Origin of the sequence: Pseudoxanthomonas sp. 3HH-4, from assembly GCF_006716465.1 — a bacterium.
In the GTDB taxonomy this organism is placed as follows: Bacteria; Pseudomonadota; Gammaproteobacteria; order Xanthomonadales; family Xanthomonadaceae; genus Pseudoxanthomonas_A.
Genome location: NZ_VFPB01000002.1, coordinates 282,070 through 338,769, shown reverse-complemented (window position 1 = coordinate 338,769; position 56,700 = coordinate 282,070). Strand labels below are relative to the sequence as shown.

Sequence of the window (56,700 nt, the reverse complement as noted above, 5' to 3'; positions counted from 1 at the left end):
TCGGAACAGCGGCGGGAGTCCGGTCCGCGGGATCTCCTGATAGGCGGTCTGGCGGTATCCCATCAGCCCGGTGGCATGTCCCATCCAGAACGGTGACGACGTGCTGAAGGCCAGCAGCAACGGTAGGAAAGGTTGCATGCGCGCCATGAGCGTGACACGCGAGGAAGGGTCGGCAGGTTGCACGTGCACATGCAGCCCGCACAACAGGTTGCGGTGACCGAGCATCTGCAGCTCATCCATCACTTGGTCGTAGTGCGGTTTGTCGGTGCTGAGCTGCCCGCGCCATTGCGCCGAGGGATGCGTGCCCGCCGCGAGGATCCACAATCCATGCCTGCGCGCGATGCCATCAACCCCGCGACGCAACGCCAGCAGATCGGATTCCGCGATGGCGGGATCATCATGTACTCGAGTCTGCACTTCGACCTGGGTCTGCAGCATCTCGCTGCCGAAACGGTCCCCCAGGGTGTCGCGGCATTCCTCGAAGAAGCGGCGAGGCATGTGGCGCAGGCGCCGGCCGTTGCTGCGCACGAGGAAGTATTCCTCCTCGAGTCCGAAGGTGTAGGGATGGGGGTTGTGCGGTGGTGTCTGCGCCATGCCCGCGTTATCTCACCGGGAGGGTGAAAGGCATGTTGAACCGTGCCCGACATGGCGCCGCCATCATTCGCGATGGGGCCGCCGCAACGACCCCTGACATCCAATTGCCGCCGGGTTTCAGACTTCGAGGGAAGCCAGGTCGCCCTTCGCTTCCAGCCACGTCTTGCGATCGCCCGCACGCTTCTTGGCCAGCAGCATGTCCATCAGGCCGTGCGTCTGCAGGCTGTCATCCACGGTCAGCTGCACCAGCCGCCGCGTATCGGGGTGGATGGTGGATTCGCGCAACTGGGCGGGGTTCATTTCGCCGAGACCCTTGAAGCGGGTCGTGTTGATCTGGCCGCGGATCTTCTCGCGCTCGATCTTCTCCAGCAGCAGGCGCTTCTCCTCCTCGTCCAGTGCATAGAACACCTGCTTGCCCACATCCACGCGGAACAGCGGCGGCATGGCGACAAACACATGGCCCGCCTGTACCAGCGCCGGGAAATGGCGCAGGAACAGGGCGGCCAGGAGCGTGGCGATGTGGAGGCCGTCGGAGTCGGCGTCGGCCAGGATCACGACCTTGCCGTAGCGCAGCCCACTGATGTCGTCCTTGCCGGGATCGCAGCCGATGGCAATGGCGAGGTTGTGCACTTCATCGGAAGCGAGCACCGACGTGCTGGCGACTTCCCACGTGTTCAGGATCTTGCCGCGCAGCGGCAGGATGGCCTGGAAATCCTTGTCGCGCGCCTGCTTGGCGCTGCCGCCTGCGGAGTCGCCTTCCACCAGGAACAGCTCGGTGCGAGACAGGTCCTGGCTGATGCAGTCGGCCAGCTTGCCGGGCAGGGCAGGACCCTGGGTGACCTTCTTGCGGATGACCTGCTTCTCGGTCTTCAGGCGCGCACTGGCGCGCTCGATGGCGATCTGCGCGATCTTCTCGCCCAGCTCCACGTGCTGGTTCAGCCACAGACTGAAGGCATCGTGCGCGGCGCCTTCGATGAAGCCGGCGGCCTGGCGCGACGACAGGCGTTCCTTGGTCTGGCCACTGAACTGCGGGTCGGTCATCTTCAGCGACAGCACGAAGGCCACGCGATCCCACACGTCCTCCGGCGCGAGCTTGACGCCGCGCGGCAGCAGGTTGCGGAAATCGCAGAACTCGCGCAACGCATCGGTCAGGCCGCTGCGCAGGCCGTTCACATGCGTGCCGTGCTGGGCGGTGGGAATCAGGTTGACGTAGCTTTCCTGCACCAGTTCACCTTCCGGCACCCAGGCCACGGCCCAGTCGACGACCTCGCTGTCCTTCTTCAACTGACCGACGAAAATGTCCGGTGGCAGCAGTTCGCGGCCCGCCATTTCACCCCGCAGGTAGTCACGCAGGCCGTCTTCGAAATGCCAACTGTCCCGCTCGCCGCTTGCCTCGTCGAACAAGGTGACGTTCAGGCCTGGGCACAGCACGGCCTTGGCGCGCAGCAGGTGCTTGAGCGCGCGCACGTTGAACTTCGGGGTGTCGAAGTATTTCGGGTCGGCCCAGAAGCGCACGCGCGTGCCTGTGTTTTTCTTGCCCACGCTTCCGACCACTTCCAACGGCGTGGCGCGGTCGCCGTTGCGGAAGGTGATGCGGTGCTCGCTGCCGTCGCGCTTGATGTGCACTTCCACCAGGGTGGACAGCGCGTTGACCACGCTGACACCCACGCCATGCAGGCCGCCGGAAAAGGTGTAGTTCTTGTTGCTGAACTTGCCACCCGCATGCAGCCGGGTGAGGATCAGTTCCACGCCCGGGATCTTCTCTTCGGGATGGATGTCGACGGGCATGCCGCGCCCGTCGTCGCTGACCTCGCAGCTGCCATCCTTGAACAGGGTGACTTCGATGCTGCCGGCGTGGCCGGCCAGGGCCTCGTCCACTGCGTTGTCGATGACTTCCTGCGCCAGGTGATTCGGGCGCGAGGTGTCCGTGTACATGCCCGGACGGCGCTTGACGGGGTCAAGACCGGAAAGGACTTCGATGTCGGCGGCGTTGTAGCGACTGCTCATGGTGCGTGCGGGTTCTCAGCGGGGCTGCGCGGCGCCCTGCAGGGCGCCGCCGGTATAGGGATTGAAGAGATAGTCGCCGGGGAAGCTCTCGCCGGTCCTGGCGTCGTGCCGGGCCGGCAGCAGGCTGCCGAGCGGCGTGCGGAAGCTGTAAGTGTCGAGCGAGGTGCGGACCTGTACACGGCCGTCCGCCATCGGATCGAACAGGAGCTTGCCTTTGGCGTCGCGTGCATCGAGCACGGCAAAATGCATGTTGTCGCCCATCGGCCCCAGCATGTTGGCCATCACGGGGCGGAGGATGGAGAGCAGATTCTTCAGCTGCGTAGGAATGCTCGTGGGCGCCATCGGTGCGTGGGCCTTGCCCGTCGCGTCGAGGAAGTGCATGTCGCTGAACATCGTGTCGGCGCCGGCGAATTCGTCGATGCCGGCGATGCCCACCTTGCCGCGCACCATGGCGATGAGCAGATAGTCATCGAGTTGCGCGATGAACTGCTTGCGGTCGGCGTCGGACAAGCCTTGTTGCTGGGCGGCGGAAACATGCCAATAGACGGGCGGTATGACCCAGACCAGTTCCATGGTGTCATCCACCATGTGGGTGCGCTGGGTGTCCTGCGCCACTTGGTCCAGCCTGATGTCCTTCAGGGGTACGGGCATGCGCTGCGCCCACGCGATCGCCGGCAGCAGGGCCAGGGCAGTGAGCGCGGCGAGCAGTCGGAAGGAGAAGCGCATGCAACGTCCTTTGTCGGGATTGACGGGTGCGGCAGTGTGCCGCCTGCCCCGGATTTTTGCCATGTTCAGTCGCACACGCTGAAACTGCGCGCGTGGACAGGGACGCCCTTGGGAACGCCAGCCGGTGTCCCCAGATTCCCGCCACCCACCAGGAGCCCCGCCATGAAGTCCCGCAACCTGTTGCTGCTGTCCGCCGCTGCCTTCGGCGCGCTGTTCGCGGTCCAGGCCTTTGCCCAGTCCCGGACCGGTACCGACGCCGACAAGCCCAAGCAGGACCAGTCCCAGACCAGTGATCCCTCCGATCCGGAGGCCAAGGCGCGTCGCCGTGCCGCCAACGAAGCCGCCGCCAAGCGCAAGGCCGCCGAAGGTCAGCAGAAGAAGGCCGGCGAGGAAGACGAAGAGCGCAAGCCCTGATCCACCTCGCGCCAGAAACCCTTGCCAGGCAAGGGTTTCGTGGCTGGTCGACCATCCAGCACGCCCCGCTTCGGCGGGGCGTCGCGCTTCCGGGCGACACGCGTTGCCTGTAGACTATGGCTTTCCGGAGCCCCGCCCATGACTCCCCTGATTTTCGTTACCGGCGGCGTTGTGTCCTCGCTAGGCAAGGGCATCGCCGCCGCTTCGCTTGCGTCCATTCTCGAAGCACGTGGCCTGAAGGTCACGATGATGAAGCTGGACCCCTACATCAACGTCGACCCGGGCACCATGAGCCCGTTCCAGCACGGCGAGGTGTACGTCACCGATGACGGCGCCGAGACCGATCTGGATCTCGGCCACTACGAGCGCTTCGTACGCACGCGCCTGAGCCGCAAGAACTCGGTCACCACCGGCCGGATCTACGAGAACGTGATCCGCAAGGAGCGTCGCGGCGACTACCTGGGCGCCACTGTCCAGGTGATTCCGCATATCACCGACGAGATCCGCCGCTGCATCGATGAGGCCACCGAAGGCTTCGACGTGGCGCTGGTGGAGATCGGCGGTACGGTGGGCGACATCGAATCGCTGCCGTTCCTGGAAGCGATCCGCCAGATCCGCACCGAGCGCGGCCCCGAGAAGGCCCTCTTCATGCACCTGACGCTGGTGCCGTACGTGGCGGCCGCGGGCGAACTGAAGACCAAGCCCACCCAGCACTCGGTGAAGGAACTGCGCTCGATCGGCATCCAGCCCGACGTGCTGCTGTGCCGCTCCGAGCAGCCGATTCCGGATTCCGAGCGTCGCAAGATATCGCTGTTCACCAACGTGCCCGAGCGCGCGGTCATCAGCGTGCCGGATGTCGACGTGCTTTACCGTATCCCGATGGGCCTGCATGGCCAGGGTCTGGACGAGATCGTCCTGCGCCAGTTCCGCATCGAGAACGCGAAAGCGGCGGACCTGTCCGAATGGGAGGCAGCGGTCGACGCGACGCTCAATCCGCTGGACGAGGTCACCATCGCCGTCGTCGGCAAGTACGTCGACCACCAGGACGCCTACAAGTCCGTCGGTGAGGCGCTCAAGCACGGTGGCCTGCGCCAGCGGACGCGCGTCAACCTCAAGTGGATCGAAGCGCAGGAACTGGAAGGCACCGACATGGCCCTGCTGCGGGGCGTGGACGGCATCCTGGTGCCGGGCGGCTTCGGCGACCGCGGCTTTGAAGGCAAGGTGCTGACATCTCGCTTCGCCCGCGAGCAGCAAGTGCCCTATTTCGGCATCTGCTATGGCATGCAGGCGGCCGTGGTGGACTATGCCCGCCACGTCGCCGGCCTGACCGACGCCAACAGCACCGAGAACGACAAGCAGTCGCCGCACCCGGTGATCGGCCTGATCACCGAATGGCGCACCGCGACCGGCGACGTCGAGAAGCGCGACGAGCGTTCCGACCTGGGCGGCACGATGCGACTTGGCCTGCAGGAACAGCGGCTGAAGCCCGGCACGCTGGCGCGCGAGCTGTACGGCAAGGACGTGGTGGCCGAGCGCCATCGCCACCGCTACGAGTTCAACAACCGCTACCGCACGCAGTTGGAAGACGCCGGCCTGGTCATCGCGGCCAAGTCGATGGACGATCTGCTGGTGGAGATGGTGGAACTACCGCGCAGCGTGCATCCATGGTTCCTGGCCTGTCAGGCGCATCCGGAATTCCTGTCCACCCCACGCGACGGCCATCCGCTGTTCGTCGGCTTCATCCGCGCCGCGCGCGAGAAGAAGGCGGGCGGCAAGCTGTTGAAGGAAGCGCGGGCGTGAAGGCTTGTTCCTTCTCCCTCCGGGAGAAGGTGCCCCGAAGGGGCGGATGAGGGTACGGCGAAGTCCGGGATGTTCCAGCCTTGCTGATTCCGCCGTACCCTCACCCCAACCCCTCTCCCGGGGGGAGAGGGGCTCTGACCAAAGGTGAATGCATGAAACTCTGCGGTTTTGAAGTCGGCCTTGACCAGCCTCTGTTCCTGATCGCCGGCCCGTGCGTGATCGAGTCGATGCAGTTGCAGATCGACGTCGCCGGCCGCCTGAAGGAAATCACCGGGAAGCTGGGGATGAACTTCATCTTCAAGTCCAGCTTCGACAAGGCCAATCGCACGTCCGGTACCAGCTTCCGCGGCCCGGGCATGGAAGAAGGGCTGAAGGTGCTGGACGCGGTGAAGAAGCAGGTGGGTGTGCCGGTACTGACCGATGTGCACGAGTACACGCCGATGGACGAAGTCGCGGCCGTCGTCGACGTGCTGCAGACCCCGGCCTTCCTCGTGCGCCAGACGGACTTCATCAGGAAGGTCTGCTCGGCCGGCAGGCCGGTCAACATCAAGAAGGGCCAGTTCCTCTCGCCGTGGGACATGAAGCCGGTCGTCGAGAAGGCCAAGTCCACCGGCAACCAGGACATCATGGTCTGTGAGCGCGGCGCGTCCTTCGGCTACAACAACCTTGTCAGCGACATGCGCTCGCTGAGCGTGATGCGCGATACCGGGTGCCCGGTGGTGTTCGATGCGACGCATTCGGTGCAGTTGCCGGGTGGGCAGGGCACCAGTTCGGGCGGTCAGCGCGAATTCGTACCGGTGCTGGCGCGTGCGGCGGTTGCCGTGGGCGTGGCGGGCCTGTTCGCCGAAACCCACCCGGACCCAGCCCAGGCCCTGTCCGATGGGCCGAATGCCTGGCCGCTGGACAAGATGGAAGCGCTGCTGGAAACGCTGCTGGCGCTGGATTCGATCACCAAGAAGAACGGTTTTCTGGAGAGTTCGGTCTGATGAGACCGGCCGGCGGTCCGTCCTGGGCAGCGCAGGCGGCATCCGTCGGCCTGCTGCTTGTCTCGGCATGGTTCCCGCTCCGCGCGGAGGCCTGCAGGACGATTCCACCCATGCTTGCTCCGCCGATTACCGAACTGGTGCAGACCTCAGACATGGTCGCCATCGTCCACGTTGATCGTATCCATCCGCTGACGGCCGAGCAGGCCGCATTCACCGAGCGCATCTTCAGTGATCCGCCATTGAACGTACCGATCCGCTTGCCGACTCAGGCTGTCGACGTCACCGTCGTGCGCAACCTGAAGGGGACGATTCCGAAAGGCGTGCCCATCGGCAGTGGCGTCACCAACTGCGATGTCGTGCTGATGGAAGGACGCGATTACCTTATCTTTGCCCAGGCGGCGGTCGAGTCAGGCGACAAGATCGAGCCTCGCTACGGCACGTTTATGATCGACCGGAGTCCGCGAAGCCTTGCGGCACTGGCCGAAGTGGAACACTCCCTTTCCTCCAATCCGACCCCACCATGACCAACATCGCCAAGATCCACGCCCGCGAAATCCTCGATTCCCGCGGCAATCCCACCCTCGAAGCCGAGGTCACGCTGGAAGACGGTTCCTTCGGTCGCGCCATGGTGCCGTCCGGCGCCTCGACCGGTACCAAGGAAGCCGTGGAACTGCGTGACGGCGACAAGACCCGCTACCTGGGCAAGGGCGTGCGAAAGGCCGTGGAGAACGTCAACGGCCCCATCGCCAACGCGCTGCATGGTTTCGATGCCACCGACCAGGAAGGCCTGGACCGTCGCCTGATCGATCTGGACGGTACCGAGAACAAGGGCCGCCTGGGTGCGAATGCGTTGCTCGGCGTGTCGATGGCCAACGCCCATGCAGTGGCCGCGTCCAAGAAGGTCCCGCTGTGGCAGCACCTGGCCAATGGCGACGTCACTCTGCCGGTGCCGATGATGAACATCATCAACGGCGGCGCGCACGCGGACAACAACGTGGACTTCCAGGAGTTCATGGTGCTGCCGGTCGGTTTCGACTCGTTCGCCGAGTCGCTGCGCGCCGGCACCGAGATCTTCCATTCACTGAAGTCGGTCCTGAAGGGCCATGGCCTGAGTACGGCGGTCGGTGACGAGGGCGGCTTCGCACCGGACTTCCGCAGCAACGTCGAGGCACTGGATACGATCCTGGAAGCCATCGGCAAGGCTGGCTACACCGCCGGCGAGGATGTGCTGCTGGGTCTGGACGTGGCTTCCAGCGAATTCTTCGACAATGGCAAGTACCATCTGGTCGGCGAGAACAAGCGCCTGACCAGCGAGCAGTTCGTCGACTTCCTGGCCGACTGGGCCGCGCAGTACCCCATCATCACCATCGAGGACGGCCTGGCCGAGGACGACTGGGCGGGCTGGAAGCTGCTGACCGACCGCATCGGCAAGAAGGTGCAGCTGGTGGGCGACGACCTGTTCGTCACCAATCCGAAGATCTTCAAGGAAGGCATCGAGTCCGGCACCGCCAACGCGATCCTGATCAAGGTCAACCAGATCGGCACGCTGACCGAAACGCTGGAAGCGATCTCGATGGCGCACCACGCCAACTACGCGGCGGTCGTGTCGCATCGCTCCGGCGAAACCGAGGACACCACCATCGCCGACATCGCGGTGGCCACCACGGCGACCCAGATCAAGACCGGTTCGCTGTGCCGCAGCGACCGCGTGGCCAAGTACAACCAGCTGCTGCGCATCGAAGAAGCGCTGGGCAGCAAGGCGCGCTACGCCGGCCGCAACGCCTTCGTGTCGCTGAAGAAGTAATCCATGCGCAAGGCGCCCTGGCTGCTGCTGGTGCTTGTACTGCTGCTGGGATGGCTGCAGTACAAGTTCTGGTTCGGGGTGGGCAGTTCCGGCCAGGTCGTCGCGCTTGAACAGCAGGTCGAATCGCAGAAACGCGAGAATGCCGGCCTGCAGGAGCGCAACGACGCGCTCGCCGCCGAAGTCGAGGACCTCAAGTCCGGTGAGTCGGCGGTGGAGGAGCGGGCACGCAGCGAGCTGGGCATGATCAAGCCGGGCGAGAAGTTCTATCGCGTGGTCGAACCGGCTGCGCCGACACCGGTCGCGACCAGCGACGAGGCGGGAAGCGACGGTGATGTCGAGGAGCCCGTTCCCTGATGGCCCGTATCTGGGCCGTCGTGCCTGCCGCCGGGCGCGGTACGCGCTTCGGCGGCGAGCTTCCCAAGCAATATCTCGTTGTCGATGGCGCCCCCCTGATTGCGCACACGCTGGCGGCCCTGTTCGCGCATGACGCGGTGGAGGGTGCGGTGGTGCCGGTCTCCGAGAACGACCAGGACTGGCCGCGCTGGACCGAGTTCGCGGGCAAGTCGGTGCGCGCCTGCGTCGGTGGTGCGAGCCGTGCGGCGTCCGTGCTGGCCGGCCTGCAGTCGCTGCCGGGCGATGTGCGCGCGGATGACTTCGTGCTGGTGCACGACGCAGCGCGTCCGAACCTGTCGCTCGCAGACCTTTCGCAGCTGCTGGAACGCGGCCGCAACGATCCGGTCGGCGCCATCCTCGCCGCCCCCGTGCGTGACACGTTGAAGCGTGCGGGCGACGATGGCGGCATCGATGCCACCGAGCCGCGCGAGCGCCTGTGGCGTGCCTTCACCCCGCAGTTGTTCCGCCGCCTGCAGCTGACCCGCGCACTGGAGGCCGCCACGGCCGACGGTGTGGAAGTCACCGACGAGGCGATGGCGATGGAGCGCCTGGGCCTGCGGCCGCTGTTGGTGGAAGGCTCGGAAAGCAACTTCAAGATCACCACGCCGGCAGACCTGGCGCGGTTCGCGTTCGAGCTGGCGCAACGTGGCCGCTGAGGAAGATGGGATCCACATGCAGAACTCCTTGAACATCCGCATCGGCCAGGGCTTCGATGTGCACGCCTTCGGTGACGGCGACCATGTCATGCTCGGGGGCGTGCGCGTGCCCCACGAACGCGGCGTGATCGCGCACAGCGATGGTGACGTGGTGCTGCATGCGCTGTGCGACGCCATGCTGGGCGCACTCGCGCTGGGCGATATCGGCAAGCACTTTCCGCCGTCGGACGACCGCTGGAAAGGCGAGGACAGCCGCGCATTCGTGCGTCATTGCAACGCCCTGATCGCTGAGCTGGGCTGGCGCGTCGGTAACGCTGACGTCACCGTAATCTGCGAGCGGCCGAAGGTCGGCCCGCATGGCGGTGCGATGCGCGCATGCGTGGCGGAAGACCTGGGCATCGATATCGATGCCGTCAGCATCAAGGCCACCACCACCGAGAAGCTGGGGTTCACCGGACGCGGCGAGGGCATCGCGGCGCAGGCGGTCGTGCTGCTGGTGAAGGCGTGAGTGAAGAGCTGCCCCGTGCATTCGGTGCATCCGTGCTGTCCGCTACCATGCGCAACGCGCCGGAAGACTTCTTCGTGGAGGAATTGCCGGGCTTCGCGCCGTCCGGCGAGGGCGAGCACCTGCTGCTGACCGTCGAGAAGCGCGGCATGAATACCCAGTTCGCGGCGAAGCGCATCGCCGCGTGGGCGGGCATCGCGGAGATGGGCGTGGGGTATGCGGGCCTGAAGGACCGGCACGCGGTAACGCGGCAACGTTTCAGCGTGCATCTGCCGCGCAAGACGGCCCCTGATCTGGCGGCCCTTGCGTCCGACGACCTGGCGGTGATCGAGTCGACCTGGCATTCACGCAAGCTCCCGCGCGGAGCCTTGGCGGGCAATCGCTTCGAGCTGGTGCTGCGTGATGTTGTTGGCGATGCCGATGCCATCGAGGCGCGATTGAGCGACATCGCCGCACACGGCATCCCGAACTGGTTCGGCGAACAGCGGTTCGGCCGCGACGGCGGCAATGTCGCGGCGGCATTGGCCATGTTCGCAGGGCGGCGGGTGCGTCGCGAACAGCGCTCGATACTGTTGTCGGCGGCCCGCTCGGCCCTGTTCAACCGGGTGCTGGCGGCCCGGATCGCCGATGGCAGCTGGAATCGGGGGCTGGAGGGCGAGGTCTGGACGCTGGCGGGCAGCCGCAGCGTGTTCGGGCCGGAACCCTGGAGCGAGGCGCTGGCGGAGCGACTCGCGGACTTCGACATCCATCCCTCCGGTCCGTTGTGGGGGCAGGGAGAGCCGCGCGTGCAGTCTGCCGCGCGCTTTTGCGAAGAGACTGCGCTGCAGGGCGATGATGCGACCGCAATGCGGGCAGGGCTGGAGCGCGAGGGGCTGAAGCAGGAACGGCGCGCGTTGCGATTGCGCCCCGACGGGCTGGCCTGGCAATGGCTGTCGACGGATGTACTGCGGCTGGGATTCGCGCTGCCGCCCGGGAGCTATGCCACCGCAGTGCTCCATGAACTGGGCGCGACACGGGATGTGTCGCTACCACAGGACCGTCCGTCGGAACGCGACTGAAGGCACTGGAAGCGCCGTCCAGCAGGCGTATAAGCGGAGACAGGCGTCCCCAGCGCCGTTTTCGCAGCTGACGGCTGGAGGGCGCTCCACAGGTTCTTTCCACACGCCGGAGGGTCGCCATGAACACCATGCTTCGCCTTGCAGTTGTGTTGTCTGTCTGCACCTTGCTGGCCGCATGCGCCAGTACGCGTGGAACCGCCAGTTCATCGCCGCCCGTCCAGCGTCAGTTGACCGCTGAGCAGCAGTACATCGCCTATGTCGAGCGGATCGCCAAGCGTCGTGGCATCCACCTGACATGGGTGAATCCACCGCGGATCGAGGACGGCACCACCGACAAGCAGTGATTTGCACTTCCTGCGTGATCACCCTCATGCCGTCAGTACATCGGCAAGGGGGGATCAACGACGGTTTCGTGCCAGCAATACAAGCACCGCTCCCGTGCCGCCCTGCGCAGGCGGCGCCGAATGGAACGCCAGCACGTCCGCGCGCTGGCGCAATATCCGGTCCACGAGATTCTTCAATACCGGTGCATCGCCATCGGAGCGCTGGCCCTTGCCATGGATCACGCGCACGCAGCCGTGATCATGCGCATGGGCCTCCGCGAAGAACCGGCGCAGCAGTCCCTCGGCCTGCAGTGCGGTGGCTCCGTGCAGGTCCAGTTCGTCCTGCACCGAGAACTGCCCACGCTTGAGTCGCTGGAAGGCGCGCGCTGAAAGCACTTCACGGCGATAGCTCAGCACATCGCCGGCGGACCTTGCATCAAGGGCTTCCATGCCGCGCTGGAACTCCCCAAGCGCTTCGTGCTCGTCGCGCTCGGCCATGCGCGCCGAAGGCCGCGGTGGCGGCTTGCGTGGCGGTGGAGGGGCTTCCTGCAGCCGTCGCACCTCGCCGATCGCGTCGCGGAACAGCGAGGCATCGTCGTCGTCGGGAGGCGTGGAGTGGGACATGCCATCAGCGTAGCGGCATCGCCGCGTGACGCAAGCGCGGGAAGCAACGGCGCGCTTCCGGTATCATGGGGCCGTCCTTGAGGAAACCCATGCGCGTACTGGTCAGCAACGACGACGGCGTCGACGCCCCCGGCATCCGAATCCTGGCAGAAGGCCTGCGCAGCGCGGGCCACGAAGTGTACGTGGTCGCTCCCGACCGCGACCGCTCGGGTGCCAGCAATTCCTTGACGCTGGACCTGCCGATCCGGCTCAAGCGCATCGATCACTACACCTGCAGCGTGGCGGGCACGCCGACCGACTGCGTGCACCTCGCATTGACCGGGATGCTGGAATTCGAGCCCGACATCGTGGTGTCGGGCATCAACAACACGGCCAACCTGGGCGACGACGTCATCTACTCCGGCACGGTGTCGGCGGCGATGGAAGGCCGCTTCCTAGGCTTGCCGGCGGTGGCGATGTCGCTGGTAACCCGGAACCACGATGCGAAGCACTATGAAACCGCCGCGCGCGCTGCGGTGGAGATCGTGGCCCGGCTCAAGTCCGATCCGTTGCCAGCTGACACCATCCTCAACGTCAACGTCCCCGACCTGGCATGGTCCGACCTGCGGGGCTTCGAGGTCACCCGTCTCGGCAACCGCCACCGATCCGAACCCTGCGTGCCGCAGCCTGACCCGCGCGGCCATACGGTGTACTGGATCGGTCCCGCGGGCCGTGAGCAGGACGCGGGAGCTGGTACCGATTTCCATGCCGTGCGCACCGGCCATATTTCCATCACGCCGATCCATGTCGATCTGACGCGCTACCAGGCGCTGGAAAAGGTCGCCGGGTGGGTGGGTGGGTTGACCGCCGCCCTCGAGGACTCCCCATGACGCCACGGTTGCGTCTGCAGCCCGAGGCCGTCGGCATGGGGATGACCTCGCAGCGCGTGCGCGATCGCCTGGTCGAACGCCTGCGTGAGTCCGGCATCGCCGATGAGCGCGTGCTCAACGCCATCCGCACCCTGCCGCGCCACTTGTTCGTCGATGAGGCGCTGGCAACGCGTGCCTATGAGGACACGGCGCTGCCGATCGGCCACAGCCAGACCATTTCCCAGCCCTGGGTGGTGGCGAGGATGACCGAAGTGCTGCTGGAGACCTCGCCGAAGAAGGTGCTGGAGATCGGCACGGGTTCGGGTTACCAGGCGGCAGTGCTCGCCATGCTCGGGCTCGAAGTGCATACCGTCGAGCGCATCGGCGATCTGTTGCGGCAAGCGCGCAAGCGCCTGCGCCAATTGGGAATGAACGTGCGCAGCAAGCACGACGATGGCCGCATCGGTTGGGCCGAGCACGGTCCGTACGATGCGATCATCGTGACCGCCGCCGCACCCGCGCTGGTGCCCGTGCTGGTGGAACAACTCGCGGTGGGCGGGCAGCTTGTCGCACCGGTCGGCGGCAGTGGTTCGCAATCCCTGGTACGCCTGCTGAAGCGCCCGGATGGCAGCGTGGAGGAAACCACGCTGGCCCCGGTGGTATTCGTACCGTTGCTGTCGGGAACCCTGGATTGAGCGGCGTGACGGATCCGCAACATGATGGGGATGCGCTCGATCAGGCTTCGCTGGGTGAGCAACTGGCGGACATCATCGAGCGCCTTCCTCCGGACACCTTGAGCCTGGGGGAACTGCTGGATGTCTTCAGCGACGAAGGCCTGCTTCTGCTGACCATCCTGCTGACGCTCGTGTTCCTGATCCCGGTGTCGATCCCCGGCGTCAGCACCGTGTTTGGCGCGGCCATCCTGCTGGTCGGGGTAAGCCGGTTGATCAACCGACCGCTATGGCTGCCGGCGCGCGTGAAGGACAAGGCATTGCCGGCCGATCGCCTGCGTCCTGGCCTGATTGGCGGACTCGTATGGGTCCGCAGGATGGAGAAGATCAGCCGGCCGCGCCGCCTGCGCTTCTTCGTCGACGGTGCGGGGCAGGGGACGCTCAACAATCTTGCTTTCATCCTGGCGGCACTGCTGTTGATGGCGCCGTTCGGATTCGTGCCATTCAGCAATACCCTGCCAGCCTTGGCGCTGTTGCTGTACGCCATCGGTTTCATCCAGCGCGACGGGGGTGCGATCCTGCTGGGCCATCTGGCCAACATCGGCACGATCGCCTACTTCAGCGTACTGATCGGCGGCGGCGGCGTCGCGGTGCGCGAACTGTTCCAGCGATTGACCGGCTGAGGCCGCCAAGCCACGCCTTGAGGAAACGACTCCACGCATGACCACGACGCTCCGCTCCGGCAATCGAATGACGCGCGCCCTCCTGATCGGCTTTGCCGTGGCGATGCTGGGCGCCTGCTCGACCACGGTGGTTCGCGAGCCGTCCTCGTCATCGACCCGCAAACCTTCTCAGGCCAAGCCCGGCGCGACGGTGCGCGTGCAGCGCGGCGATACCCTGTTCGGCATCGCGTTCCGCAATGGGGTCGACGTCAACGACCTCGCGCGTTGGAACGGCATCGCGCCGCCCTACACGATCTACCCCGGGCAATCGCTGAAGCTGTATCCGGGCAGCGTCGGCAGCCGGCCCACCGCGACGACAAAGCCCCCCAAGCCCGTCACCGGCGCGACCACGCGCCCGACACCGCCCGCACCGGTCACGCGCCCTGTTGCGACGCCAGCACCGGTGAACGCCGGATTCTCGTGGCGCTGGCCGGCGGAAGGACATCTGATCGGACGTTTCGTTGCCGGTGACGCCACCAAGCAGGGCATCGACATCGCAGGTAGCAGCGGCCAGGCGGTGCGCGCGGCGGCGGACGGTGTGGTGGTGTACTCCGGCGCCGGCCTGGTGGGCTATGGCGAACTGATCATCATCAAGCACAGCGAAGCCTGGCTGTCCGCATACGGCCACAACCGCAAGCGGCTGGTGAATGAAGGCCAGAACATCAAGGCCGGCCAGCAGATCGCGGAAATGGGCAGCAGCGGTGCCTCGCGCGAAATGCTTCACTTCGAGATCCGCCACAACGGAAAACCTGTCGATCCGCTGCAGTATCTGCCGGCACGCTGAGCATGTTTGCGATCATCCTGCCGACATGGCGGAAGCCGGCCCTGGGGGCCGTGATGGCGATCCTGGTACTGGCCCTGACCGCGTGCCAGCGTCCACGCAGCACGCAGGCTCCGTCGACCGTCGATGTGGTTACCCTCAATCTGTGGCATGACAAGCAGGACTGGCCTCATCGCCAGGACATGATCATTGCCGAGTTGAAGGCCCTGGCGCCTGATGTGATCGTGTTGCAGGAAGTGCTGCAGGATGCCGCGCTGCCCAACCAGGCGCAGGTGCTGGCCTCACGCCTCGGCTACCGGTACCGGTTCTTCTCCGCCGATGCGCCGCAACAAGCGCGACGGTATGGCAACGCCATCCTGGTCAAAGGCGCGATTGAACAGTCGCGTGAAGTGAAGCTTGCGCCACGCGACGATTACCGGAATGCGGGCTGGGTGCGGACCACGGCGCATGGGATGCCGTTGAACGTCTACGTGACCCATCTGCACTACAAGCCGGAGGGCGGGGCGATACGTGCCGAACAGATCGCGGGCGTGCTCGCGCTGATCGACGAGACGGCCGGTGACGCACCCTCGATCATCGGCGGCGACTTCAATACGCGTTCGGACACGCCGGAACTGGCGCCACTGCGTGCGCGCTTCCTTGAGGCCTACTCGGAGGCGCACGCGGGCGTGGACACCAACACGCCGGTGCACACCACGCTCAACACGCACCTGGGTCATCCACCGATCCGCATCGATCATGTCTTCGCCCAGCGCAAGGCGTTCCGCGTCGTCGACGCGGACATCATCCTTGACCAGTCCGACGCGAAGGGCGCCTGGCCGTCCGACCACTACGGTGTCCGGGTGCGGTTGGCCCGCGCGGTCGACTGACCCGCCGCGCCGGTGGCGCACAGCGAGGTTCCGCGCTGGTGGTCGTTGCCCCAGGTGCGGTGCCCGGACGTATCGATGTGGATCCTGGTCGGCGTGTAGAAGCCCAGCCCCATCGCCAGCGACGGACCCCGCGTGCGCCAGAACTCGCACAGGGCGCTAGCTTGGCTGCCGTCGGCGAGATCGAAGTCCAGCGCATTGTTGAGGAGGTGGCGGCTGCGCGTGCTCCCTCCCGAACAGCGGTTCAGTGCGGCGGAACGGTAACCGGAGCGCACGTTGCCGGCTTCGACGATACCCAAGGCCTGCAATTGCGCGACCACACGCAGGGTCGGCACGATGGCGGCGGCGCGGTCGGAAGGGGGCAGAAGGAACTCCGGCGCCTGGCAGGTCCGCCAGCGGCGGCTGGAGCGCAGCAGCGCATGCATCGGCACCACATCACCGACACCGGCGTCGGTCAGCATGCGTTCGTAAGCGATCAGACTCTGTGCGCTGGCGCCCTGCCGCCAATCGTCGTAGCGCTGCGCGGCATCCGGTGGGGTGCGGGTGCATGCGGTGGCGAACAGGATGGCGGGCAGCAGGAGCAGGTGCCGCATCGCCATGACGCGGTCAGCGTGGCGCCAGCAGGAACCCGGCCACGACCTTGCGCGACTCGCTGGCCAGCACGATGAACGTGCGGGCGGCTGCGGCGTTCGTCATGACCTCAAGACCGATCCCCTGGCGCAGGCAGGCGGCCATCACCGCGGCTGGCGGAAATACCTGCCGCTCGCCGGTGCCCAGCAGGATCACTTCCGGCTTCAGCGCCAGCAGCGGCGCCAGATCGTCCGGTGCAAGCGAAGCGCTGTCGCGTACCGGCCAGTCTTCGACGAGTTGCTGCGGTGAGAGGATGAAGCTGGCCGACAGCGTACGGTCGTTCACCCGGGCCGACTGGCCGTCGGCGGACCGGAGGGTGAAGGCGTAGTCGGGCAGTTCGTGGTTCAGTTGCATGGCGGGCGGCCTGCGCGCCGGGATCAGCCGCGCGGCAGCACGATGTGCCGGCGTTCCTTGCTGGGCCGATACAGCACGGCCGTGTGGCCGATGCGCTGCACCAGGGCGGCGTCGGCCTTGTCGGCCAGGTCGTCGATCATCGCGTCGCGGGCGTCGCGGTCCTCACCGGCGACCTTCACCTTTACCAGTTCGTGCTGCTCAAGCACGGCATCCAGCTCGGCGATGAAGGCCGGCGTGACACCCTTGTTGCCGATCTGCAGCAGCGCCTTCAGCTCGTGGGCCTGGCCGCGCAGGAAACGGGTCTGGGCAGCGGTCAGGGCGACAGGCATGCGGCACGGTACGGGTTCAAAAGGGTGATCAGGGTATCATGGCCACCCCCACGAACGGCTCCGGCGGCTCCCGTCGCAGCGTGCCCGGAGACCTCGCCGACATGGCCACCCGCAGCAAGAGCAGCCAGCGCTGGCTGAAGGAACACTTCTCCGATCCCTACGTGAAGAAGGCCCAGGCCGAGGGCCTGAGGTCGCGGGCTGCCTACAAGCTGGAAGAACTGTTGGAGCGCGACCGCCTGCTCAAGCCGGGCATGGTCGTCGTCGACCTGGGCGCCGCGCCGGGTGGCTGGTCGCAGTTCGTCCGCCAGGCACTGGGCGACAGTGGCCGCGTGGTGGCGATGGACATCCTCGACATGCCGCCGCTGGCCGGGGTGGAGTTCCTTCATGGGGATTTCAGGGAAGACAGCGTCCTATCCCAGTTGGAAGCCATGCTGGACGGCGCTCCCGTGGACCTTGTGCTGTCGGATATGGCCCCCAATAAGAGTGGTGTGGATGCGGTCGACCAGCCGCGGATGATGCATCTGGCGGAGTTGGCCATGGAGTTCGCCGACAGCCACCTGAAGCCGGGCGGGGCGTTCCTGATCAAGCTGTTCCAGGGCACCGGTTCCGACGACTACATCCGTGAGCTTCGCCGCCGCTATGACAAGGTGGCGATCCGCAAACCGGATGCTTCCCGCAAGCGCTCCCCCGAGGTCTATGCCCTGGGACAGGGCAAGCGGATCCAGATCAAGTAAGGTGACGTAAAGTGCGTATTACGAAAGAGGAACGCCGGAGCCGATGAGGATGAACGACCTGACCAAGAATCTGCTGCTGTGGGTAGTCGTCGCCGTCGTGCTGATGGTCGTCTTCCAGAGCTTCTCGCCCAAGGGTGGAGCGACCACCACTGGCGGGCCGATCACCTATTCCGAGTTTCTGCAGGAAGTCGAATCCGGCCGCGTAGCTTCGGTGGAGTTCACCAACGAGAGCAACCTCGCCACCAACGCCATTGCCTTCAAGCGCAAGGACAGTTCGAGCGGTACGGTCTACGGTCCGCAGGACGACAAGCTCGTCGATACGCTGCTTAGCAAGAACGTCACCATCGACCGCGAGCAGCCCGAGAGCGGCATCTCGCTGGTCGCGATCCTGCTGAACTTCCTGCCTGTGCTGCTGATCATCGGCTTCTGGATCTTCATCATGCGCCAGATGCAGGGCGGCGGTGGCGGCGCGAAAGGCGCGATGTCCTTCGGCAAGTCGCGCGCCAAGCTGCAGGGCGAGGACCAGGTGAAGGTGACCTTCGCGGACGTCGCCGGTTGCGACGAGGCAAAGGAGGAAGTCGGCGAACTCGTCGAGTTCCTGCGCGACCCGGGCAAGTTCCAGAAGCTGGGCGGCAAGATCCCGCGCGGCGTGCTGATGGTCGGCCAGCCCGGCACCGGCAAGACGCTGCTGGCCAAGGCCATCGCCGGCGAAGCCAAGGTGCCGTTCTTCAGCATCTCCGGTTCGGACTTCGTCGAGATGTTCGTCGGCGTCGGCGCCAGCCGCGTGCGCGACATGTTCGAGCAGGCCAAGAAGCACGCCCCCTGCATCATCTTCATCGACGAAATCGACGCCGTCGGCCGCCATCGCGGCGCCGGCCTGGGCGGTGGTCATGACGAGCGCGAGCAGACCTTGAACCAGCTGCTGGTCGAGATGGACGGTTTCGAGGGTGGCGAAGGCGTCATCGTCATCGCCGCGACCAACCGTCCCGACGTGCTGGACCCGGCGCTGCTGCGTCCGGGCCGCTTCGACCGCCAGGTCGTGGTCGGGCTGCCGGACGTGAAGGGTCGCGAGCAGATCCTGCGCGTGCACATGCGCAAGCTGCCGCTGGCCGATGATGTCGAGCCGATGGTCATCGCGCGCGGCACGCCGGGCTTCAGCGGCGCCGACCTGGCCAACCTCGCCAACGAGGCCGCCCTGTTCGCCGCGCGCGAGAACGCGAAGGAAGTCCGCATGGACCACTTCGACCGTGCGCGCGACAAGATCCTGATGGGCGCCGAACGCCGTTCGATGGCGATGAGCGAGGACGAGAAGACGCTCACCGCCTACCACGAGGCCGGCCACGCCATCGTCGGCCGCCTGGTGCCGGAACACGACCCGGTCTACAAGGTCACCATCATCCCGCGCGGTCGCGCGCTGGGCGTGACGATGTACCTGCCGGAAGGCGACAAGTATTCGCTGAACCGCGTGGCCATCGAATCGCAGCTGTGTTCGCTGTATGGCGGCCGCGTCGCCGAGGAGTTGATCTTCGGTGCCGACAAGGTCACCACGGGCGCGTCCAACGACATCGAACGCGCCACCAAGATGGCGCGCAACATGGTCACCAAGTGGGGCCTGAGCGACGAGATGGGCCCGATCGCCTATGGCGAGGAAGAGGATGAAGTCTTCCTCGGCCGCTCGGTCACCCAGCACAAGAACGTGTCCAACGAGACAGCGCGCAAGATCGATGAAGTGGTGCGCACCATCCTCGATCGCGCCTATGGGCGGACCAAGGCGATCCTGACGGAGAACATGGACAAGCTGCACGCCATGTCGCAGCTGCTGCTGGAATACGAGACCATCGACGTGCCGCAGATCGACGCCATCATGGAAGGCCGCGAGCCGCCGCCGCCGATGGGCTGGAACAAGGCCGGCAAGGACGATGACAAACCCGAGTCGCGTCCGCTGCCACCGATCGGGGGGCCGGCCGCGCAGACCTGAGGCGCGCTGGTCCACCCGTCGCGTGACGCGAAGGCCTGGCCATGCCAGGCCTTCGTCGTTTCGGTCTGACGGAAGCGACGCGAATCGCGATGCTTCCTTGTGCCGCGTCCGTCACGGTGGGTGGGGACTGGCGTCGCTCCCACAACAAGGCGCGCTCTACAATGCGCGCAGCACATCCGGAGAAGCGCATGTTCGACACCGCCCCCCAGCTCGAATGCGCCGGTCGCATCCTCCGGCTCGACCGCCCGCAGGTGATGGGCATCGTCAACGTCACCCCGGATTCGTTTTCCGATGGCGGCGCGCATGACACGACGGAAGCGGCCGTCGCGCACGCGCTGAAACTGGTGGAAGAGGGCGCGGACCTGCTGGACATCGGGGGCGAATCCACGCGCCCGGGCGCGGACGAGGTGGCGCTGGAGGAGGAACTGCGTCGCGTGATACCGGTGATCGAGCGCCTTGCCGCGCAGGTCGCCGTGCCGATCAGCATCGACACCTCCAAGCCTGAGGTAATGCGCGCAGCAGTGCAGGCCGGCGCGGGCATGATCAATGACGTCTGCGCATTGCGTCGCGACGGCGCGCTCGACGCCGCCGCGGCGCTCGGCGTCCCGGTGGTCCTCATGCACATGCAGGGCGAGCCGCGTTCGATGCAGGCCGCGCCGCAATACGACGACGTCGTCGGCGAGGTGCACCGGTTCCTCGCCGAGCGCATCTTCGCGGCCGAAATGGCCGGCATCGCGAAGAAGCACATCGTCATCGATCCCGGCTTCGGTTTCGGCAAGGACACCCCGCACAACCTGCAGTTGCTGGCGCAGCTGGAGCGGTTCGTCGAACTCGGCGTGCCGGTGCTGGCGGGCCTGTCGCGGAAGCGCAGCATCGGACAGCTCATCGGCCGTGATGCGCCGGCTGATCGCGTGGCCGGATCGGTGGCCGCGCACCTGATCGCCGCACAGCGCGGCGCGGCCATCGTGCGGGTACACGACGTGGCCGCCACGGTGGATGCGTTGAAGATATGGAATGCGGTCGCGGCCATCCCGGCGCCCCGCAAGGCGGCCGCCGCGCCGACGATCCGCTGGCCCGACGACGAGTAGGTAGCCGGTCCAGCCGCCACGCCGGGCTGCGTGGCGGACGGATGCGACAATACCCGCATGCCGCTCGATGCCCGTCCCCTCGCCATTGCCATCATGGGCCCGACCGCGTCGGGCAAGACCGCGTTCGCGCTGGAAGTGGCGCAACGTTTCGGTGGCGAGATCGTCAGCGTCGATTCGGCGCTGGTCTATCGCGGCCTCGACATCGGCGCGGCCAAACCCACGGCGGAAGAGCAGGCGCGCGTGACGCATCACCTGCTGGACGTGCGTGACCCGTGGCAGGCGTATTCCGCCGCCGAGTTCGCGCAGGACGCACGTGGCGCGCTGGACGATGTCGCGTCGCGCGGACGATTGCCGATCCTTGCGGGCGGCACGGGACTCTACTTCCAGGCCCTGCTCGAAGGATTGGCCGCCATGCCGGCGGCGGATGCCGCACTGCGCGCCGACATCACCGCAGAAGCGCAGACGCAGGGCTGGCCGGCCCTGCATGCGGCGCTGGCACAGGTCGATCCCGCCGCCGCCGCGCGCATCCACGCCACCGATCCCCAACGCATCCAGCGAGCGCTGGAGGTGTACCGCCTCACCGGCAAGCCCATCAGCCAGTGGCAGCGCGAAGCCAGCGGCATGCGCCTGCCGTTCCGCGTGCTGAAGCTGGTGCTCGCACCGGCCGACCGCACCGTATTGCATGAGCGCATCGCGCGCCGCTTCGACCTGATGCTCGAACAAGGCTTCCTCGACGAAGTCCGCCGCCTGCGCGCACTGCCCACCATGCAGGCCGTCGCCGCGCCCCTCGACCTGCCGGCAGTACGTGCCGTGGGCTATCGCCAGGCGTGGGAATACCTGGACGGCCAGGGCGACGCGACGACCTTCCGCGAGCGCGCCATCGCCGCCACCCGCCAGCTCGCCAAGCGCCAGCTGACCTGGTTGCGCGGAGAACGCGACGCGCGCTGGTTCGATCCGGCCACCGAGCGCGCCCGCCTGGACGACGCACTGGCCCTGTTCCTGCCGTGATCGTGGACCGTTTGGGTCACATTGTCCGGAATTGGGACCCGTTGCCTGACTTGGCAACGCCCCGCCGGGCCGATGTTGTGTAACATCGGGGCTCCGGGACGACAGGGGAGCAGTTCGTCGGCCCGGCACGGCACCACATACCTAACTATAAGAACGCAAGGCGGGAGTACGTCATGTCCAAGGGGCAATCCCTGCAGGATCCTTTCCTGAATGCACTGCGGCGCGAGCGCGTCCCGGTGTCGGTCTACCTGGTCAACGGCATCAAGCTGCAGGGCACCATCGAATCCTTCGACCAGTTCGTGGTCCTGCTGCGCAACACGGTCAGCCAGATGGTCTACAAGCACGCCATTTCCACCGTGGTGCCGGCGCGCAACGTGCGCGTCGGACCGGGCGGCGGCTACGTGCAGCAGGGTGACGAAGACGCCGAAGGCAGCGACGACGAAACCGCGTGATAATGCGTGCCTCGATTGAAGAGGCACGACCCCATTGTTTGAAAGATCCCGCAAGGGCGAGCATGCGCTGCTGATCCAGCCGTATGCGAGTGGCCGTCTGGATGAAGGCGTCACCGAGGAGTTCAGCGACCTGGCCCGTTCGGCCGGCGCCAGCATCGCCGCGCTGATCACCGCGCGCATCGACCGTCCCAATCCGTCCACGCTGATCGGCAGCGGCAAGCTGGACGAAGTGAAGGCGGCCGCCGATGCCACCGGTGCCGACCTCATCCTGGTCAACTTCCCGTTGTCTCCCGGCCAGGAACGCAACCTCGAAAAATTCCTCGAGCGACGCGTGCTGGACCGCACCGGGCTGATCCTGGACATCTTCGCCCAGCGCGCGCGCAGCCACGAAGGCAAGTTGCAGGTGGAACTGGCGCAGCTGCGCCACATGGCCACGCGCCTGGTGCGCGGCTGGACCCACCTCGAGCGACAGCGCGGCGGTTCCATCGGGCTGCGTGGCCCCGGCGAAACCCAGTTGGAAACCGACCGTCGCCTGCTGCAGAAGCGCGTCGAACAGCTGCAGAAGCGGCTGGAGAAAGTGGAAGTGCAGCGCACCCAGATGCGCCGCGCCCGCGTGCGCAGCGAACTGCCGCGCGTCGCGCTGGTGGGCTACACCAACGCCGGCAAATCCACCCTGTTCAACGTGCTGACCGGCGCGGAAGCCTACGCAGCCGACCAGTTGTTCGCCACGCTCGATCCCACCGTGCGTCGCATCGACCTGCCTGGCGGTGCGGTGGTGCTGGCCGATACGGTGGGCTTCGTGCGCGACCTGCCGCACGAACTGGTCGCGGCGTTCCGCTCGACGCTGAGCGAAGCGCGCGAAGCCGACCTGCTGCTGCACGTCATCGACGCCGCCGATCCGCACCGCGAGGAGCGCATCGCGCAAGTCGACGAGGTGCTGCAGGAAATCGGCGCCGGCGACCTGCCGCAGATGCTGGTGTTCAACAAGATCGACCGCATCGAAGGCGCCGAACCGCGCCACGACCAGCCCGACCCCGGCGTGGACGAAGGCGAGGCCCCCAGCGCCGGCATGGGCCGCGAGCGGGTATGGCTGTCCGCGCGCGACGGCGTCGGCATCGACCTGCTGAAGGGCGCGCTGGCGCAGCGACTGGGCTTCCAGCGCGTGCGCGGCGAACTGCACCTGCCGGCGAACTCCGCGCGCCTGCGCTCGCGCCTGCATGCGCTGGGCGCGGTGCTGGCCGAGGATTTCGAAGAGAACGGCTGGCGCGTCACCCTCGACCTGGCCCTGGCCGACGCGCAACGGCTCGCTTCGCAGGCCGGCGGGCATCCCCTGGAGGCGCTGCTGCCGAAGGTGGAGCGGGAGGAGTGGCAGTAGGGATTGCCTGCTTTCTGTAGGAGCGACGTCAGTCGCGACCGCACGGCCGGATCGGCAGGATCATTCGTCATGGCCGGGACGTGTCCCGGTCGCGACTCACGTCGCTCCTACAAAGGCCCGAATCCGGGGCGCGCATGACCTCCCGGCCTTGCCTCCGGGCCGGGCCGCCCCTATCTAGTAGAATCGAAACCTGCGCCGGCCCCGGCCGCGCGAATCTTTCAATACGGAGTGGGCATGGCCTGGAACACCCCTGGCAGTGGCGGCGGCGGATCTGGCAACAACGGCAACCGGAACAGCAGCTGGAAGCCGCGCAACCCGCAGGGAGGCGGTGGCATCGGCGACGTACTCGACCGCCTGCGCGGCCTGCTCGGTGGTTTCGGCGGTGGCGGCAACCCGTTGCGCTGGGTGCTGCTGGGCGTGGGCATCATGGTGCTGTTCTCCAGCTTCCAGCTGATCGGCGAACAGGACCGCGGCGTCGTGCTGCGCTTCGGCCAGTACGTGCGCACCATGCAGCCGGGCCCGAACTTCAAGTTCCCCTGGCCCATCGAAAGCGTCACCAAGGTCAACGCCACCGGCGTGCGCACCTTCAGCAACAGCCTGCCGGTGCTGACCCGTGACGAGAACATCATCACCGTGTCGTTCAACGTGCAGTACCGCGTGGGCGATCCCAAGCTGTTCCTGTTCGGCACCACCGACGCCACCCGCGTGCTGGAGCAGACTGCCCAGAGCGCCGTGCGTGAAGTGATCGGCCGTTCCGACCTGGACGCCGCGCTCAACAACCGCGGCCCGCTGTCGGCCACCGCCGGCACCGCGCTGCAGGCCTCGCTGGAGGCCTACCGCACCGGCCTGGTCGTCACCGAACTGAGCCTGCAGGACGCCCGCCCGCCGGAGGCCGTCAAGCCGGCGTTCGACGAGGTCAACAGCGCGCAGCAGGAGAACGAGCGCCTGGTGTCGCAAGCACGCGCTGTCGCGGCCAAGATCGTGCCCGAGGCGCGCGGCGACGCGCAGCAGATCCGTACCCAGGCCGAAGGCTACAAGACCGCCGCCATCGCCAAGGCGACCGGTGACGCGACCCGCTTCAGCCTGCTGCTGGACGAGTACCGCAACGCACCCGAAGTCACCCGCAAGCGCCTGTGGCTGGATACGGTGCAACAGGTGCTGGCCGACAACCGCAAGGTGGTCGGCGGCGACAGCCGCCAGCTGATCTACGTGCCCATGGGCAACGCCGCGGGTTCGTCCGCCGGCCAGCTGCCCGCGGGCGTGATTCCCACCGAAATGATGCCGCCCGTGGAAAGCACTCCGTCCAGTTCCCGCAATGCGGTGCGCTCCCCGCGCCCGGCCGGCCGTGAGGAGGCGCAGCCATGAGGAATTCCCTGATCGTCGGTATCGTCGTGGCCGTCCTGCTGGGCCTGATGGGCTCGGTCTACGTTGTGCGCGAAGGGCAGGTGGGCCTGGTGCTCAACCTGGGTCGCGTGGTGCGCAGCGAGATCGGCCCCGGCCTGCATTTCAAACTGCCGCTGGTGGAAACCGCGCGCGTGTTCGATCGCCGCTTCACCGCCAACGAGTTCCCGCCGGAACGCTCGCTGACCTCCGAGCGCAAGGACGTCAGCGTCGACTTCATCGCCATCGGCTTCATCGTCAACGCGGCCGACTTCTACCGCGCCACCGGCGGCCAGGCCGAACTGGCCACCGAGCGCCTGGCGCCCATCATCAAGGAATCGCTGCGCAACGAGATCAACTCGCGCACGCTCACCCAACTGGTGTCGGGCAACCGCAACGAGCTGATCGAGAAGCAGCTGCCCGGCATCAATGCCGGCGCCAAGAACCTGGGCATGCAGGTGGTGGACATCCGCTTCAAGCAGATCGACCTGCCCACCGACAGCGAAGTCATCGACCAGGTCTACAACCGCATGCGCGCCGAACGCACGCAGGTGGCGAGCGCTCTTCGCGCGCAGGGTGCCGAACAGGCGAGGATCGTGCAGGCGCAGGCCCAGCGTGACGTCGCGGTGCTGTTGGCTGAAGCCGAGCGCGATGCGCAGAAGCTGCGCGGTGAAGGCGATGCCGAAGCCGCCCGCCTGTACGGTGTGGCCGCCAACCGCGATCCGGCGTTCTACGCCTTCCAGCGCAGCCTGGAGGCCTACCGCGTCTCGTTCAAGGACGGGCAGGGCGTGATCGTGCTGGACAAGGACGACCCCTTCCTCCAGTACATGCGCAGCGACCGCTGAGCCTCCTCCACCGGCCGCCCCAGGGCGGCCGGTGCCGTTTCAGCCCTCCGTCTTTCATCGCCCTGCGCTTGGTCGCGGGGCCGGGAATCCGTCCATGTCCGACCTCTGGTCCGCCCTGTGCCTCGTCGCCATCCTCGAAGGCCTGGTGCTGTTCGCCATTCCTGCCGGGTGGAAGCGCGCCGTGGTGCAGCTGCTGCAGATGTCCGACGGCCAGGTGCGCGCGGTCGGCGGCTTCATCCTGATCTTCGGGCTGACGTTTCTGTGGGTGCTGAAGCGCTGAACGGAATTGCTGGGGCAGGGTAGCCCCCGTCCCCCTAAACCCGGATAATGCACAAAAGCCGGACGGGCTCCCTGCGTGGGAAGGCCGCCGGCTTTTTCCGTGTCTGGACCCGGCGTGGCGGGCGGCTCCCCGATGGAGCCTGCCGGCATCAACGGCGCCGTGGACCAGCACGACCCTTCCGGCGGCCCCGATGGCCGCCAACAATCGAGGAGTTACCCGTCATGGGTCAGTCAGTCGTCGTTCTCGGCGCCCAGTGGGGCGATGAAGGCAAGGGCAAGATCGTCGATCTGCTCACCGAGGAAATCGGGGCCGTCGTCCGTTTCCAGGGCGGCCACAATGCCGGCCACACGCTGGTCATCGGTGGCAAGAAGACCGTGCTCCACCTGATCCCGTCCGGCATCCTGCGCCCCGACGCGCTGTGCCTGATCGGCAACGGCGTGGTGCTGTCGCCGGCCGCGCTGATCAAGGAGATCGACGAACTGGAATCGGCCGGCGTGGAAGTGCGTTCGCGCCTGAAGATCTCCCCGGCCACGCCGCTGATCATGCCGTACCACATCGCCCTGGATCAGGCCCGCGAGAAGGCCGCCGGCGGCAAGGCCATCGGCACCACCGGCCGCGGCATCGGCCCGGCATACGAAGACAAGGTGGCGCGTCGCGGCATCCGCGTGGCCGACCTGCATTACCCCAAGCAGCTGGAAGAACTGCTGCGCACCGCGCTGGATTACCACAACTTCGTGCTGACCAAGTACCTTGGCGTGGACGCGGTCGATTTCCAGAAGACCTACGACGAAGCCCTGGCCTTCGGCGAGTACGTGCAGCCGATGAAGTCCGACGTGGCCGGCATCCTGCACGACCTGCGCAAGCAGGGTAAGCGCGTGCTGTTCGAAGGCGCGCAGGGCGCGCTGCTCGACATCGACCACGGCACCTATCCCTACGTCACCAGCTCCAACACCACCGTCGGCGGCGCGTTCGCCGGCACCGGCGTGGGCGCGGACGCCATCGACTACGTGCTGGGCATCTGCAAGGCCTACGCCACGCGCGTGGGCGGTGGTCCGTTCCCGACCGAGCTGGACGACGACGTCGGCCAGGGCATCCGCGACCGTGGCCAGGAATACGGCGCCTCCACCGGCCGTCCGCGCCGCTGCGGCTGGATGGACATCGTCGCGCTGAAGCGCGCCGTCGCCATCAACGGCATCTCGGGCCTGTGCATCACCAAGCTGGACGTGCTGGACGGCATGAAGACGCTGAAGATCTGCATCGCGTACGAGTACCGCGGCAAGCGCACCGAGTACGCGCCGCTGGACGCGGGTGGTTGGGAAGAGTGCACGCCGGTGTACCTGGAGTTCCCGGGCTGGGACGAGAATACCCATGGCGTCACCGAGTGGGAAAAGCTGCCGCCGGCCGCGCGAGCCTACCTGCGTGCGCTGGAAGAACTCTCCGGCTGCCCGCTGGCCATCGTCAGCACCGGCCCGGACCGCGACCACACCATGGTGCTGCAGGACCCGTTCGCGTAATCCGCCGTCATCCCGGCGAACGCCGGGACCCCGCGACTGAGAAAGCCCCGCACCCGCGGGGCTTTTTCATGCCTGCCCCACATTCCGGCACACGCCTTGCAGGGTCATCACCACCCTAAATAGCGGCCGCCCGTGGCCGTTAGTAGCAACAGATGTCACCCGAAATTGTTGGAGCCCCCATGCATCGCAACGCCGCCCACGCCTCTGTCATCACCGGTCCCTGGCAGGCCTCCGCCCCCAAGGCGGCGGCTCCGCGCGCGCCCGAGCGCCGCAAGTCCACCGCGGCGCAGGATGCCGCCGACCTGCGCGCCGGCCTCACGCCTGCGCAGTTGATGACGTTGGAAGCGCTGGAAATCTTCCAGTGGCGCCTGGCCTTCGTGCGCCGTCCGCTGTTCTGCGCGCCCATCCCGGTGTTGTTCGATCGTGACGCAACGCGTCATGTGGTGATCGAAGAAGACGGCACGCTCAACGAAACCCCCACGCTCGTCCTGCGCGCCTGACGGCTGCATATCCTTCTCCCCGCGGGCGGGGGTGAAGACGATCTGCTTGCGCGGCATGCCGCGCGATCGTCGGAACGCCGGGCGTGCTTCGCCCGGCCGGGGTGGGTGCCGAAGGCGGATGAGGGGCAAGCGCGATCCCTCCAAGCCCGTCGCCGCTTTCCCTGAACGCCCCTCCGCGACACAACGCGGTCCTCACGTTCCCTTGAGCCCGGCCGATAGAAGGTAAGGCTGCCGCCACAGCGGCATGCACGTCCCCGTTCCACGCCATCAGGAGCCCCCACCGGATGACGGATCCCCATCGCCCCCGCGACACACCCGACCCGGACACTTCGGGCACCTCTCCCCGTACGCCGGAGCGCCGCAAGGGCGCGCCGAAGATGGACGACGCCATGCTGCTGACCGGCCTCACCCCGCAGCAGCAGGCCACCATCCACACGATGGAAGCCTTCCACTGGCACCTGAAGTTCGTCCGCCGCCCCTTGTTCAAGACGCCCATCCCCGTGCTGTTCAACCGCGAGGGGCGCTACGTGGTGGTCAACGAGGATGGGACGATTGATGAGCAGCCGGCGTTGAAGTTGAGGGATTGAGGCAATCCCGAATCATTCGCGCGCAAGACCCGCTTTTCCTTCTCCCCGTGAAACGGGGAGAAGGTGCCGAAGGCGGATGAGGGGCGCTCTTGCTTAAGCCCATCCCTGATTTTTCCAAGCTCAAGAGAGTCACCAAGCGCTTTCCACGCCACATCCAGGCTATTTCGTTGAGCGAATGTGAACGGCAGCGTACAGTTCCCGGACCACGTAGGAGGGGAACGCTGTGGCGGACGTCACTAAGGCCAGGACTGGCCATCTGATTCGCAAGCTATTCGAAATTCTGATCGCCCAGCCCGACGGCATGAAGGCCGCGGATGCGCTTAAAGCGCTGGAGCAGGCCGTCCAACTGACCGACTACGAGGCCGGCGACTATTCGTCCGGCGGCCGCCGTTTCGAGCGCATCGTCCGCTTCGCGACGGTGTCCTGCGTCAAGGCGGGCTGGCTGATCAAGCACAAGGGTGTCTGGTCGGCCAGCGACGAGGGCAAAGCCGCGTTCGCGTCCATCAAGGATGCGGAAGCGTTCTACCGTCAGGCCGAGAAGCTCTACTGGAAATGGCGCAAGGCACAGCCGGCGGCGCTGGAAGAAGACGAGGCCGAAGAGGCGGCGGAGAAGTCCGCGGTCATCACGCTGGAACAGGCGGAGGAAATGGCCTGGAAGGAGATCGAGGATTTCCTGGCCGAGATGCCGCCTTACGAGTTTCAGGATCTGGTCGCGGAACTGCTGAAGGCTATGGATTACCACGTGGCCTGGGTGGCGCCGTCAGGCAAGGACGGCGGTGTCGATGTCATCGCCTACAACGATCCGTTGGGTACGCGCCCGCCGCGTATCAAAGTACAGGTCAAGCGCAATGCGAACTCGCCCCGTATCGATGTCGTCGGCCTGCGCAGCTTCATGGCGGTGCTGGGTGATGGCGATGTCGGCCTGTTCGTGGCGCTGTCTGGCTTCACCAAGGATGCGGAACTGGAAGCGCGCCAGTCGCACCGCCGCATCACGCTACTCGATACCACCAAGCTGGTGGAGCTGTGGACCACGCACTATGCGAAGCTGGATGATGGTGCGCGACGCCGTTTGCCGTTGAAGCCAGTATGGTTCTTGGTGGGTGAGGACTAAGCATGGCTTTGGTCAAATCAAAGCAGCGTGTTGCCGACCACGGGGAAGTGTTTACTCCGCCGTGGATGGTCGAAGCCATGCTCAACCTGGTGAAGGGCGAAACCGATCGGATCGACAGTCGGTTTCTGGAGCCTGCCTGCGGCAGTGGCAACTTCCTGATTCAAATCCTGCGGCGCAAGCTCGCGGCGGTTGAACTGAAATACGGCAAGTCCGAGTTCGAGAAGCGCCACTTCGCGCTGCACGGGCTGATGTGTATCTACGGGGTGGAACTGCTCCCGGACAACATTGCCGAGTGCCGGGACAACCTGCTCGAAATCTTCGCTGAGTATCTGCGCCTCGATGAGGCCGACGACCTGTACCGGGTGGCGAGCTACGTGCTGTCGCAGAATCTGGTTCACGGCGACGCCTTGACCATGCTCGACAGCAGCAAGCAGCCGATCACTTTTGCCGAATGGGGCTACCTGGGCAAGGGCAAGTTCCAGCGGCGCGACTTCCGTTTCGACGTACTGACGCATTCGTCGGCCTTCAGTGCGGAGGACTCGCTGTTCGCGCACCTGGGTAAGCATGAGATTTTCACACCGACCAAGATTTACCCGGCGATGACCGTCGGCGAACTTGCGGTGGGGGCAGCTACATGAACGAACAAGCCGGATTTACCTTGCGCGGGCGCAATCCCGACGTGCTGACCTGCATTGCGAACCTCTCGAATGACGAGGTATTCACTCCGCCGGAGTTGGCCAACAGAATGCTGGACACGTTGGCCTCAGCTTGGTCTGTCAGGAATAAGGGAGCCAGTATATGGGCCGACCCCAACGTGACGTTTCTGGATCCATGTACGAAGTCAGGTGTTTTCCTAAGAGAGATCACCTCGCGCTTGACGGAAGGATTGAAGGATCAGATTCCTGATCTTCAAGAGCGAGTTGATCACATCCTGAGCAAGCAAGTTTTCGGGATCGGGATCACCAGCCTGACAAGCCTTCTGGCTCGGCGGAGTCTGTATTGCAGTAAACGCGCCAACAGCGAGCACTCAATTGCCAAGTCCTTCCAAGATGAGGGCGGCAACATCTGGTTTCAACGCACTGAGCACCACTGGAAGGCCGGAAAGTGCGGCTATTGTGGTGTCAATGAGAGTGCGTACGGTCGGGGTGATCAATTTGAAACCCATGCGTATGCGTTCATTCACTGCGAGGACGCCAAGGTTCGCACGAATGAAATTTTTGGAGGCAACATGCAGTTCGATGTCATTGTGGGAAACCCCCCTTACCAGTTGGGTTCTGACGGTGGAACGCGCGACATCCCGATCTACCAGCACTTTGTCAATCAGGCCAAGCAACTGCAGCCGCGCTACCTGTCGATGGTCATTCCCGCTCGCTGGATGGCATCAGGCTTGGGTCTGAGCGAGTTCCGGCAGGAAATGCTGAATGATCGCCATATCTGCGAGCTAGTTGACTACCCAGCCGCAGGCGACGTATTCCCTGGAGTCGAAATCAAGGCAGGGGTCTGCTACTTCCTCTGGGACGAGTCCTATAACGGGGACTGCAATGTCACCACGATGCGGGGCGATGAAATCGTCGGGCCGATCAGGCGCAACCTTGGCGAGTTCGATGTCTTCGTCCGCGAGTCGCGCGCCATTTCGATCTTGCACAAGGTGCTGAAGCATAAGGGGGCCTCCATTAACACCCTTTTGGCGCGCGACAAGGAGTTCGGTTGGACCTCCAACTTCGATGGGTTTCATGAGAAGAGGAGGCCAGGGGACATTCCACTTTATTACATTCGCAAGATGAAGCGGGACGTGGGGTACATTGCTCGCAGCAAAGTTGAGAAGAGCGAGCATCTAGTCGACTCATGGAAAGTCATGGTCCCAAAGGCATATAACGGCGGAGATGGAGTCCCGCACCAGATACTTGGTCGGTCATTGATTGCGCCATCCCCTTCCGCGTGTACCCAATCATTTCTATTCTTCTATGTTGATACAGAGCGGAAGGCCAAAAGCCTTCAATCCTATTACGCCACTCGTTTCTTCCGATTTCTCGTGTCTTTGAGGAAGATAACGCAAGACGCAACACACTCCGCCTACACGTGGGTTCCCACCCAAGCGTGGAACCGAACGTGGACGGATGAGGCGCTGTATGAGAAGTATGGGATCACGAAGGAGGAACAAGATTTCATTGAGTCTCAGGTGCGCTTGATGGAGCTGGAAGGGGACGATGAGTAAGCCCGTCGACGAAATCCTCGTGCCAAAACCGGATGCCAGGCCGCGTATTTACGCCTACTCCATTGCCGATGACGCGCACGATGGCCTTCTCAAGGTCGGCCAGACCACGCGCGGCGTGAAGCAGCGTATCGCCGAGCAGACGAGAACTGCCGGCGTGAAGGTCAATATCGAGTTGGACGAGGCTGCGGAACGCGATGATGGTAGTGTCTTCCGCGATCACGAGGTGCGAGCCGCACTCGTCGCGAAAAAGCACGAAAACGTCATTGAAGTTGGCCGTGAATGGATGCGCTGCACCGTCAACGACCTGAAAACTGTCCTGACCGAGCTGCGTACAGGGGTCAAAGTCACGGGTACGCACCACGAACGCTTCCCCATGCGTAAAGAGCAGGAAGAAGCGGTGCGGTTGACGCACGACTACTACCGCTCCCGCTGGAATGAGGACAAGCATGCTGTCCCGCGCTTCCTCTGGAACGCAAAGATGCGCTTCGGTAAGACTTTCACCACCTATCAGCTAGCGAAGGCGATGAGTGCGAAGCGCGTGCTCGTGGTGACGTTCAAGCCTGCCGTCGAAGACGCATGGCAGAGCGACTTGGAGAGCCATATCGATTTTGGCGGCTGGCAGTATCTGTCCAAGTCATCCGGGCGTGACCCGACAGAAATCGACATGAAGAAGCCAGTCGTTTACTTCGGCTCGTTCCAGGACTTGCTAGGCCGCGACAAGGCGACGGGGGCGATCAAGCCCCGGAACGAGTGGCTGCATGAGGTGAACTGGGATTTGGTGGTCTTCGACGAATACCACTTCGGAGCATGGCGGGATACCGCCAAGGAACTGTTCGAGGGCGAAGAAGAATCAGTAGCCAAGGCAGAGGCCAAGCTCGAATACACAACGGGGCTGGACGTTGTGAACGAGGATCTGGAGGTGCTGTCGGAGAAGGAAGCTGATTTCCTGCCGATCACCGCAAGAGCGTACCTGTATCTATCTGGCACGCCGTTTAAGGCACTGGCTACCGGCGAGTTCATCGAAGAACAGATCTTCAATTGGACCTACACCGATGAACAGCGGGTCAAGGAAGAACACGCCATCTATCACGCGGACGAGTGGAACCCCTATGGGGCGCTGCCGCAATTGCGGCTGCTAACCTACAAAATGCCGGACGAACTGCTGGCTATCGCCAGCGCCGGGGAGTTCGACGAGTTCGACCTCAACGAGTTCTTCGCGGCAACCGGCACCGGCAAGACGGCGAAGTTCAAGCACAAGGACGACGTGCAGAAGTGGCTCGACATCATTCGTGGCGCTTACATGCCTAAGGCCGTCGAGCACCTGAAGACCGGTACCAAGCCGCCGTTCCCTTATTCGGACACGCGATTGCTGCCATATTTGCAGCACTCATTCTGGTTCCTGCCGAACGTGGCAGCTTGTCACGCGATGGCGAACCTGCTCGCCGAGAAGCACAACGTCTTCTGGCATGACTACACCGTGATCGCGGCTGCCGGCACGACTGCAGGTATCGGTCTTGAGGCATTGCCGCCCGTGCGCAAGGCTATCGGTAGCGGGTTCGATACCAAGTCGATCACGCTGTCGTGCGGGAAGCTGACGACTGGTGTCACCGTGGCGCAGTGGTCTTCGATTCTCATGTTACGCAACCTGAAGTCGCCGGAAACTTACTTCCAGGCGGCGTTCCGCGTGCAGTCGCCGTGGTCAATCAAGAACCCGAACGGCGACAACCCGAACGAGGAAGAGGTGCTCAAGCCCGCGTGTTTCGTGTTCGACTTCGCGCCCACGCGCGCCCTGCGCCAGTTGTCCGAGTACGGGATCGGGCTGTCGCCCAACGAACCGAACCCGGAGAACGCGGTCAAGGATCTGGTGTCGTTCCTTCCCGTGCTGGCGTATGACGGCGCTAACATGACGCAGATCGATGCCGCCGGCATTCTCGACATAGCGATGGCAGGCACGTCGGCCACATTGCTTGCGCGCAAGTGGGAAAGCGCGCTGTTGGTGAACGTGGACAACGAAACGCTGCGGCGTGTCCTGAGCAATGCGGACGCGCTGGCTGCAGTTGAGCGTATCGAAGGCTGGCGATCGCTGGGCGACAATGTCATCGAAACGATCATCAATAAGAGCGAGAAGATCAAGGCGCTGAAGAAGAAGGCCAAGGAAGGGGAGCTGACGAAGAAGGAAAAGAAGGAGCTCTCCGACGAAGAGAAGGAGTTCAAGAGCAAGCGCAAGCTGGTTCAAGAGAAGCTGATCAAGTTCGCCACGCGCATCCCGGCCTTCATGTATCTGACCGATTTTCGCGAGAACACCCTGAAGGACGTGATTACCAAGATCGAGCCGGAACTGTTCAGGGTGGTGACGGGCTTGACCGTGAAGGACTTCAATCTGCTGGTGAACCTGAGGGTGTTCAACACCGAGCAGATGAATCAGGCTGTCTTTGCATTCCGGCGTTATGAGGATGCTTCACTTCGCTACACAGGCATAGAGAGTCATGAGGGGCTGACTCGCTACGGCCTGTATGACACGGTGGTGGCGAAGGAATGAAACTGTCTTGGGTGCGGTGTGAGCCTTGAGGTGTACGTAACCGTCGACGCCAAAAATTCGCCGCTGCTCTGAGAAAGTTGTGACCGCTTCGCAGTTATCGGTCCATGCAGGAAGGCGTGATTACCGCGACCGTCGGTGGCAATGCATTGATCCTTGCCGGGACACTCGACAGCAGCGCTTCCCTCGAAGCCATCGTGGGTCAGGCGGGCACTACACCGCTGCCGCTGGACGCAACACTCCGCGTGATGACTATCTACGCCGGGCGGAGCCAGGTGGTCATCCGTGCAGAGCCGGGTGCTGTGTGGTTCGACAAGTTTAGGTTGCCGGTATCGCCGGCAGCCTGAGTTTTCGTACAGGCGTTCTTGGCAGGGGTCGTCCTCGTCCCTTGAATCGACCACTAGGCTTCTCAGACGGCTCTTCTCACACTAAAGCCCAACGTTGCCCCTTTTTCGGTCTCTCTTCTCTCATTAAGACCCAACGTCCCCCCCTTTTCGGTCTTTTTTCTCACACAAGTATCCAACGTTGGGCCTTTTTCGGCTTTTCGTCTCTCGCTAAGGTCCAACGCTCCCCCTTTTTCAGTGTTTCTTCTCACACAAACATCCAGCGTTCCCTCTTTTTGATCCAACGCTGGATGTTTTTCGGTATCGCGACACCCTTTTCAGGCCAATCGCACCGCGCAGTGTGAGAACTACTCCATTAGCGGGGCAGGGCGTCGCAACGCAGGCGGGCGGCAGTAGGCTGCCCATGCCGGCCGGACCCGGCCGGTACAACCTGAAAGGACGCAATTACATGACACAGAACCGCATCGCCATGACGTTCCAGCCCGACCGCCTGGAGCGCATCGACGGCTCCCTCACCGCCCTCGAAGCCGACCTCGACCTGCTGATCGCCCTCACCGTCGAAGAACGCTCCGACCTGGTGAAGATGGGCAACAAATCGCGCGCCTTCTGCACCAGCGCACTGTCCGTCGCCGAACAACATGCCGGCCTGATGCCGCGCGACTTCGACTACGACGCCTTCCGCCAGGACCACGCCGCCCTCGAAGCGCTGCGTCCGCGCGCCGCCAGACTCGCGCATCTGATGCAGCGCGTATCCGACACCGAACTCGCCCTCGGCAGCGACCTGATGGCCGCCTCGCTGGAGGTCTATGGCGTCATCAAGGTGGCCGGCAAGGACAAGGGCGTGGACGAAGCCCGCCGCGAACTCTCGGCCCGCTTCGCCCGTCGCCGCGCCACGCCCGAGCCCACCGGCGAAGCCGGCGGCAACAACTAATCCCGCCTACCGGCGTTACCCAAGGCCCCGCACCGCGGGGCCTTTTAGTTTCCAGCTTCGGTCTTCGCCATAATCGGCCATCACTAACGGGGGAGGGGAGTCATGGCGACGTCTAAGAGGCCATTCCGTAGTCCGGCCAGCTACCACGCAGAGAGAATTACGCGCGAAGCCGTAGTCCCTTTCCTAAAGGAGCGTGGACTCGACGTCACGGAAGAAGTCAGGCGTGGGGTAGGGCAAGGCCAGTCCCAGGTTGTTGCCGTGCGACTGCCAGATGGTCAGAACATTCGTGCACGGGTCCGATTGTGCTGGCGCAGAGATGGCGAGCATCCCCGCGAAGAGCTTTACGCTGCGTTCCAGCTTAGGGCCCGCACCCTGGATGGCGACTGGGACAAGACATTGCAGAGTATTGCCGAGCGCGATGCACGTGAGGGTGTCTCTCACACGCTTGCGTTGCAGAGGCAGGGACAGAGCATGGTGTTTGCCGCCCTTATTCCCAGCGATCAGCTCCCTGGAATATGGCAAGGCCAGCGCGAGGTAAGTGATGCGTTGATCGCCCAGGGGTTAATGGGCAGGACCAAGAAGAATCACGCCACGAATGGCGACAGCCCCACACTCTGGTTGCACGACGTCAGGACTGACGATTCAAGCGCAGTGCCAGACGTGCTGTGGCAGTGGCCTGGTGTGATCGACGTGAACTCGTTCGAAGTCGATGAGTCATCCCGTGCGGCGATCAGCGAGGATAGTTGGGACGACTTGCCCGGAGTGGATCACCGTTCGCTTGGAAGCGATGGAGCGCAGAAAAGGAGTGCCTGGCGTTCCTACTATCCGCGAAGCAAGGACGTACGCGTTGAAGTGATCAAGCGTTCCGGAGGCGTCTGTGAGCGCCGCTCATGCGGGGTGGGTCGCCCGTTCCAAGGCTTTCTGGACGTCCACCATATTCTGGGTGCCGAAAAGGGCGATCGTGTATGGAATTGCGTCGCGCTCTGCCCGAATTGTCATCGAGAAGCGCACTACGCCCCTGATGCCGACGCGATCAACACGGAGCTCCTGGCATTCGCGACGCAATTTGAATCGGACCATTTCTGAACAGCAACCCTCGCAAACGCCGCCCACCCTGCCAAGTTTCACGGGTAGCGCACGGGCGCGGGCGATAAGGTTCGGTGTCGCCATCGGAACCTAATGCCTCCCCATGGACAGCGCCTTGATGGCAGGCGGCGCGCACGCCTCCGCGGAACAGCGCGTTCGCCTGTACGAAACCCTCCTGCAGACCACGCCCGACCTGGTCTACATGTGGGACCTGCAACACCGCTTCACCTACGCCAACGCCGCCCTGCTGGCCATGTGGGGCATGACCTGGGACGAAGCCATCGGCAAGACCTGCCTGGAGATCGGCTACGAACCCTGGCACGCCGCCATGCACGACCGCGAAATCGAACAGGTCATCGCCACCCGCCAGCCCGTGCGCGGCGACGTGCCCTTCAACGGCACCAACGGCCGCCGCATCTACGACTACCTGCTGGTCCCGGTGATCGGCCCGGGTGGCGAGGTGGAAGCCGTCGCCGGCACCACCCGTGACGTCACCGAACGCAAGCGGCACGAAGAAGCCCGCCGCAAGAGCGAAGAACGGCTCGCCGCCATGGTCGACGCCACCTCCGACCTGGTCTACCGCACCAACCAGGACTGGAGCGAGGTCGACATCGTCGGCGGCAGCCTGCTGTTCGGACGCCACGGCTCGCTGACCCCGGACTGGCTGGACGTGCTGATCCATCCCGACGATCGCGACCAGGTCGCCGAGGCCATCACCCGCGCACGCGCCACCCAGACCCCCTTCAGCGCCGAACACCGCATCCGCAGCGAAGACGGCACCTGGGCGTGGGTGTCCTCGCGCGCCGTGCCCATCCGCCCCATCGGCGGCGACGTGACCGAATGGTTCGGCGCCGCCACCGACATCACCGCGCGCCGGCAGCACGAAGAACACCAGCACCTGCTGCTCAACGAACTGAACCACCGCGTCAAGAACACCCTGGCCATCGTGCAATCGCTCGCCCTGCAGACGCTGCGCGGCACCGACGACATGGGCCTGGCCTGCGACCGCTTCGAAGCGCGCCTGCACGCACTGGCCCAGGCACACGACGTGCTCACCCGCCAGCAATGGGAACACGCGCCGCTGGGCGACATCGTGCGGACCGCCATTGCCCCGTGCCTGCTGGCCGATCCCGAACGCTTCGACATCGACGGGCCGGAGATGCAACTGGACCCACAACGCGCACTGGCGCTGTCGATGGCACTGCACGAACTGTTCACCAACGCCATGAAGTACGGCGCGCTGTCGACCCGGCCGGGACGCGTGTGCATCCACTGGCGCGCCGACACCGTGCAGGGCCGCCGCACGCTGGTGCTGTCCTGGCAGGAGCGGGACGGGCCACCGGTCACCGCACCCGCGCACCGTGGCTTCGGCTCGCGCCTGATCGAACGCGGCCTGCGCCATGACCTCGGCGGCGACGTCGCCCTCGATTTCGATACCACCGGCGTGAAGTGCCGGATCACCGCCCCCATGCCCGACCCAGGAGTGGCCGCATGACGACGACCGACCCCGCACCGCGTGTGTTCATCGTGGAAGACGAATCCATGCTGGTGATGTTGCTGGAAGACCTGCTGCCCACGCTGGGTTACGACGTGGCCGGCAGCGCCGGATCGGTCGACCAGGCCCTGGCCGATCTTGCCGACGCGCAGATCGACCTGGCGGTGGTGGACGTGAATCTGGCGGGGACGCCATCGTTTCCCGTCGCCGATGCGCTGCGCGAGCGCGGCGTGCCGTTCCTGTTCACCACCGGCTACGGCCAGCAGGGATTGCCCGACCGTTTCGCCGATGCGCACGTGCTGGCCAAACCATTCCGCCGGCAGGACATCGAAGTCGCACTGACGCGCCTGCGTTCACCGGTGTAAGCCACCCACACGCATCCGTCGCCTTCGGCCCGCACACGCGGACCCGCGTGGTCACGCGGTGGTGCGACCGACCTCGCCGTGCACGTAGGAAGCGCCAAGGCGGCGCGACAACGCATGCAGGCGGCGCAGCACGGCCGAGCGCAGATGCATCGGCGCGTGATCGTAGACCTGGGTCCACAGGCCACGCAGGAACGCCTGTGGGTCGCCGATGTCGGCGCCGGAGCGGACCAGACTTTCAGCGTCGTTGAGACGCGCGTCGATACGTTCTTGGCAAAGCATGGATCCATGCTGCGGCGGCGTTTGTGAAGGCATCGTGTGGATGCGATCAACGCGTTCAGCGTGCAGCCGCCTTGCGGCCATAGCGTGACCACACGCTGAAAACAGAAACGCCACGCTCACGATTCATCAACGTTGCCATGCGCACGCTGGCCCCTCGCAAGCGAGGAAGCCGCCATGGATCGCGAGACCCGGGACATCACACGCGTGGCGCCCAATCCGATGGAAGAACAGCGTTGCTCAGACGGCCACGTGATCACGCGGTGACCGGCGCACAGGAGACCGACATGACGAATCGCATCGACATTGACGCACACGGCACGCCCAAGCCGACCGAGCCGGGCACGCCAACACCGCCCGGCCAGCCAACACCACCCGGCCAGCCTACGCCGCCGGGCACGCCGTCCGAACCCGGCAAACCGAGCGCGCCCGGTACGCCGAGCGATCCCTATCGTCCCGAGGATCCCGATAGGCCGCCGATGCCGCGCGATCCGGGCGACCCCGAGGACGTGCCCGTGGAGCCGGACCCGCCACCGGACGCACCCCTGCACATCGACGATCCGCGCGATCCGCGCAGCATCGCCGACTGACTCATGCGCACCACGCCCGACAGGGGGCCGATCCCATAACGACCACGACACCGCACCCATGCCAAGGAGCGCCCATGCGACTTGCCGACTTCATCGAAGCCCATCCGCAACGGATCCTCGACGACGCCGTCGAGTTCGCCATCACGCAGGCGCCGGACGGCGCGCAGTTGAGCGTGAAACGCCTGCGCAACGACATTCCCCTCATCCTGCGCGAGATCGTCGCCGACCTGCGCTCGCCGCAGAGTCCGGCGCAGCAGCGCGCAAAGGCACACGGTCGCGCACCTGCCTCCACCGGGCCGGAGTCGGCGGCCAGCAGCCATGGGCGCAGCCGTGCCGATGATGGCTTCGGCGTCAACCAGATGATTGCCGAGTACCGCGCACTGCGCGCGTCGGTACTGCGCCTGTGGGCGGCGCAGGAAGCGCTGGCTGCCGGCTCCATTGACGACATGATCCGCTTCAACGAAGCGATCGACCAGGCCGTGGCCGAATCGCTGTTGGAGTTCTCGCGCACGGTGGAGTCGTGGCGCAATGTCTTCCTCGGTGCGCTGGGGCACGACCTGCGCGGCCCGCTCACGGCGGTCGTCGGCACGGCGGAATTCCTGGTGGACCGCACGAAGGACACGCCGAATGCACGGCTGGCCGAGCGCATCCTCAGCGGCGGCCTGCAGCTGAGCCGGCTGGTGGACGGGCTGCTGGACTACAGCAAGAGCACGCTGGGCGCGGGCATGACGCTGCAGCGGTCGGCCTGCGACCTGGGCCAGGCGGTCGCCGAGGAGGTGGAGCTGCTGCGCGCCACGCTGCACGATGCGCCCATCAGGCTGCAGGTGGACGGTGACACCTGCGGCCACTTCGACGACGCGCGCCTGCGCGAAGCCGTGCACAACCTGGTGACCAATGCTGCGAAGTACGGCGAAGCGGGCGCGGAGATCGGCGTGACCGTGACGGGCGATGGCGATCATGCGTGCATCGAAGTAAGCAACGCGGGCGACCCGTTGTGCACCGAGGCACTCAATGCCCTGTTCGACCCGCTGCGCCGCGGTTCGAGGGCGGCCAACCAGGGCGAGCACACCAGCCTGGGGCTCGGCTTGTTCATCGTGCGCGAGATCGCCAGCGCGCACGGCGGTGACGTGAGGGCCAAGGTCGACGAGGGCAGGACGGTCTTCGCCATCATGCTGCCACGCGGTGCGGACGTGCCACGCACCCGTCGGCATGCGCGCACGGCTTACGCGTAAGCCATGGCGCACGACGCGCGACGCCAGCGTGACGTGGCGGTGATTCATGTCGTGTTGTGGCCGTGCGCCCGTTTCGCTCACGGCGCGATCACCAACATGACGCGCGTGCACGTGGCTGTCACCTGCGATCCGGAGTATCGGTCTCACTCCGCGTGCGGCATCCACATCGATGTCCGCGAGCGGAATGAAGCGGTGCATGTCGCATCGCTTCATCACTTCAAGAAGAAGGACACAGCAGATGACACGCGATACTTCACAGCGAGATGGAAACCGTGACCCCCTCACAGGCGCACCCGGTTCGCACCCGGTGGGCGTGGGCGTGGGTGGCGTCGCCGGCGGCATGGCGGCCGGGGCCGTGGCGGGTACCGTGTTCGGTCCCATCGGTACGTTGATAGGAGCCGCCGCCGGCACCGTCCTCGGCGCTGCGGCCGGCAAGGGCGTGGCCGAGCGCATCGACCCGACCGGTGAGGAAGCGTACTGGCGCGAGACGTACCGCAGCCGTCCGTACTACACCGAGGAGTACGACTTCCAGCGCGATTACGCAGGCGTCTACCGCGCCGGCGCCGTGGCGCGTGGCGAGTATCCGGAGCAGTCGTGGGAAGACACCGAACGTCGCCTGCAGGCCGACTGGGAGACGCAGAAGGGCGAGTCGCGCCTGGACTGGGCGCGCGCCCGTCCCGCCGCGCAGGATGCGTGGGAGCGCGCCGACCGCACGTACGGCGCCTATGCGCGGACCGACGATACGTTTTCGCAGCAGTTCGATCGGGCGTCGTATCGCCAGGAAGGCGATGCGTATGACGACTATCGGCCGGCTTATCGCTATGGCACCTACGCACGCGGCCTGTACAGCGACCGCGAATGGGACGACAGCCTGGCCGCGGATCTCGAGCGCGGTTGGGGTCGTGCCAGGGGCGGTTCCCGCCTCACGTGGGAGCGCGCCAAACACGCCGTCGCCGACGCGTTCACGCTCGACCGCCAGAAGCCGCACTGACGCGCCGCCGTGTGCGGCACGGCCCACCCTGAAACAGAAGGCCCCGCACTGCGGGGCCTTTTCATGTGCGGTCGAGCAGGCGCACAACGGCGTGATAAAACCCCGTCACCGCACCCGCCGCAGGAGTTTGCATGCCCGTCTACATGATCCTCAGCTGGATCTTCATCATCGCGGGCCTGGTGTGCACGGTGGTTGTGCTGGCGCTCCAGTGGCGCGCATGGCGCCGCTTCCGCCACGTCAGCTTCGGACTGCTGACCATTTCCAGCATCGCCGTTCTCATCAACCAAGTGCTGATGGCCATTCCCTACATGTACACCCTCGACGCCACCGCATTGGCCTCGCTCATGGCACTGGCCGCAATCCCCTTCGCCCACGCCCTGGTGCTGGGCGTGTGGGGAACGTGGTCGCTGTTCCGTGTGTATGGGCGTGTGGTGGAGGAGAACGGTCGGTTGCGTGAAACCCTGGAGGGAGGTGGGAGGGGGGAGGGTTGAGCAAGGGTAGTTGCAGAGCCGGCCACCCGCAGGCGTGATCGCCGACCGCCTTCAGTGCCGACGCCGCGAACGCGGCGCGGCGTTCAACGGCGCAGCCATGAGGTCTGCGTGAGTACGAACCACACGGCGCCGCTGAAGACGCCCAGCGCCCCCAACAGCATTAACCATGTGATCGCCACCCTGCGCGCACGCCACGTGCGACCGGCATCGCTGCTCCGGCGCACGGTGGCGCCATCCTGCGCATGCACGGCGGGTCCGCCCCGTGGAACGGGTCGCGACGGGTCGCCTTCGCGCGGGCTCGCTTGGCCCTGCACGATCGCGCCGTGGATGGCGAGCGACCCCCAGCCGGGAACCAGCGGTTGCGAGCCGTTCGCGCGGATCATGCAGTTGCGCCCTTCCAGCACGACCAGTCCGTAGTTGCGGTCGGCCATCGCCACGTCGCGGCATCCATCGCCATTGAGGTCGCCCACCGCCAGTGCAGGCATCTGTGGGTGGGAGGATTGCTCGACTTCGTACTTGATCTCGACATCCAGCCCACCCATCGGCTTCTGCTGCATGTAGCCAATGGAACTCCACCCGCCGTGGATGACCAGCAGATCATCGCGTCCGTCATCGTTCATGTCGGCGCTGATCAGTTCGTCTGGCACATCGAAGGCAGGCCAGGCGCCGATCTCGACGAAGTTGCCGTCGCGCTCCTGCCTGAAATGCGCATACCTCGCCGACGGCGTGTTGGCTGTGTACGACACGATCGCATCCTTCCGGCCATCGCCATCAAAGTCGCCGAACGCATAGCCCGGGCCCCAAGACAGGGATTCGGCGGGATGCCAGCGCCGCACCGCCCCGAAGCCGGATGCACCCTGGTGCAGTGTCACTTCAAAGCCGCCGCGGTAATAACCGGCGATGATGTCGGTCCAGGAGCTGGTGAGGTCGAGCACCCCGTCGTTGTTGATATCGGCGGCACGCAGCGCGCCCCAGCTCGCACCCGCAGGGCGCACGCGGAAGTCCTGTCGCGGGAAGGCGCCGCTGCCATTGCCGTAATAGACCAGCAGGCCGACCTGGTCGGTGTGACTGGTGCCGCCCTCGCTCCTGCCGCCGCTGAGTGTCACGACATCGAGGCGGCCATCCCGATCCACATCGAGCACCGTGAGGCCGTGGGCCGCCTGTGCGCCCGGCGTCTGGGAGGCGTAGCCGAGGCCGGACCCCAGGCCCGAGGGTGAGCCCAGGAACACCGTGATGCCGGTGAGCGTGCCGACCACCACGTCCTCGAATCCATCGCCATTGAAGTCGCCCGTGTCCAGTCCGCTGCCCGTGCGTCCACCGATTGCGTCGCCCGGGAAGGGATAACCCAGCGGTGCCGCCAGCGTGCCATCCGGCTTCTGCACGAAGAGCCAGACCCGGAAATCCTTGGCCGGCTCGGCGTACGGTCCCGACCAGCTCGAGGTCGTGAGCAGGGCGTCCTGCCGACCATCGCCGGTGATGTCGCCGATCGCCACGTGCCTGACGTAACTGCCGATGCCGTAGATCTTCTGCGGCGCGAATGCGTCCAGGCCGAGCGGTGTGCGGGCCGTCGGTATCGGCGTGACCTTGCGGATGCGTCCATTTCTTGTGTCGGCGATGTACAGGTGGTCCTGTTCATCGATGGCGAGCGCTTCCGGTTCGTACAGCAGCGCGTCGAGCGCGGGACCGCCGTCGCCCTGGAAACCGAAAGGCGCGCCTATCACCATGCCGCCCGAGTCGTTCAGCCTGACCACCGCATCGTCGATGATGCCGTCGGGGTTGATGGTGCGCACCAGGTTGTTTCGCAGTGCGACATAGGCATTGCCACGAGCATCCACGGTAATGCCCGTGGGCGCGTGGATGCGGGAGTTCCGCGCCACCGGGTCGACCCGGAAGGGGCCATTGCCGGCGATCGTCGAGATCGTCCCGTCGAGCGCGATGCGTCGGATCCTGTCGTTGTTGTCGACGACGTAGAGCCGGCCGCTGCGATCGAAGGCCAGCGCCTCAGGGTTGCCGAGGCGCGCCGCGATGGCGGGCCCGCCATCGCCCGTCGAACCGTATTCGCCGATGCCCGCCACCAGTTGAAGGCTGCCCGACGGGCTCACTTTCCAGATCCGCAACTGGTCGATCACGTGGACCTGCCCGGATGGACTTACCGCCAGGCGCGTGGGGAACGACAGGCCAGTGGAGGCGAGGGTGCTGATGACGCCGTTGGGTGCCACTTTGCGGATCCGACCGTTCCCGCCGTCGGCGATGTAAAGGTTGCCCGCTGCATCGACCGCGATGCCACGCACATCGATGGCGGCCGAGGTCGCCGGCTTGCCATCGCCGTCGTACATCTGCTGACCGTTGCCGGCCACCGTGGTGATGATGCCGTTGGTACCGATCCTGCGCACCGTGAACCCATAACGTTCGGCGACGAAGACATTGCCGGAAGGGTCCACCGCAACGGCGACGGGCTCTTGCAGCCGGGCCTGCGTGGCGGGCCCACCGTCACCGTTGCCCGATACCGGGTTGCCGCCGCCGGCGATGGTGGTGATGATGGGTTCGGCGTGCGCGGAGCTCCATAACAGGCATGCCAGGCAGGCGAGCCAACCCCGCAGTAGCGCGACGCGGCGATGCGCGACGCGCGCCGTTGAGGTTCCGTGAGTCTGTCCCATGAGCTGACGCCTCCCTGCCGACAAGGTGATGCTGCATGTGTGCCGGCGCTGCGCCAGCCATGGGCCCCGTCGAAGGCGGCGCCATTCCCCGCGCCCATCATGCCTCACATTGGGACGCGACGCGGGGGGGGCGTCCCCTGTACGCGCTGGACAGCGCGCTGCACCAGGCCTCCATCATACGGATGGAGAGTGCGCCCGGCGCACTCGATACAGGCAGATCGGGCCTGCGGCGCGAGTGGTACCGGACGTAAATACGCTTACTTGTATTCCCGACTTTCCAAGGTGCATTGCCGGGTAGTAGTTTTTCCGGCATGGGGTGTCCCACCGGGGTGGTGGACGCATGGAGTCTGGCCTTCAAGGGCTGGAATGGAGCGGAGTAGATGGAAGCTGGTCGTATGAGTTGGGCTGGGGAAGAGCAGGGATTCGTTTCAAATCCTTTCCGATGTTTCGCGGCTATACGAAACTTCGTACTGTCTAGCGCTGCGCTCGTTGGCTTGTCGGCATCGCTGGCACCTTCAGTGATGGCGCAAGTTGACGATACCCTCATCCCCAGGCTGCCCAACGGAGCGGGTACGACCAATCTTCCGACAGTGCCGGTCCATGGTTTCCGACCCAACCCGCAAACTGTCTACAGGTCGGGAATAGAGTCCCTTGGCACCGCCGGCGGCATCGTCAATGGCAACGAGTTCAGCGGGAACATGGGGCAATTGGAAAGTGGGTCCGACAAGGACTCAAGCGCGCCCCAGGATTGCAAAGAGGAGCAGCCGACAGCGGGTAATCCCGTGGTCATGTCCTCCGGCAACAAGATCGAGCATGAGGTCGATTTTGCGGGATCCGGACTCAGGTTTGAACGCACCTGGAACCAGCACTGGGACGGTATCGGCCTCTTCGGCTATCACTGGCAGACCAACTTCGATTACAAGCTAAGCTTCGGCAGTGGATACGGGTTGAGCCATTGCTATCCCATTCCGAGCAATGCCGAATGCCAGGTGGGCCACACCTACTCCACGATCTGGGCGCATCGACCAGATGGGCGGAAAGTTCGTTACATCAAGGCAACTGACGGCATCTACTACGAAGAGAAGGCGAGTCCGGTTTCCAGGATCGCGCGGCAGGCCAATGGGACCTGGATGCTGTACGGGGAAGCAGGAACCCTCGAGCGTTACAGAGCGGGTGGGCTGCCCTTGGAGGTCAAGGATGAACAAGGAATAGGGTGGACGTTCACGTATGGAGGGATGCAGGGAACGCAGCTCCAGCGGGTTACCCATACCTCCACGCGATTCATACAGTTCGTGTGGACGGGCGATGAGCTCCGGCAGATCAATGATCCGGTGGGCAACGCGTATCGATACACCTACAGCCATCAGAAGGTCTACGATGGCTTGCATCTTCTGGCCACGGTGACGCTGCCGGGTACCCCTTCGACAGTCATTACCTATCATTACGAGAAGCCTGAATTCTTCGCTCTCACGGGCAAGTCGTACAACGACGTTCGCTACTCCACCTTCGCGTATGACGCGGAACGCCGCGCCACTCTCAGTGAGCATGCAGGTGGCGTTGATCGCCACACCTTTGCGTATACAAGTGGATTCCAGAACGGCAAGCAGACGATGTCGGTCTTGCATACGAACCCGCTCGGCAAGCAATCGACGCAGGCATTCTTCGACCGGAAGCTGACAACGGTCACGGGCCACGCTTCGAACAACTGTCCATCGAGCGCCAGAAGCATCACCTACGATGCCAATGGCTACAAGGACAAGGTCTACGATAACGAGGGTGGTGTAACCGACTACGATTACAATGCCAAAGGTCAGTTACTCAAGAAAATCGTCGCCGCCGGGACCCCTGAGGCCCGGGCAACCAGCTACGTATGGGACCCTGCTGAGAACCGGCTCTTGAGGGAGACGGTGCATAACCAGGCCGGTACGCAAGAGTTGTACCAGATCACTTATGGCTACAACGCGCGCAAGCGACTGGAAACGACGACGGTCAGGAACCTGTCCAGCGCCGTGCCGGCCAGCCTGAATCAAACCAGGATCACCTACTACACCTATACCGAGCATGCCAGTGGCATGGTTGCCACCATGACCGTTGACGGGCCGCTGTATGGAAATGCCGATGCTGTTACTTATAGCTACAGCACGAAAGGTGATCTCGTTGGCGTGGGGTCGGCGCTCGGCAATGTGGTGTATGACAACTACAACGAACTCGGTCAGCCCGGGCGGATCACCGGCATCAATGGCGATGTTACCGAGTATGTCTATGATGCGCGGGGAAGGATCACGGCTCAGAAGCGCATCGTAGGCGGTGCTATCCACACAACGACGTACGCCTATGACGGGATGGGGCGTCTCGTCCTTGTCACGACGCCTGATGCACATGCACGTCACATGCGATATGACACGGCCGGGCGCTTGCTGTCGACGCATGAGGCAACACCAGGCGGCGCCTACCAACAGATGCGGTATATCTACAACAATGCGTCGCTGCCAACGCTTGTTGAAGCCGAGCGTCTGACGAACGCACCTGTCGATCCTGTTGCAGGCGTCCAGTACATCGGACAGACGATCTCTCCCCTTTATGTAGGTCAGTCCTACACCATCAATATCCAGTTGAAGAACACCGGCACTACTGCATGGTCGACGGCTGATGGTTATAAGCTTGTTTCCACAAGCCAGAATTTCAGCAGTGCCTTCGGCATCAGCGTGGTTGGTGTGCCCGGTACCGTACTCCCGGGGCAGACCGCAACCTTCAGCATCCAAGGCACAGCGCCCGGATATGGCACTTATACATCTCAGTGGCAGATGACCCATGCCGGGGTCGCCTTCGGTCCCATGACGCCAAGCACGACACTTGACGTCGTCTACGCCTCCAATCCGCCAACAGATCCTTGTCCTCCAGCGGTTCCGGACTGCATACCGCAGTTTGGTCCACTTGCGCGGAAAAGCGGGATGGCGGGCGTTACCCTTTCTTCTGCGCAGGCACTCCAGGCACTGCCTGCCGGCGTTTCGTACCGTGCGTACACCGATTACGACGAGCTTGGCCGTGTCATTGCACGCCGAGGCAATAACGGGCAGCGCCAGGATTATGGGTACGACAGGGATGATCGCCTGTTTCTCAGTATCGACTCGCTAGGGCGCGAGACACGCATGGAGTACGACAAGCTCGGTCGCCTGACCAAGCAGATTGATGCCGCCGGAGGCGTATCGGAGTTCAAGTACGACCTGGGCGATCGGCTCATATGGGTCAAGGACCCCAAGGGAAACATTACGACGTATCTGTATGATGGATTCGGTCAATTGTGGTCGCTGACCAGTCCGGATACCGGCACGACGACCTATCAGTACAACGCTTTCGGCCAGATGACGCACCAAGTGCGAAATGATGGCAGTGCCCTTACTTACAACTACGATACGTTGGGTCGACTCACCTGGTATGGAACCCCGACAGAGGGAAGGGGATTCGGGTACGACTGGTGTAGCAACGGGAAAGGTCGACTGTGCAATGCCGACCATAGCGGCGGGACACGGCACTATGGATACAGCGAAGACGGCAAGATCACCGTAACGCGCGATTGGACGCCGACAAGCGATGAGTGGACGCATTACACGTATGATGCGGTTGGCCGGCTGGCGGGCATGACCTACCCGAGCGGGGTTTCGGTGGGGTACGGATACAGTCAAGGCAGGCTGACCGTCATGCAGGCCGTCATCAATGGCGTGACCCATAACGTTGCGACGGGAATGCAGTATCAGCCTTCCGGTCCCATCGGCCAGTTTACATACGGCAACGGCGTCATCAAGGAAAGAAGCTATGACCTTGACGGCAGAATGACCATCACACATGACCACGGGTGGGTGGGTCATACGCAGACTTACAACGTCAACGACGAGATCACTTCGATCCAGAACTGGTCAAGGCCGGAGTACAACGAAGCCTTTGCCTACGATGCACTGTCTCGGCTGACGGGCGTTACCGCGCCTGCTGGAAATCAGAGCTTTTCCTATGACGCCAACGGCAATCGCTCGTTCCACAGCTGGTGGGTGCCAGGGCTGAGTGCGACCGCCAATACGACCTATCAGGTTGATGCGTCCAGCAATCGACTGGCAAGCGAGGACATTGTCTATGCGTATGACGGTAGAGGTAACCGATCCAGTCAGTCGTGGGGAGGTTCAACGACCACTTACGGTTACGACGGTTTCAATCGGCTGATTACTGCGTCACGCAGTGCTGCCGTCGGCTACTTCAGTGGAGGAAATCGGGCGTACCAGAGTTATGCCGCAGGTACCACGACGTATCAGTTCAATGCGCTGGACCAGCGCATCGGCAAAAGTGGGCCGTCGGGGAGCAGTCGATTCGTGTATGCAGCCCAGAATACGCTGCTGACCGAGTATACGGATGGCGTATGGAGCAGCTACCTGTGGCTGGGCAATGAACCCATCGCCATGGTGCGCAACAACCAGTTGTTCTTCCTTCACAACGATCATTTGGGGCGTCCAGAGGTCGTGACCGATAGCAGCAACACCATGCGTTGGGCGGCGGCCAACTACGCGTTTGACCGCGCGGTGGTGTTCAATAACTTGGGTGCCTTGAATCTCGGATTTCCAGGGCAGTACTTCGATGCGGAAACGGGTTTTTGGTACAACGGGTTCCGTGATTACGATAGCCGGGTGGGTAGATATCTGCAGTCTGATCCGATTGGGTTGGCTGGTGGGTTGAACACTTACGGCTATGTGGGTGGGAATCCGATAAGTTTCATTGATCCTCTGGGATTGCGTGCGCTGACTGACTGTGAACGTCAGTTTCTTTCCAATTATTTTGATCCGAAGATTCTTGATAAGATTGACATTCGAGAAGGTCAGGCGACTGGCCATAGCTTCGGTGACTTCATATGGAACGTCACAGACATCGTTAGTCCAAGCACGGTTGCCCAGACTCATGGGTACAATGTCTATGTGGAAAGGGATGTTCCAAATGGAATAGATCCCGCGATAAATCCAAACTATGGCGTGGGATTGATAGCGCATGAGCTCGTTCATACGCTGCAGTATTTGAACCTCAAGCCTCTGTTTTTTTATGCGGACTATGCGCTTGGTTCCTTGAATGGCTACGCAAACCACAATATGGAAATTCCTGCTGCTGAAATGGGTCGGCGAGCTAATTCTGATCTGAAAGAGAAGGGCTTGGGTTGCGGATGCCCATGAAGATTCTGATGCCTTTACTTCTTGCCTTTCTGGCTTCCGGCTGCACTGCCGAGAAGCCTCTTTCACTTCGTGATCTGGAGCGATTGGAGGATAAGGAGGCGAAGGCGGAGTTCACCCGCCTTCCTATTGATGTACAGATCGATATCGTTTCGTGGGAGCTGAAGAATCGTAGGCCTGCTTCTTCTAGGTTTGACTATCTTCTTGCCAGTAACGGACAGCGCGCCAGGTTGCCGCTTCTAGAGGAGGCTGGTAGTACAGACTCGCTAGACGTGAACGTCACAATGCTCATGGCGTACTCCAGTATCGCTGATAAAGAGCCAAGCTATGACCGCGAGGTTGCTCTGGGCTTGAAGCGTTGCAGGGATTTGGCGCGAGGGAGAACTAGCGAGTGCTTTCGACTTGAAAGAGAGCTTGGGGGGACTCAGGTGGATATCCTCTCGCGCGCCAAGAAACGTTAGCCGGGCCTTACCCACCCTCCCGGCTTCCCAACGGCTTACCGCCCCCCACCCCGACACCCCACATTGACCCGCCCCCACCCCAACCCCTAAAATTCGCGGCTCCGCCGGAATAGCTCAGTTGGTAGAGCGGCGCATTCGTAATGCGTAGGTCGTAGGTTCGATTCCTATTTCCGGCACCAGCTGCACCAGAAGGGCCGCCCGCAGGGGCGGCCCTTCTGCTTTCAGCTCACAGCACGGCCCGCTGGCTCAATCCCCGATCGGGTTGATCTCGTCCACGAAGGTCAGCAGGTCCGCCATCGTGTACCGGCCCGCCGCCGTGGGCGTGGCCCCCGGCTTGAACAGACTGGGCTCGAACAGCGGATTCTGCCGACGGAACGACAGCGCATCGCTGTCCAGCAGCCCGATGAACGTCTCCGCCACGATCCGGCTGCCCACCTGACCCAGCCGATCACCGTTCTGCTGCACCTGGGCCTCCTTCAACAGGTAATACCAGAGCGGGGTATTGCTCCCCAGCCCCTGCGCAATGAGCACCTGCCCATCCAGCCCGCCGCCCAGCTCCTGCGGGGTCAACGGCGTCAGCTGCATGGCCGCCGCCACTGCCTGGCCCGAAGGCAGGCCCATGCGTACACCGCGCATCAGATTGCGCGTGGGCAGCGAACCACCCCCATTCGGCAGGCCGTGCAACTCCGCCGCCAGCAGCGGATCGATTTTGCGCGTGGCGTCGGGCGTCACCCCGCCGCCGGGCAGGTCGTAGAAGCGCCGCCAGTCGATGATCCAGTCGCTGGGCACCGGAATGTCCGCCGTGTTGCCGCTGCCCGACACCCCGCTGAAGCGGAACAGCAGCGCCAGCGTCGCCGGCGCCACGCCCCCGAACCGGAACACGCGGTTGTAGTTGTACGCATTGCGTACCTGCGAATGACCGAAGCGGTACGCCGCCACCGAAAACTCCACCGGCATGAACGCCTCCCCGGTGAAATCGAAGAACCGGCGACCGTTCTGCACCACGTCGGCCAGCACCGCGGCATCGCACAGGCGTCCCAGGAAATCGTCGATCACCATCCGCTGGTAGTGCCAGGTGACCAGCTTCCGCGCCTCGGTGAACAGGCCAGCCTGCGGAAAGCCCTCCGCCTCCAGCTTGTCGACGCACTTGTTGTGCAATTTGATGAAGGCCAGGTGGGTCTGCGCGACCACCAGGTTCTCATCGTTGCGCGGATCGCCGATCACCGCCGTGCCATTGAGCCGCAGCAGATCGTTCGGCATCCCGGCCGGGATCGATGCGTCGCCCTGGCCCGTCTGCGTGGCGCCCACGCGCAGCTTGCGTCGGCCGGGTTCGTACAGATACGGCTGCGTGGACGGGCCGGTGCCGTACACCGAATCGAGATCCAGCTTGGGCGTCCGGAAATTGAAGACCGCCTGCGGATCCACCAGCACTTCCGGCATGGCGGTGGGGTCGAAGGTGATGTCGTGATCGATGAACTGCCCGAGATACGTGAAGCCGGAAGGGATGCCGGGATTGTCGCGGGTGGGATCCGCGCCGGCCGGGTCACGCATCGCATCGCCCAGCGCTGCGAGGACGGCATCGTCCACCACCAGCCCGGGCAGGTTCGGAAACATGCGCCCGAAGCGGCCGGGATCGAACACTGGTCCCTTGGGCGGTGGCGTCTCGTTGCGGGGATCGTAGCCGTGCTGCGGCCAACTGGCGGGCGATGCGCCGTAGCTGTAACTGCACTTGCCGTAAGCGTGCGTGTTGCCGGCGGCGGATGCGGCCTTCGGGATCACGCGGGTCGCCTTGGGGGCGCGCGTGGATGCTTTCTTTGCGGACGTCTTCTTCTTGACAGCCATGGTGAATCTCCATGTTCGGAAGTGGAGTGCCGACGACATGGCAGGGGCACGCCGCCGGCACCACGTGCGATGGACGCGATGGCGTCTTCCGGGAACGTGATCGAAAGACACCACCGCGACGTTTGCAGCGACATCGCGTGAATGCCAACGCGCCGGTGGCGATGCGCCGGCCTACCGTATGTCGAGAAGTGGAGGGTTTCGCGCGGTATTAACGCTGTCCGGCGACGCCACGGCGCGCGGGTGATTCAGTCGCTCAATGAAAGCGATAGGAGGTGCCTTCTGCGAGTGCGGTTCGCACGGGCACAGGCGGCCGCGTACCCGCGACGTGATGGGATGCGCCGACCCGCGCTTCAGCCACGTGGTCGCCTCGTCCGCTCGCGATGGATCTCGCCAGGCGAGATTGCGGGCGGCTACAGTAGCTGCTCATTCGAGCATGAGTGTTCCGGTGGCCAAGACTTCCACGAAGACCCGTACTGCCTTTGTCTGCGGTGAATGCGGTGCCGACCACAGCAAGTGGCAGGGCCAGTGCGCCGACTGCGGGGCGTGGAATTCCCTCAGCGAGATCGTGCTGGAAACCGCCGCCAGCGCACCCGCTGCCGCCCGCCGCTCAGGCTGGGCCGGCAAGGCCGAGGCGCCGAAGGTCACCGCGCTGAAGGACGTGCGCCACAGCGAGGAAGCGCGCGTGAGCACCGGCATCGGCGAGTTCGACCGCGTGCTGGGCGGTGGCCTGGTGGAGGGTGCGGTGGTGCTGGTGGGCGGCGACCCGGGCATCGGCAAGTCCACGCTGCTGCTGCAGGCCGTGGCGAAGATGTCGGCCAGCCTGCCGGCGCTGTATGTCACCGGCGAGGAGTCGCTGGCCCAAGTCGCCGGCCGCGCCGTGCGCCTGGACCTGCCGCTGGACAACCTGCAGGCCCTGGCCGAGACCGGCATCGAGAACATCCTGCAACACGCCTCGGTGGCACGGCCGAAGTTGATCGTGGCCGATTCCGTGCAGACCCTGTGGACCGAATTCCTGACCGCTGCCCCCGGTTCGGTCAGCCAGGTGCGCGAGAGTGCGGCACGGCTGGTGCGCTATGCCAAGGAGACCGGCACGGCCGTGTTCCTGGTCGGCCACGTGACCAAGGAAGGCGGCATTGCCGGCCCGCGCGTACTGGAGCACATGGTGGACGCGGTGCTGTATTTCGAAGGCGAGAGCGGCAGCCGCTTCCGCGTGCTGCGTGCCTTCAAGAACCGCTTCGGTGCGGTCAACGAACTGGGCGTGTTCGCCATGGGCGAAAAGGGGCTGAAGGAAGTGCCCAATCCGTCGGCGATCTTTCTCTCCGGCAGCGCCCAGCAGCCGGGCAGTTGTGTGATGGTCACCCGCGAGGGCACGCGTCCGCTGTTGGTGGAAGTGCAGGCGCTGGTGGACAGCTCGCCGCTGTCCAACCCGCGCCGCGTGGCGGTGGGCCTGGAGCAGAACCGCCTGGCCATGCTGCTGGCAGTGTTGCACCGGCATGGCGGCGTGGTGGTGGGCGACCAGGACGTGTTCGTGAATGTCGTCGGCGGCATTCGCGTGCAGGAAACCGCAGCCGATTTGCCGGTGCTGCTGGCGGTGCTGTCCTCGCTGCGCGACCGCCCGCTGGCCGAGAAGACCGTGGCCTTCGGCGAAGTGGGCCTGTCCGGCGAGATCCGCCCTGTGCCCAACGGCGAGGAGCGCCTGCGCGAAGCAGCCACGCACGGCTTCAAGCGCGCCATCGTGCCCAAGGGCAACGCGCCGAAGTCGGGCACCTTCAAAGGCCTGGAGGTGGTGGCGGTGGAACGGCTGTCGCAGGCGCTGGAGGCGGCGGCGGAGTAGGGGCTGGCGCGGATTCCTTGTAGGAGCGACGTAAGTCGCGACCGCACGGCTGATGCGCGCGCCAACCCTCCAAGGTGTGTCGATCTCGCGGTCGCGACTTACGTCGCTCCTACAAGAAGCAGGTCGCGACAAGCATCAGAGCCGCATTCCCAGCCAGATCACCGCTTCCGTCGAGACGCGCACGATCGGGGTCAGGATCGGCGGCCAGAAAGCGCCGGAGTGCATCGCGTCACGGCTGTGATCGTGATGCTCCTGTTCTTCCACGACGATGCGAGACACCGCATCGAAGGCATCCGCGTCGGTGGACGCGAGCTGCTGCCGTTGCTCCATCAGGTGCTGCAGCACCACGCTTTCGACGGCATACGTGGTGGCCGCGATGGCGGATGGTCCCAGCAGGCCGGTCACCAATCCCAACGTCCAGCCGCCGACACCGCACAGCACATAGCTGCGGCAGCGACGGACACCGCGTGCCTGGAGGCGATCTTGAAACAGGGTGCGATGACCGAGTTCGTGATCGAGGAAATGCCGGAGCAGTGGCACCAACTGCGGCGCGGTCCACCGCGACACCAGGATCTGCGCAAGATAGATGTTGACCGCGCCGTGTTCGCCTGCGTGATCGACCTTCAGGATCCGGTCGCCCAGCGGCGTACTCAACCGCGCCTCAGCACCATCTCGTAGACGAACTTGCTGCCGAAGAACGCCAACAGCAGTAACGCCATGGCGGTGAGGGTCCAGTGCACGGCCTTCGCGCCGCGCCAGCCGTAGCGCCAGCGGCCGACCAGCAGGGCGCCGAAGGTCAGCCACGACAGCACGCTGAGCACGGTCTTGTGGGTCAGCTTCTGGACCAGGAAGTTTTCGACGAAGAGCACGCCGGTCAGCAGCGTGGCGGTCAGCAGGATGAAGCCGACCGTGATCGTGCGGAACAGCAGGTCTTCCAGTTCCGTCAGCGGGGGCAGGGCACGCAGCCAGAGGTGGAACTCGCGCCGGCGCAGGGCGCGTTCCTGCGCCCACAGCATCAGCGCCAGCAAGGCGGCGATGGCCAGCGCCGCGTAAGCGAGCAGCGCGAGCCAGGCGTGCAGCTGCAGGCGCCAGTCCAGCCCGCTGGAGGCCCGGTGCCCGTACAGGTGGTAGACCACCAGCAGCAACGCAGCCAGGGGGAACGCCACCACGCCGAGGGCGGCCATGCGGCCTTGGATCGCGACCAGCAGCGTCATCACCGCCATGCCCAGCGACACCAGGGACAGGGCCGCGAAGAAATGCATGTCCGGGCCGCCCGGCGTCCGCCAAGCCACCAGCAGGTGATAGGCGCCCTGCAGCAGCACGCCGCCGAGCGCGGGCCACAGCCACAGGCGCATGCCTTCGCCCGGATCGCGGCCGACGGAGCGGACCAGCAGGCCGGTGGCGAACAGGTAAAGCGCGACGGCAATGAGAATGACTGTCATCGGAGCAGTGTCGCACAGCGGGCCGGCAGGAAGGCAGGGGGCGGGCGCGGCGCGACCGCATATAATTCCGGTCCGATTTTCCCCGGTCCCTTCCCCCCATGTTCGAATCCCTGACCCAGCGCCTCTCCGGCACCATCGAACGCCTCCGTGGCCGCGGCCGCCTGAGCGAGGAGAACATCCGCGAGGCTACCCGCGAAGTCCGCATCGCCCTGCTGGAAGCCGACGTGGCGCTGCCGGTGGTGCAGGCGCTGATCGAGCGGATCAAGGTGCGCGCCGTCGGCCAGGAAGTGCTGAAGTCGCTGACCCCGGGCCAGGCGCTGATCAAGGTGGTCCGCGACGAGCTCACCGCGGTGATGGGCTCGCAGGCCACCGACCTGAACCTCAACGTGCCCGCGCCCGCCGTCATCCTGATGGCCGGCCTGCAGGGCGCCGGCAAGACCACCACCGTGGGCAAGCTGGCCAAGCACCTGCGCGAGAAGCGCAAGAAGAAGGTCATGGTGGTCAGCGCGGACGTTTACCGTCCCGCCGCGATTGAGCAGCTGAAGACGCTGGCGCAGCAGGTGGATGTGCTGTTCTTCCCGTCAGATGCGGGGCAGAAGCCGGAGGCCATCGTCCGCGCCGCCATCGACGATGCGCGCAAGTCCTTCGTCGACGTGCTGATCGTCGATACCGCCGGCCGCCTGGCGATCGACGAAGCCATGATGGCCGAGATCAAGGGCCTGCACGCGGCGGTGAAGCCGGTGGAGACGCTGTTCGTCGTCGACGCGA

Annotated in this window: 57 protein-coding genes, 1 tRNA gene and 1 pseudogene (2 of these 59 cut by a window edge); 47 read left to right on the top strand and 12 right to left on the bottom strand. The window is 64.7% G+C overall.

Translation table 11 applies throughout. The annotated features are described in order from the left end of the window. From FB548_RS08950 to FB548_RS08940, 3 genes are all read right to left on the bottom strand, one after another. On the bottom strand, positions 1-594 hold the 5' portion of the coding sequence (locus FB548_RS08950; protein WP_142124426.1) for a carboxylate-amine ligase. The gene continues 549 nt to the left of window position 1, outside the view; the window shows 594 of its 1,143 coding nt (coding positions 1-594); it begins with the start codon at positions 592-594; the stop codon falls past the left edge of the window. A 117-nt stretch (positions 595-711) separates the two neighbouring features. Next, a complete protein-coding gene (parE, locus tag FB548_RS08945; RefSeq protein WP_142124425.1) occupies positions 712-2,601 on the bottom strand; it encodes a DNA topoisomerase IV subunit B in 1,890 nt (629 codons plus the stop codon). Positions 2,602-2,616: 15 nt separating this feature from the next. Further along, positions 2,617-3,327, bottom strand: coding sequence for a hypothetical protein (locus tag FB548_RS08940; protein WP_142124424.1), 711 nt, complete (start codon positions 3,325-3,327; stop codon positions 2,617-2,619). A 162-nt stretch (positions 3,328-3,489) separates the two neighbouring features. On the opposite strand from FB548_RS08940, the gene FB548_RS08935 reads away from it, so the two are divergent. From FB548_RS08935 to FB548_RS08890, 10 genes are all read left to right on the top strand, one after another. Continuing rightward, positions 3,490-3,741: a hypothetical protein gene (locus tag FB548_RS08935; RefSeq protein WP_142124423.1), complete on the top strand. Its 252-nt coding sequence runs from the start codon at positions 3,490-3,492 to the stop codon at positions 3,739-3,741. 138 nt (positions 3,742-3,879) lie between these two features. Next, the gene (locus tag FB548_RS08930; protein WP_142124422.1) at positions 3,880-5,541 is read left to right on the top strand and encodes a CTP synthase; all 1,662 of its coding nucleotides are present in this window, start codon (positions 3,880-3,882) and stop codon (positions 5,539-5,541) included. A gap of 152 nt (positions 5,542-5,693) precedes the next feature. Further along, on the top strand, positions 5,694-6,527 hold the full coding sequence (kdsA, locus tag FB548_RS08925; protein WP_142124421.1) for a 3-deoxy-8-phosphooctulonate synthase: 834 nt from the start codon (positions 5,694-5,696) through the stop codon (positions 6,525-6,527). Positions 6,528-6,637: 110 nt separating this feature from the next. After that, positions 6,638-7,051 carry a hypothetical protein gene (locus tag FB548_RS08920; protein WP_142124420.1) on the top strand — a complete coding sequence of 138 codons (414 nt, stop codon included), beginning with the start codon at positions 6,638-6,640 and terminating at the stop codon, positions 7,049-7,051. Continuing rightward, a complete protein-coding gene (gene eno / locus FB548_RS08915) occupies positions 7,048-8,331 on the top strand; it encodes a phosphopyruvate hydratase (RefSeq protein ID WP_142124419.1) in 1,284 nt (427 codons plus the stop codon). Before FB548_RS08920 ends, eno begins: the two co-directional genes overlap by 4 nt. Before the next feature lie 3 nt (positions 8,332-8,334). Continuing rightward, positions 8,335-8,685, top strand: a complete 351-nt coding sequence (gene ftsB, locus FB548_RS08910; RefSeq protein ID WP_142124418.1) for a cell division protein FtsB — start codon at positions 8,335-8,337, stop codon at positions 8,683-8,685. After that, positions 8,682-9,380: a 2-C-methyl-D-erythritol 4-phosphate cytidylyltransferase gene (gene ispD, locus FB548_RS08905; protein WP_142124417.1), complete on the top strand. Its 699-nt coding sequence runs from the start codon at positions 8,682-8,684 to the stop codon at positions 9,378-9,380. Before ftsB ends, ispD begins: the two co-directional genes overlap by 4 nt. A 16-nt stretch (positions 9,381-9,396) precedes the next feature. Beyond that, positions 9,397-9,888 (top strand): 2-C-methyl-D-erythritol 2,4-cyclodiphosphate synthase, encoded by a 492-nt coding sequence (gene ispF / locus FB548_RS08900; protein ID WP_142124416.1) that lies wholly within the window; start codon positions 9,397-9,399, stop codon positions 9,886-9,888. Then, on the top strand, positions 9,885-10,943 hold the full coding sequence (gene truD, locus FB548_RS08895; protein ID WP_142124415.1) for a tRNA pseudouridine(13) synthase TruD: 1,059 nt from the start codon (positions 9,885-9,887) through the stop codon (positions 10,941-10,943). The genes ispF and truD overlap by 4 nt, the downstream gene beginning before the upstream one ends. Positions 10,944-11,062: 119 nt before the next feature. Beyond that, entirely contained in the window at positions 11,063-11,287 is a 225-nt protein-coding gene (locus FB548_RS08890) for a hypothetical protein (RefSeq protein WP_142124414.1), read from the top strand. A gap of 54 nt (positions 11,288-11,341) precedes the next feature. Here the strand turns inward: FB548_RS08890 and FB548_RS08885 are convergent, their stop codons facing one another. Next, positions 11,342-11,890, bottom strand: a complete 549-nt coding sequence (locus FB548_RS08885) for a Smr/MutS family protein (RefSeq protein ID WP_142124413.1) — start codon at positions 11,888-11,890, stop codon at positions 11,342-11,344. A gap of 89 nt (positions 11,891-11,979) precedes the next feature. On the opposite strand from FB548_RS08885, the gene surE reads away from it, so the two are divergent. Genes surE through FB548_RS08860 form a run of 5 tightly spaced genes read left to right on the top strand, consistent with a single transcriptional unit; the run spans position 11,980 to position 15,781 of the window. Beyond that, positions 11,980-12,759: a 5'/3'-nucleotidase SurE gene (surE, locus tag FB548_RS08880; protein WP_142124412.1), complete on the top strand. Its 780-nt coding sequence runs from the start codon at positions 11,980-11,982 to the stop codon at positions 12,757-12,759. After that, on the top strand, positions 12,756-13,433 hold the full coding sequence (locus FB548_RS08875; RefSeq protein ID WP_142124411.1) for a protein-L-isoaspartate(D-aspartate) O-methyltransferase: 678 nt from the start codon (positions 12,756-12,758) through the stop codon (positions 13,431-13,433). Before surE ends, FB548_RS08875 begins: the two co-directional genes overlap by 4 nt. Before the next feature lie 5 nt (positions 13,434-13,438). Next, complete coding sequence (locus FB548_RS08870; protein WP_142124410.1) at positions 13,439-14,092, top strand: exopolysaccharide biosynthesis protein; 654 nt, start codon at positions 13,439-13,441, stop codon at positions 14,090-14,092. Between the two features lie 37 nt (positions 14,093-14,129). Next, a complete protein-coding gene (locus FB548_RS08865; RefSeq protein ID WP_142124409.1) occupies positions 14,130-14,915 on the top strand; it encodes a peptidoglycan DD-metalloendopeptidase family protein in 786 nt (261 codons plus the stop codon). Positions 14,916-14,917: 2 nt separating this feature from the next. Continuing rightward, positions 14,918-15,781, top strand: coding sequence for an endonuclease/exonuclease/phosphatase family protein (locus tag FB548_RS08860; protein ID WP_142124408.1), 864 nt, complete (start codon positions 14,918-14,920; stop codon positions 15,779-15,781). On the opposite strand, the gene FB548_RS08855 is transcribed toward FB548_RS08860, so the two are convergent. From FB548_RS08855 to yhbY, 3 genes are read right to left on the bottom strand one after another with little or no spacing between them, the layout of a single operon-like run. Beyond that, positions 15,742-16,377: a D-Ala-D-Ala carboxypeptidase family metallohydrolase gene (locus tag FB548_RS08855; protein WP_142124407.1), complete on the bottom strand. Its 636-nt coding sequence runs from the start codon at positions 16,375-16,377 to the stop codon at positions 15,742-15,744. The two genes, FB548_RS08860 and FB548_RS08855, sit on opposite strands and share 40 nt — an antisense overlap. A 7-nt stretch (positions 16,378-16,384) precedes the next feature. After that, the gene (locus FB548_RS08850) at positions 16,385-16,762 is read right to left on the bottom strand and encodes an Mth938-like domain-containing protein (RefSeq protein ID WP_142124406.1); all 378 of its coding nucleotides are present in this window, start codon (positions 16,760-16,762) and stop codon (positions 16,385-16,387) included. A 23-nt stretch (positions 16,763-16,785) separates the two neighbouring features. Beyond that, complete coding sequence (yhbY, locus tag FB548_RS08845; RefSeq protein WP_142124405.1) at positions 16,786-17,091, bottom strand: ribosome assembly RNA-binding protein YhbY; 306 nt, start codon at positions 17,089-17,091, stop codon at positions 16,786-16,788. Positions 17,092-17,192: 101 nt separating this feature from the next. On the opposite strand from yhbY, the gene rlmE reads away from it, so the two are divergent. From rlmE to FB548_RS08740, 22 genes and pseudogenes are all read left to right on the top strand, one after another. Then, positions 17,193-17,825: a 23S rRNA (uridine(2552)-2'-O)-methyltransferase RlmE gene (rlmE, locus tag FB548_RS08840; RefSeq protein ID WP_142124628.1), complete on the top strand. Its 633-nt coding sequence runs from the start codon at positions 17,193-17,195 to the stop codon at positions 17,823-17,825. 49 nt (positions 17,826-17,874) lie between these two features. Beyond that, positions 17,875-19,803: an ATP-dependent zinc metalloprotease FtsH gene (gene ftsH / locus FB548_RS08835; protein WP_185742045.1), complete on the top strand. Its 1,929-nt coding sequence runs from the start codon at positions 17,875-17,877 to the stop codon at positions 19,801-19,803. A gap of 188 nt (positions 19,804-19,991) precedes the next feature. Further along, the gene (gene folP, locus FB548_RS08830) at positions 19,992-20,891 is read left to right on the top strand and encodes a dihydropteroate synthase (RefSeq protein WP_142124403.1); all 900 of its coding nucleotides are present in this window, start codon (positions 19,992-19,994) and stop codon (positions 20,889-20,891) included. Between the two features lie 57 nt (positions 20,892-20,948). Then, entirely contained in the window at positions 20,949-21,899 is a 951-nt protein-coding gene (gene miaA / locus FB548_RS08825; protein ID WP_142124402.1) for a tRNA (adenosine(37)-N6)-dimethylallyltransferase MiaA, read from the top strand. Between the two features lie 173 nt (positions 21,900-22,072). After that, positions 22,073-22,351, top strand: a complete 279-nt coding sequence (hfq, locus tag FB548_RS08820; protein ID WP_142124401.1) for an RNA chaperone Hfq — start codon at positions 22,073-22,075, stop codon at positions 22,349-22,351. Positions 22,352-22,385: 34 nt separating this feature from the next. Further along, the gene (gene hflX, locus FB548_RS08815; protein ID WP_142124400.1) at positions 22,386-23,726 is read left to right on the top strand and encodes a ribosome rescue GTPase HflX; all 1,341 of its coding nucleotides are present in this window, start codon (positions 22,386-22,388) and stop codon (positions 23,724-23,726) included. A 234-nt stretch (positions 23,727-23,960) separates the two neighbouring features. Then, positions 23,961-25,091 (top strand): FtsH protease activity modulator HflK, encoded by a 1,131-nt coding sequence (hflK, locus tag FB548_RS08810; RefSeq protein ID WP_142124399.1) that lies wholly within the window; start codon positions 23,961-23,963, stop codon positions 25,089-25,091. Next, on the top strand, positions 25,088-25,951 hold the full coding sequence (gene hflC / locus FB548_RS08805) for a protease modulator HflC (protein WP_142124398.1): 864 nt from the start codon (positions 25,088-25,090) through the stop codon (positions 25,949-25,951). Before hflK ends, hflC begins: the two co-directional genes overlap by 4 nt. A 94-nt stretch (positions 25,952-26,045) precedes the next feature. Beyond that, entirely contained in the window at positions 26,046-26,231 is a 186-nt protein-coding gene (locus FB548_RS08800) for a DUF2065 family protein (protein ID WP_142124397.1), read from the top strand. A 221-nt stretch (positions 26,232-26,452) separates the two neighbouring features. Further along, on the top strand, positions 26,453-27,745 hold the full coding sequence (locus FB548_RS08795; RefSeq protein ID WP_142124396.1) for an adenylosuccinate synthase: 1,293 nt from the start codon (positions 26,453-26,455) through the stop codon (positions 27,743-27,745). Positions 27,746-27,924: 179 nt separating this feature from the next. Next, a complete protein-coding gene (locus tag FB548_RS08790) occupies positions 27,925-28,245 on the top strand; it encodes a hypothetical protein (protein ID WP_255470461.1) in 321 nt (106 codons plus the stop codon). Positions 28,246-28,529: 284 nt separating this feature from the next. Next, entirely contained in the window at positions 28,530-28,832 is a 303-nt protein-coding gene (locus FB548_RS08785; protein ID WP_255470460.1) for a hypothetical protein, read from the top strand. 223 nt (positions 28,833-29,055) lie between these two features. Then, positions 29,056-29,943, top strand: coding sequence for a restriction endonuclease (locus FB548_RS08780; RefSeq protein WP_142124395.1), 888 nt, complete (start codon positions 29,056-29,058; stop codon positions 29,941-29,943). Positions 29,944-29,945: 2 nt separating this feature from the next. Continuing rightward, complete coding sequence (locus FB548_RS08775) at positions 29,946-30,581, top strand: N-6 DNA methylase (RefSeq protein ID WP_142124394.1); 636 nt, start codon at positions 29,946-29,948, stop codon at positions 30,579-30,581. Continuing rightward, a complete protein-coding gene (locus FB548_RS08770; protein WP_142124393.1) occupies positions 30,578-32,158 on the top strand; it encodes an Eco57I restriction-modification methylase domain-containing protein in 1,581 nt (526 codons plus the stop codon). Before FB548_RS08775 ends, FB548_RS08770 begins: the two co-directional genes overlap by 4 nt. Continuing rightward, positions 32,151-34,697, top strand: a complete 2,547-nt coding sequence (locus tag FB548_RS08765) for a GIY-YIG nuclease family protein (RefSeq protein WP_142124392.1) — start codon at positions 32,151-32,153, stop codon at positions 34,695-34,697. The genes FB548_RS08770 and FB548_RS08765 overlap by 8 nt, the downstream gene beginning before the upstream one ends. Positions 34,698-34,813: 116 nt before the next feature. Continuing rightward, positions 34,814-35,041, top strand: a complete 228-nt coding sequence (locus FB548_RS08760; protein WP_142124391.1) for a hypothetical protein — start codon at positions 34,814-34,816, stop codon at positions 35,039-35,041. Positions 35,042-35,486: 445 nt separating this feature from the next. After that, positions 35,487-35,969: a hypothetical protein gene (locus FB548_RS08755; RefSeq protein ID WP_142124390.1), complete on the top strand. Its 483-nt coding sequence runs from the start codon at positions 35,487-35,489 to the stop codon at positions 35,967-35,969. Positions 35,970-36,227: 258 nt separating this feature from the next. After that, entirely contained in the window at positions 36,228-37,055 is an 828-nt protein-coding gene (locus tag FB548_RS08750; RefSeq protein WP_221625925.1) for an HNH endonuclease signature motif containing protein, read from the top strand. Positions 37,056-37,173: 118 nt separating this feature from the next. Beyond that, positions 37,174-37,569 (top strand): annotated as a pseudogene (locus FB548_RS18975) (PAS domain-containing protein); the annotation flags it as partial. A gap of 36 nt (positions 37,570-37,605) precedes the next feature. Then, on the top strand, positions 37,606-38,550 hold the full coding sequence (locus FB548_RS08745; RefSeq protein WP_255470488.1) for an HWE histidine kinase domain-containing protein: 945 nt from the start codon (positions 37,606-37,608) through the stop codon (positions 38,548-38,550). Further along, complete coding sequence (locus FB548_RS08740) at positions 38,547-38,915, top strand: response regulator (protein ID WP_142124388.1); 369 nt, start codon at positions 38,547-38,549, stop codon at positions 38,913-38,915. Before FB548_RS08745 ends, FB548_RS08740 begins: the two co-directional genes overlap by 4 nt. A gap of 51 nt (positions 38,916-38,966) precedes the next feature. On the opposite strand, the gene FB548_RS08735 is transcribed toward FB548_RS08740, so the two are convergent. Beyond that, positions 38,967-39,194 carry a hypothetical protein gene (locus FB548_RS08735; RefSeq protein ID WP_142124387.1) on the bottom strand — a complete coding sequence of 76 codons (228 nt, stop codon included), beginning with the start codon at positions 39,192-39,194 and terminating at the stop codon, positions 38,967-38,969. 284 nt (positions 39,195-39,478) lie between these two features. Between FB548_RS08735 and FB548_RS08730 the strand changes: the two genes are divergently transcribed. The 5 genes from FB548_RS08730 to FB548_RS08715 all read left to right on the top strand — a co-directional run bounded on the left by FB548_RS08730 (position 39,479) and on the right by FB548_RS08715 (position 42,495). After that, positions 39,479-39,781 (top strand): hypothetical protein, encoded by a 303-nt coding sequence (locus FB548_RS08730; RefSeq protein ID WP_142124386.1) that lies wholly within the window; start codon positions 39,479-39,481, stop codon positions 39,779-39,781. Positions 39,782-39,855: 74 nt separating this feature from the next. Continuing rightward, complete coding sequence (locus FB548_RS08725) at positions 39,856-41,013, top strand: sensor histidine kinase (RefSeq protein ID WP_142124385.1); 1,158 nt, start codon at positions 39,856-39,858, stop codon at positions 41,011-41,013. A gap of 3 nt (positions 41,014-41,016) precedes the next feature. Continuing rightward, on the top strand, positions 41,017-41,289 hold the full coding sequence (locus FB548_RS18765; protein WP_185742044.1) for a hypothetical protein: 273 nt from the start codon (positions 41,017-41,019) through the stop codon (positions 41,287-41,289). Next, on the top strand, positions 41,252-42,004 hold the full coding sequence (locus tag FB548_RS08720; RefSeq protein ID WP_142124384.1) for a hypothetical protein: 753 nt from the start codon (positions 41,252-41,254) through the stop codon (positions 42,002-42,004). Before FB548_RS18765 ends, FB548_RS08720 begins: the two co-directional genes overlap by 38 nt. A 131-nt stretch (positions 42,005-42,135) precedes the next feature. Then, the gene (locus tag FB548_RS08715) at positions 42,136-42,495 is read left to right on the top strand and encodes a hypothetical protein (RefSeq protein ID WP_142124383.1); all 360 of its coding nucleotides are present in this window, start codon (positions 42,136-42,138) and stop codon (positions 42,493-42,495) included. Positions 42,496-42,578: 83 nt separating this feature from the next. On the opposite strand, the gene FB548_RS08710 is transcribed toward FB548_RS08715, so the two are convergent. Then, the gene (locus FB548_RS08710) at positions 42,579-45,152 is read right to left on the bottom strand and encodes an FG-GAP-like repeat-containing protein (protein ID WP_142124382.1); all 2,574 of its coding nucleotides are present in this window, start codon (positions 45,150-45,152) and stop codon (positions 42,579-42,581) included. Between the two features lie 521 nt (positions 45,153-45,673). Between FB548_RS08710 and FB548_RS08705 the strand changes: the two genes are divergently transcribed. From FB548_RS08705 to FB548_RS08695, 3 genes are all read left to right on the top strand, one after another. Further along, on the top strand, positions 45,674-50,356 hold the full coding sequence (locus tag FB548_RS08705) for an RHS repeat-associated core domain-containing protein (RefSeq protein ID WP_185742043.1): 4,683 nt from the start codon (positions 45,674-45,676) through the stop codon (positions 50,354-50,356). Continuing rightward, positions 50,353-50,814: a hypothetical protein gene (locus FB548_RS08700; protein WP_142124380.1), complete on the top strand. Its 462-nt coding sequence runs from the start codon at positions 50,353-50,355 to the stop codon at positions 50,812-50,814. Before FB548_RS08705 ends, FB548_RS08700 begins: the two co-directional genes overlap by 4 nt. Before the next feature lie 103 nt (positions 50,815-50,917). Next, positions 50,918-50,993, top strand: a tRNA-Thr gene (locus FB548_RS08695). Between the two features lie 67 nt (positions 50,994-51,060). On the opposite strand, the gene FB548_RS08690 is transcribed toward FB548_RS08695, so the two are convergent. Beyond that, positions 51,061-52,656, bottom strand: coding sequence for a heme peroxidase family protein (locus FB548_RS08690; protein ID WP_185742042.1), 1,596 nt, complete (start codon positions 52,654-52,656; stop codon positions 51,061-51,063). Between the two features lie 433 nt (positions 52,657-53,089). Between FB548_RS08690 and radA the strand changes: the two genes are divergently transcribed. Further along, entirely contained in the window at positions 53,090-54,490 is a 1,401-nt protein-coding gene (gene radA / locus FB548_RS08685; protein WP_142124378.1) for a DNA repair protein RadA, read from the top strand. A 135-nt stretch (positions 54,491-54,625) separates the two neighbouring features. Here radA and FB548_RS08680 read toward each other — a convergent pair whose 3' ends face one another. Together FB548_RS08680 and ccsA are read right to left on the bottom strand one after the other, a co-directional pair. Next, positions 54,626-55,144, bottom strand: coding sequence for a demethoxyubiquinone hydroxylase family protein (locus FB548_RS08680; protein ID WP_221625924.1), 519 nt, complete (start codon positions 55,142-55,144; stop codon positions 54,626-54,628). Further along, a complete protein-coding gene (ccsA, locus tag FB548_RS08675) occupies positions 55,141-55,932 on the bottom strand; it encodes a cytochrome c biogenesis protein CcsA (RefSeq protein WP_142124377.1) in 792 nt (263 codons plus the stop codon). Before ccsA ends, FB548_RS08680 begins: the two co-directional genes overlap by 4 nt. A gap of 98 nt (positions 55,933-56,030) precedes the next feature. Here ccsA and ffh point away from each other — a divergent pair, with 98 nt between their 5' ends. Continuing rightward, positions 56,031-56,700, top strand: partial view of a signal recognition particle protein gene (gene ffh, locus FB548_RS08670; protein ID WP_142124376.1) — the 5' portion only. The gene runs 701 nt beyond the window's last position; the window shows 670 of its 1,371 coding nt (coding positions 1-670); its start codon is at positions 56,031-56,033; the stop codon falls past the right edge of the window.

Coding starts and splice junctions, on each gene's coding strand:
- FB548_RS08890 (WP_142124414.1), top strand. CDS start 11,063: ATGAACACCATGCTTCGCCTTGCAGTTGTGTTGTCTGTCTGCACCTTG.
- FB548_RS08885 (WP_142124413.1), bottom strand. CDS start 11,890: ATGTCCCACTCCACGCCTCCCGACGACGACGATGCCTCGCTGTTCCGC.
- FB548_RS08930 (WP_142124422.1), top strand. CDS start 3,880: ATGACTCCCCTGATTTTCGTTACCGGCGGCGTTGTGTCCTCGCTAGGC.
- FB548_RS08800 (WP_142124397.1), top strand. CDS start 26,046: ATGTCCGACCTCTGGTCCGCCCTGTGCCTCGTCGCCATCCTCGAAGGC.
- FB548_RS08755 (WP_142124390.1), top strand. CDS start 35,487: ATGACACAGAACCGCATCGCCATGACGTTCCAGCCCGACCGCCTGGAG.
- FB548_RS08745 (WP_255470488.1), top strand. CDS start 37,606: ATGGTCGACGCCACCTCCGACCTGGTCTACCGCACCAACCAGGACTGG.
- FB548_RS08775 (WP_142124394.1), top strand. CDS start 29,946: ATGGCTTTGGTCAAATCAAAGCAGCGTGTTGCCGACCACGGGGAAGTG.
- ftsH (WP_185742045.1), top strand. CDS start 17,875: ATGAACGACCTGACCAAGAATCTGCTGCTGTGGGTAGTCGTCGCCGTC.
- hflK (WP_142124399.1), top strand. CDS start 23,961: ATGGCCTGGAACACCCCTGGCAGTGGCGGCGGCGGATCTGGCAACAAC.
- FB548_RS08690 (WP_185742042.1), bottom strand. CDS start 52,656: ATGGCTGTCAAGAAGAAGACGTCCGCAAAGAAAGCATCCACGCGCGCC.
- FB548_RS08730 (WP_142124386.1), top strand. CDS start 39,479: ATGACGAATCGCATCGACATTGACGCACACGGCACGCCCAAGCCGACC.
- hflC (WP_142124398.1), top strand. CDS start 25,088: ATGAGGAATTCCCTGATCGTCGGTATCGTCGTGGCCGTCCTGCTGGGC.
- miaA (WP_142124402.1), top strand. CDS start 20,949: ATGCCGCTCGATGCCCGTCCCCTCGCCATTGCCATCATGGGCCCGACC.
- yhbY (WP_142124405.1), bottom strand. CDS start 17,091: ATGCCTGTCGCCCTGACCGCTGCCCAGACCCGTTTCCTGCGCGGCCAG.
- radA (WP_142124378.1), top strand. CDS start 53,090: ATGAGTGTTCCGGTGGCCAAGACTTCCACGAAGACCCGTACTGCCTTT.
- FB548_RS08735 (WP_142124387.1), bottom strand. CDS start 39,194: ATGCTTTGCCAAGAACGTATCGACGCGCGTCTCAACGACGCTGAAAGT.
- FB548_RS08855 (WP_142124407.1), bottom strand. CDS start 16,377: ATGGCGATGCGGCACCTGCTCCTGCTGCCCGCCATCCTGTTCGCCACC.
- FB548_RS08720 (WP_142124384.1), top strand. CDS start 41,252: ATGACACGCGATACTTCACAGCGAGATGGAAACCGTGACCCCCTCACA.
- FB548_RS08770 (WP_142124393.1), top strand. CDS start 30,578: ATGAACGAACAAGCCGGATTTACCTTGCGCGGGCGCAATCCCGACGTG.
- FB548_RS08935 (WP_142124423.1), top strand. CDS start 3,490: ATGAAGTCCCGCAACCTGTTGCTGCTGTCCGCCGCTGCCTTCGGCGCG.
- surE (WP_142124412.1), top strand. CDS start 11,980: ATGCGCGTACTGGTCAGCAACGACGACGGCGTCGACGCCCCCGGCATC.
- rlmE (WP_142124628.1), top strand. CDS start 17,193: ATGGCCACCCGCAGCAAGAGCAGCCAGCGCTGGCTGAAGGAACACTTC.
- FB548_RS18765 (WP_185742044.1), top strand. CDS start 41,017: ATGGCGCACGACGCGCGACGCCAGCGTGACGTGGCGGTGATTCATGTC.
- eno (WP_142124419.1), top strand. CDS start 7,048: ATGACCAACATCGCCAAGATCCACGCCCGCGAAATCCTCGATTCCCGC.
- FB548_RS08785 (WP_255470460.1), top strand. CDS start 28,530: ATGACGGATCCCCATCGCCCCCGCGACACACCCGACCCGGACACTTCG.
- FB548_RS08740 (WP_142124388.1), top strand. CDS start 38,547: ATGACGACGACCGACCCCGCACCGCGTGTGTTCATCGTGGAAGACGAA.
- folP (WP_142124403.1), top strand. CDS start 19,992: ATGTTCGACACCGCCCCCCAGCTCGAATGCGCCGGTCGCATCCTCCGG.
- ftsB (WP_142124418.1), top strand. CDS start 8,335: ATGCGCAAGGCGCCCTGGCTGCTGCTGGTGCTTGTACTGCTGCTGGGA.
- parE (WP_142124425.1), bottom strand. CDS start 2,601: ATGAGCAGTCGCTACAACGCCGCCGACATCGAAGTCCTTTCCGGTCTT.
- FB548_RS08850 (WP_142124406.1), bottom strand. CDS start 16,762: ATGCAACTGAACCACGAACTGCCCGACTACGCCTTCACCCTCCGGTCC.
- FB548_RS08725 (WP_142124385.1), top strand. CDS start 39,856: ATGCGACTTGCCGACTTCATCGAAGCCCATCCGCAACGGATCCTCGAC.
- FB548_RS08715 (WP_142124383.1), top strand. CDS start 42,136: ATGCCCGTCTACATGATCCTCAGCTGGATCTTCATCATCGCGGGCCTG.
- FB548_RS08875 (WP_142124411.1), top strand. CDS start 12,756: ATGACGCCACGGTTGCGTCTGCAGCCCGAGGCCGTCGGCATGGGGATG.
- FB548_RS08795 (WP_142124396.1), top strand. CDS start 26,453: ATGGGTCAGTCAGTCGTCGTTCTCGGCGCCCAGTGGGGCGATGAAGGC.
- hfq (WP_142124401.1), top strand. CDS start 22,073: ATGTCCAAGGGGCAATCCCTGCAGGATCCTTTCCTGAATGCACTGCGG.
- FB548_RS08860 (WP_142124408.1), top strand. CDS start 14,918: ATGTTTGCGATCATCCTGCCGACATGGCGGAAGCCGGCCCTGGGGGCC.
- ispF (WP_142124416.1), top strand. CDS start 9,397: ATGCAGAACTCCTTGAACATCCGCATCGGCCAGGGCTTCGATGTGCAC.
- ccsA (WP_142124377.1), bottom strand. CDS start 55,932: ATGACAGTCATTCTCATTGCCGTCGCGCTTTACCTGTTCGCCACCGGC.
- FB548_RS08940 (WP_142124424.1), bottom strand. CDS start 3,327: ATGCGCTTCTCCTTCCGACTGCTCGCCGCGCTCACTGCCCTGGCCCTG.
- FB548_RS08765 (WP_142124392.1), top strand. CDS start 32,151: ATGAGTAAGCCCGTCGACGAAATCCTCGTGCCAAAACCGGATGCCAGG.
- FB548_RS08700 (WP_142124380.1), top strand. CDS start 50,353: ATGAAGATTCTGATGCCTTTACTTCTTGCCTTTCTGGCTTCCGGCTGC.
- FB548_RS08790 (WP_255470461.1), top strand. CDS start 27,925: ATGCATCGCAACGCCGCCCACGCCTCTGTCATCACCGGTCCCTGGCAG.
- FB548_RS08710 (WP_142124382.1), bottom strand. CDS start 45,152: ATGGGACAGACTCACGGAACCTCAACGGCGCGCGTCGCGCATCGCCGC.
- FB548_RS08705 (WP_185742043.1), top strand. CDS start 45,674: ATGGCGCAAGTTGACGATACCCTCATCCCCAGGCTGCCCAACGGAGCG.
- kdsA (WP_142124421.1), top strand. CDS start 5,694: ATGAAACTCTGCGGTTTTGAAGTCGGCCTTGACCAGCCTCTGTTCCTG.
- FB548_RS08920 (WP_142124420.1), top strand. CDS start 6,638: ATGCTTGCTCCGCCGATTACCGAACTGGTGCAGACCTCAGACATGGTC.
- FB548_RS08865 (WP_142124409.1), top strand. CDS start 14,130: ATGACCACGACGCTCCGCTCCGGCAATCGAATGACGCGCGCCCTCCTG.